Annotated in this window: 63 protein-coding genes and 1 pseudogene (2 of these 64 cut by a window edge); 15 read left to right on the forward strand and 49 right to left on the reverse strand. The window is 63.0% G+C overall.

Annotation, left to right across the window (positions count from 1 at the left end; genetic code table 11):
• The 18 genes and pseudogenes from RHO23_RS10680 to RHO23_RS10765 form a co-directional block, all read right to left on the reverse strand.
• Positions 1-157 carry the 5' portion of a hypothetical protein gene (locus tag RHO23_RS10680; RefSeq protein ID WP_044103970.1) on the reverse strand. The gene continues 11 nt to the left of window position 1, outside the view, so only the first 157 of its 168 coding nucleotides appear in the window; its start codon is at positions 155-157; its stop codon lies off the left edge, out of view.
• Between the two features lie 98 nt (positions 158-255).
• A complete protein-coding gene (gene pspM, locus RHO23_RS10685) occupies positions 256-1,083 on the reverse strand; it encodes a phage shock envelope stress response protein PspM (RefSeq protein WP_057966120.1) in 828 nt (275 codons plus the stop codon).
• 119 nt (positions 1,084-1,202) lie between these two features.
• Positions 1,203-2,012 (reverse strand): phage shock protein PspA, encoded by an 810-nt coding sequence (gene pspA, locus RHO23_RS10690; protein WP_030093849.1) that lies wholly within the window; start codon positions 2,010-2,012, stop codon positions 1,203-1,205.
• Between the two features lie 132 nt (positions 2,013-2,144).
• The gene (gene clgR, locus RHO23_RS10695) at positions 2,145-2,495 is read right to left on the reverse strand and encodes a transcriptional regulator ClgR (RefSeq protein ID WP_046255863.1); all 351 of its coding nucleotides are present in this window, start codon (positions 2,493-2,495) and stop codon (positions 2,145-2,147) included.
• Between the two features lie 142 nt (positions 2,496-2,637).
• A complete protein-coding gene (locus tag RHO23_RS10700) occupies positions 2,638-3,198 on the reverse strand; it encodes a hypothetical protein (RefSeq protein ID WP_046254096.1) in 561 nt (186 codons plus the stop codon).
• Between the two features lie 74 nt (positions 3,199-3,272).
• On the reverse strand, positions 3,273-3,650 hold the full coding sequence (locus RHO23_RS10705) for a hypothetical protein (protein ID WP_423489053.1): 378 nt from the start codon (positions 3,648-3,650) through the stop codon (positions 3,273-3,275).
• Positions 3,651-3,664: 14 nt separating this feature from the next.
• A complete protein-coding gene (locus RHO23_RS10710) occupies positions 3,665-4,060 on the reverse strand; it encodes a hypothetical protein (protein ID WP_423489054.1) in 396 nt (131 codons plus the stop codon).
• Positions 4,061-4,201: 141 nt separating this feature from the next.
• On the reverse strand, positions 4,202-4,795 hold the full coding sequence (locus tag RHO23_RS10715) for a hypothetical protein (RefSeq protein ID WP_070921618.1): 594 nt from the start codon (positions 4,793-4,795) through the stop codon (positions 4,202-4,204).
• 43 nt (positions 4,796-4,838) lie between these two features.
• A complete protein-coding gene (locus tag RHO23_RS10720) occupies positions 4,839-5,486 on the reverse strand; it encodes a hypothetical protein (protein WP_264922715.1) in 648 nt (215 codons plus the stop codon).
• A 35-nt stretch (positions 5,487-5,521) separates the two neighbouring features.
• Positions 5,522-6,478: an MlaD family protein gene (locus RHO23_RS10725; RefSeq protein WP_264922716.1), complete on the reverse strand. Its 957-nt coding sequence runs from the start codon at positions 6,476-6,478 to the stop codon at positions 5,522-5,524.
• Entirely contained in the window at positions 6,475-7,425 is a 951-nt protein-coding gene (locus RHO23_RS10730; RefSeq protein ID WP_423489208.1) for an MlaD family protein, read from the reverse strand. Before RHO23_RS10730 ends, RHO23_RS10725 begins: the two co-directional genes overlap by 4 nt.
• 44 nt (positions 7,426-7,469) lie before the next feature.
• Positions 7,470-8,534, reverse strand: coding sequence for an MlaD family protein (locus RHO23_RS10735; RefSeq protein ID WP_423489209.1), 1,065 nt, complete (start codon positions 8,532-8,534; stop codon positions 7,470-7,472).
• Between the two features lie 50 nt (positions 8,535-8,584).
• Positions 8,585-9,523 (reverse strand): MlaD family protein, encoded by a 939-nt coding sequence (locus RHO23_RS10740; RefSeq protein WP_423489210.1) that lies wholly within the window; start codon positions 9,521-9,523, stop codon positions 8,585-8,587.
• Between the two features lie 20 nt (positions 9,524-9,543).
• A complete protein-coding gene (locus RHO23_RS10745; RefSeq protein WP_423489055.1) occupies positions 9,544-10,551 on the reverse strand; it encodes an MlaD family protein in 1,008 nt (335 codons plus the stop codon).
• Positions 10,548-11,633 (reverse strand): Mammalian cell entry related domain protein, encoded by a 1,086-nt coding sequence (locus tag RHO23_RS10750; protein WP_423489056.1) that lies wholly within the window; start codon positions 11,631-11,633, stop codon positions 10,548-10,550. The genes RHO23_RS10745 and RHO23_RS10750 overlap by 4 nt, the downstream gene beginning before the upstream one ends.
• A gap of 21 nt (positions 11,634-11,654) precedes the next feature.
• Complete coding sequence (locus RHO23_RS10755; protein ID WP_064410358.1) at positions 11,655-12,458, reverse strand: MlaE family ABC transporter permease; 804 nt, start codon at positions 12,456-12,458, stop codon at positions 11,655-11,657.
• Positions 12,459-12,530: 72 nt separating this feature from the next.
• Positions 12,531-13,325, reverse strand: a pseudogene (locus tag RHO23_RS10760) (MlaE family ABC transporter permease); the annotation flags it as partial.
• 77 nt (positions 13,326-13,402) lie between these two features.
• Positions 13,403-14,023: a hypothetical protein gene (locus RHO23_RS10765; protein ID WP_044103973.1), complete on the reverse strand. Its 621-nt coding sequence runs from the start codon at positions 14,021-14,023 to the stop codon at positions 13,403-13,405.
• Between RHO23_RS10765 and RHO23_RS10770 the strand changes: the two genes are divergently transcribed.
• Positions 13,985-14,179, forward strand: coding sequence for a hypothetical protein (locus RHO23_RS10770; RefSeq protein WP_044103974.1), 195 nt, complete (start codon positions 13,985-13,987; stop codon positions 14,177-14,179). The two genes, RHO23_RS10765 and RHO23_RS10770, sit on opposite strands and share 39 nt — an antisense overlap.
• A gap of 176 nt (positions 14,180-14,355) precedes the next feature.
• On the opposite strand, the gene pgsA is transcribed toward RHO23_RS10770, so the two are convergent.
• Entirely contained in the window at positions 14,356-14,961 is a 606-nt protein-coding gene (pgsA, locus tag RHO23_RS10775; protein ID WP_423489057.1) for a CDP-diacylglycerol--glycerol-3-phosphate 3-phosphatidyltransferase, read from the reverse strand.
• Between the two features lie 42 nt (positions 14,962-15,003).
• Here pgsA and RHO23_RS10780 point away from each other — a divergent pair, with 42 nt between their 5' ends.
• A complete protein-coding gene (locus RHO23_RS10780) occupies positions 15,004-15,540 on the forward strand; it encodes an amino-acid N-acetyltransferase (RefSeq protein WP_044103976.1) in 537 nt (178 codons plus the stop codon).
• A gap of 49 nt (positions 15,541-15,589) precedes the next feature.
• Positions 15,590-16,246 carry a carboxymuconolactone decarboxylase family protein gene (locus RHO23_RS10785; protein WP_030093867.1) on the forward strand — a complete coding sequence of 219 codons (657 nt, stop codon included), beginning with the start codon at positions 15,590-15,592 and terminating at the stop codon, positions 16,244-16,246.
• On the opposite strand, the gene RHO23_RS10790 is transcribed toward RHO23_RS10785, so the two are convergent.
• Together RHO23_RS10790 and RHO23_RS10795 are read right to left on the reverse strand one after the other, a co-directional pair.
• The gene (locus RHO23_RS10790; protein ID WP_423489058.1) at positions 16,243-18,732 is read right to left on the reverse strand and encodes a DNA translocase FtsK 4TM domain-containing protein; all 2,490 of its coding nucleotides are present in this window, start codon (positions 18,730-18,732) and stop codon (positions 16,243-16,245) included. The two genes, RHO23_RS10785 and RHO23_RS10790, sit on opposite strands and share 4 nt — an antisense overlap.
• A 127-nt stretch (positions 18,733-18,859) precedes the next feature.
• A complete protein-coding gene (locus tag RHO23_RS10795; RefSeq protein ID WP_423489059.1) occupies positions 18,860-19,402 on the reverse strand; it encodes a hypothetical protein in 543 nt (180 codons plus the stop codon).
• 147 nt (positions 19,403-19,549) lie between these two features.
• Between RHO23_RS10795 and RHO23_RS10800 the strand changes: the two genes are divergently transcribed.
• Complete coding sequence (locus RHO23_RS10800; RefSeq protein ID WP_064409117.1) at positions 19,550-20,914, forward strand: oxygenase MpaB family protein; 1,365 nt, start codon at positions 19,550-19,552, stop codon at positions 20,912-20,914.
• Here RHO23_RS10800 and RHO23_RS10805 read toward each other — a convergent pair.
• Positions 20,911-21,414, reverse strand: coding sequence for a hypothetical protein (locus RHO23_RS10805; protein WP_070917459.1), 504 nt, complete (start codon positions 21,412-21,414; stop codon positions 20,911-20,913). The two genes, RHO23_RS10800 and RHO23_RS10805, sit on opposite strands and share 4 nt — an antisense overlap.
• Positions 21,415-21,580: 166 nt before the next feature.
• On the opposite strand from RHO23_RS10805, the gene RHO23_RS10810 reads away from it, so the two are divergent.
• A complete protein-coding gene (locus tag RHO23_RS10810; protein WP_030093872.1) occupies positions 21,581-22,147 on the forward strand; it encodes a TetR/AcrR family transcriptional regulator in 567 nt (188 codons plus the stop codon).
• Here the strand turns inward: RHO23_RS10810 and RHO23_RS10815 are convergent.
• Positions 22,107-22,688, reverse strand: coding sequence for a hypothetical protein (locus tag RHO23_RS10815; protein WP_423489060.1), 582 nt, complete (start codon positions 22,686-22,688; stop codon positions 22,107-22,109). The two genes, RHO23_RS10810 and RHO23_RS10815, sit on opposite strands and share 41 nt — an antisense overlap.
• A 101-nt stretch (positions 22,689-22,789) precedes the next feature.
• Here RHO23_RS10815 and RHO23_RS10820 point away from each other — a divergent pair, with 101 nt between their 5' ends.
• From RHO23_RS10820 to RHO23_RS10830, 3 genes are read left to right on the forward strand one after another with little or no spacing between them, the layout of a single operon-like run.
• Complete coding sequence (locus RHO23_RS10820; protein ID WP_423489061.1) at positions 22,790-23,101, forward strand: putative quinol monooxygenase; 312 nt, start codon at positions 22,790-22,792, stop codon at positions 23,099-23,101.
• Between the two features lies 1 nt (position 23,102).
• On the forward strand, positions 23,103-23,921 hold the full coding sequence (locus tag RHO23_RS10825; RefSeq protein WP_423489062.1) for a mycofactocin-coupled SDR family oxidoreductase: 819 nt from the start codon (positions 23,103-23,105) through the stop codon (positions 23,919-23,921).
• A 2-nt stretch (positions 23,922-23,923) separates the two neighbouring features.
• Positions 23,924-24,799: an SAM-dependent methyltransferase gene (locus RHO23_RS10830; RefSeq protein ID WP_423489063.1), complete on the forward strand. Its 876-nt coding sequence runs from the start codon at positions 23,924-23,926 to the stop codon at positions 24,797-24,799.
• Here the strand turns inward: RHO23_RS10830 and RHO23_RS10835 are convergent.
• The 3 genes from RHO23_RS10835 to thyX form a co-directional block, all read right to left on the reverse strand.
• On the reverse strand, positions 24,796-26,487 hold the full coding sequence (locus tag RHO23_RS10835; protein WP_064409122.1) for a ribonuclease J: 1,692 nt from the start codon (positions 26,485-26,487) through the stop codon (positions 24,796-24,798). The genes RHO23_RS10830 and RHO23_RS10835 overlap by 4 nt on opposite strands.
• Positions 26,488-27,363, reverse strand: a complete 876-nt coding sequence (gene dapA / locus RHO23_RS10840) for a 4-hydroxy-tetrahydrodipicolinate synthase (protein ID WP_075874262.1) — start codon at positions 27,361-27,363, stop codon at positions 26,488-26,490.
• 82 nt (positions 27,364-27,445) lie between these two features.
• A complete protein-coding gene (thyX, locus tag RHO23_RS10845) occupies positions 27,446-28,198 on the reverse strand; it encodes an FAD-dependent thymidylate synthase (RefSeq protein WP_030093879.1) in 753 nt (250 codons plus the stop codon).
• Positions 28,199-28,297: 99 nt separating this feature from the next.
• Here thyX and RHO23_RS10850 point away from each other — a divergent pair, with 99 nt between their 5' ends.
• Together RHO23_RS10850 and RHO23_RS10855 are read left to right on the forward strand one after the other, a co-directional pair.
• The gene (locus RHO23_RS10850) at positions 28,298-28,990 is read left to right on the forward strand and encodes a DUF6891 domain-containing protein (RefSeq protein WP_423489064.1); all 693 of its coding nucleotides are present in this window, start codon (positions 28,298-28,300) and stop codon (positions 28,988-28,990) included.
• A gap of 23 nt (positions 28,991-29,013) precedes the next feature.
• Positions 29,014-29,568, forward strand: a complete 555-nt coding sequence (locus tag RHO23_RS10855) for a YceI family protein (RefSeq protein WP_423489065.1) — start codon at positions 29,014-29,016, stop codon at positions 29,566-29,568.
• Here RHO23_RS10855 and RHO23_RS10860 read toward each other — a convergent pair.
• The 9 genes from RHO23_RS10860 to dapB all read right to left on the reverse strand — a co-directional run bounded on the left by RHO23_RS10860 (position 29,519) and on the right by dapB (position 36,314).
• Entirely contained in the window at positions 29,519-30,739 is a 1,221-nt protein-coding gene (locus tag RHO23_RS10860; RefSeq protein ID WP_423489211.1) for a winged helix-turn-helix domain-containing protein, read from the reverse strand. The two genes, RHO23_RS10855 and RHO23_RS10860, sit on opposite strands and share 50 nt — an antisense overlap.
• Before the next feature lie 11 nt (positions 30,740-30,750).
• On the reverse strand, positions 30,751-31,395 hold the full coding sequence (locus tag RHO23_RS10865) for a DsbA family protein (RefSeq protein ID WP_070918694.1): 645 nt from the start codon (positions 31,393-31,395) through the stop codon (positions 30,751-30,753).
• A gap of 29 nt (positions 31,396-31,424) precedes the next feature.
• Positions 31,425-31,916: a dihydrofolate reductase gene (locus RHO23_RS10870; protein WP_030093884.1), complete on the reverse strand. Its 492-nt coding sequence runs from the start codon at positions 31,914-31,916 to the stop codon at positions 31,425-31,427.
• The gene (locus RHO23_RS10875; protein ID WP_030093885.1) at positions 31,913-32,713 is read right to left on the reverse strand and encodes a thymidylate synthase; all 801 of its coding nucleotides are present in this window, start codon (positions 32,711-32,713) and stop codon (positions 31,913-31,915) included. The genes RHO23_RS10870 and RHO23_RS10875 overlap by 4 nt, the downstream gene beginning before the upstream one ends.
• A gap of 74 nt (positions 32,714-32,787) precedes the next feature.
• Complete coding sequence (locus RHO23_RS10880; protein ID WP_423489212.1) at positions 32,788-34,062, reverse strand: phthiocerol/phthiodiolone dimycocerosyl transferase family protein; 1,275 nt, start codon at positions 34,060-34,062, stop codon at positions 32,788-32,790.
• A gap of 177 nt (positions 34,063-34,239) precedes the next feature.
• Positions 34,240-34,710: a hypothetical protein gene (locus RHO23_RS10885; protein ID WP_064409126.1), complete on the reverse strand. Its 471-nt coding sequence runs from the start codon at positions 34,708-34,710 to the stop codon at positions 34,240-34,242.
• Between the two features lie 10 nt (positions 34,711-34,720).
• Positions 34,721-35,173, reverse strand: coding sequence for a flavodoxin family protein (locus RHO23_RS10890; RefSeq protein WP_070921544.1), 453 nt, complete (start codon positions 35,171-35,173; stop codon positions 34,721-34,723).
• A complete protein-coding gene (locus tag RHO23_RS10895; protein ID WP_064409128.1) occupies positions 35,170-35,631 on the reverse strand; it encodes a hypothetical protein in 462 nt (153 codons plus the stop codon). Before RHO23_RS10895 ends, RHO23_RS10890 begins: the two co-directional genes overlap by 4 nt.
• Positions 35,631-36,314, reverse strand: coding sequence for a 4-hydroxy-tetrahydrodipicolinate reductase (dapB, locus tag RHO23_RS10900; RefSeq protein WP_070921609.1), 684 nt, complete (start codon positions 36,312-36,314; stop codon positions 35,631-35,633). Before dapB ends, RHO23_RS10895 begins: the two co-directional genes overlap by 1 nt.
• A 521-nt stretch (positions 36,315-36,835) precedes the next feature.
• On the opposite strand from dapB, the gene RHO23_RS10905 reads away from it, so the two are divergent.
• Positions 36,836-37,111 carry a hypothetical protein gene (locus RHO23_RS10905; RefSeq protein ID WP_423489213.1) on the forward strand — a complete coding sequence of 92 codons (276 nt, stop codon included), beginning with the start codon at positions 36,836-36,838 and terminating at the stop codon, positions 37,109-37,111.
• 122 nt (positions 37,112-37,233) lie between these two features.
• Positions 37,234-39,483: a SulP family inorganic anion transporter gene (locus RHO23_RS10910; RefSeq protein ID WP_030093911.1), complete on the forward strand. Its 2,250-nt coding sequence runs from the start codon at positions 37,234-37,236 to the stop codon at positions 39,481-39,483.
• A 10-nt stretch (positions 39,484-39,493) separates the two neighbouring features.
• Here the strand turns inward: RHO23_RS10910 and RHO23_RS10915 are convergent, their stop codons facing one another.
• Positions 39,494-40,009 (reverse strand): Lrp/AsnC family transcriptional regulator, encoded by a 516-nt coding sequence (locus tag RHO23_RS10915; RefSeq protein WP_046254118.1) that lies wholly within the window; start codon positions 40,007-40,009, stop codon positions 39,494-39,496.
• Positions 40,010-40,107: 98 nt separating this feature from the next.
• On the opposite strand from RHO23_RS10915, the gene ald reads away from it, so the two are divergent.
• A complete protein-coding gene (ald, locus tag RHO23_RS10920; protein WP_423489066.1) occupies positions 40,108-41,223 on the forward strand; it encodes an alanine dehydrogenase in 1,116 nt (371 codons plus the stop codon).
• Here the strand turns inward: ald and RHO23_RS10925 are convergent.
• The 10 genes from RHO23_RS10925 to RHO23_RS10970 all read right to left on the reverse strand — a co-directional run bounded on the left by RHO23_RS10925 (position 41,220) and on the right by RHO23_RS10970 (position 51,643).
• Complete coding sequence (locus RHO23_RS10925; protein WP_423489067.1) at positions 41,220-41,381, reverse strand: VOC family protein; 162 nt, start codon at positions 41,379-41,381, stop codon at positions 41,220-41,222. The two genes, ald and RHO23_RS10925, sit on opposite strands and share 4 nt — an antisense overlap.
• Before the next feature lie 267 nt (positions 41,382-41,648).
• On the reverse strand, positions 41,649-42,674 hold the full coding sequence (locus tag RHO23_RS10930) for a hypothetical protein (RefSeq protein WP_030093915.1): 1,026 nt from the start codon (positions 42,672-42,674) through the stop codon (positions 41,649-41,651).
• Positions 42,671-44,191 carry a flavin-containing monooxygenase gene (locus RHO23_RS10935; protein ID WP_064409132.1) on the reverse strand — a complete coding sequence of 507 codons (1,521 nt, stop codon included), beginning with the start codon at positions 44,189-44,191 and terminating at the stop codon, positions 42,671-42,673. Before RHO23_RS10935 ends, RHO23_RS10930 begins: the two co-directional genes overlap by 4 nt.
• A gap of 132 nt (positions 44,192-44,323) precedes the next feature.
• Positions 44,324-45,139, reverse strand: coding sequence for an SDR family oxidoreductase (locus tag RHO23_RS10940; protein WP_423489068.1), 816 nt, complete (start codon positions 45,137-45,139; stop codon positions 44,324-44,326).
• Between the two features lie 9 nt (positions 45,140-45,148).
• Positions 45,149-45,922 (reverse strand): DUF2182 domain-containing protein, encoded by a 774-nt coding sequence (locus tag RHO23_RS10945; protein ID WP_078353743.1) that lies wholly within the window; start codon positions 45,920-45,922, stop codon positions 45,149-45,151.
• A gap of 29 nt (positions 45,923-45,951) precedes the next feature.
• Positions 45,952-47,265 (reverse strand): M16 family metallopeptidase, encoded by a 1,314-nt coding sequence (locus RHO23_RS10950; protein WP_423489069.1) that lies wholly within the window; start codon positions 47,263-47,265, stop codon positions 45,952-45,954.
• Complete coding sequence (locus RHO23_RS10955; RefSeq protein WP_030093920.1) at positions 47,249-49,516, reverse strand: polyribonucleotide nucleotidyltransferase; 2,268 nt, start codon at positions 49,514-49,516, stop codon at positions 47,249-47,251. Before RHO23_RS10955 ends, RHO23_RS10950 begins: the two co-directional genes overlap by 17 nt.
• Before the next feature lie 271 nt (positions 49,517-49,787).
• Positions 49,788-50,216 carry an LppU family putative lipoprotein gene (lppU, locus tag RHO23_RS10960; protein WP_070921541.1) on the reverse strand — a complete coding sequence of 143 codons (429 nt, stop codon included), beginning with the start codon at positions 50,214-50,216 and terminating at the stop codon, positions 49,788-49,790.
• 101 nt (positions 50,217-50,317) lie between these two features.
• Positions 50,318-50,587, reverse strand: coding sequence for a 30S ribosomal protein S15 (rpsO, locus tag RHO23_RS10965; protein WP_030093922.1), 270 nt, complete (start codon positions 50,585-50,587; stop codon positions 50,318-50,320).
• A gap of 93 nt (positions 50,588-50,680) precedes the next feature.
• Entirely contained in the window at positions 50,681-51,643 is a 963-nt protein-coding gene (locus tag RHO23_RS10970; protein ID WP_030093923.1) for a bifunctional riboflavin kinase/FAD synthetase, read from the reverse strand.
• A gap of 104 nt (positions 51,644-51,747) precedes the next feature.
• Between RHO23_RS10970 and mntR the strand changes: the two genes are divergently transcribed.
• Together mntR and RHO23_RS10980 are read left to right on the forward strand one after the other, a co-directional pair.
• A complete protein-coding gene (gene mntR / locus RHO23_RS10975; RefSeq protein ID WP_264922726.1) occupies positions 51,748-52,470 on the forward strand; it encodes a manganese-binding transcriptional regulator MntR in 723 nt (240 codons plus the stop codon).
• Position 52,471: 1 nt separating this feature from the next.
• Positions 52,472-53,038, forward strand: coding sequence for a DUF4262 domain-containing protein (locus tag RHO23_RS10980; protein ID WP_264922728.1), 567 nt, complete (start codon positions 52,472-52,474; stop codon positions 53,036-53,038).
• A 7-nt stretch (positions 53,039-53,045) separates the two neighbouring features.
• Here the strand turns inward: RHO23_RS10980 and truB are convergent, their stop codons facing one another.
• The 3 genes in view from truB to RHO23_RS10995 are tightly spaced (at most 4 nt apart) and all read right to left on the reverse strand, a layout consistent with a single transcriptional unit that may run on beyond the window.
• Positions 53,046-53,942 (reverse strand): tRNA pseudouridine(55) synthase TruB, encoded by an 897-nt coding sequence (truB, locus tag RHO23_RS10985; RefSeq protein ID WP_264922729.1) that lies wholly within the window; start codon positions 53,940-53,942, stop codon positions 53,046-53,048.
• The gene (locus RHO23_RS10990) at positions 53,939-54,580 is read right to left on the reverse strand and encodes a 4'-phosphopantetheinyl transferase family protein (RefSeq protein WP_423489214.1); all 642 of its coding nucleotides are present in this window, start codon (positions 54,578-54,580) and stop codon (positions 53,939-53,941) included. The genes truB and RHO23_RS10990 overlap by 4 nt, the downstream gene beginning before the upstream one ends.
• 4 nt (positions 54,581-54,584) lie before the next feature.
• Positions 54,585-55,389, reverse strand: the 3' portion of a protein-coding gene (locus tag RHO23_RS10995; RefSeq protein ID WP_057968892.1) for a metallophosphoesterase family protein. The gene runs 149 nt beyond the window's last position; only the last 805 of its 954 coding nucleotides appear in the window; its start codon lies beyond the right edge, outside the window; its stop codon occupies positions 54,585-54,587.

Genomic DNA, 55,389 nt, shown 5'->3' on the forward strand with positions numbered 1-55,389 from the left:
GGGATTTGTCCGCGTCGGTGACCGCGCGGTACAGCATGACGCCCCCGAGAATCACCACACCGGCCACCAGCATCGGTACCACGAGCTTGAAGATGGCGCCCACGACCAGAAACGCCAGCCACACGACCAGCAGCACGCCAATGATCTTCCACAACACCGGTACCCACCGTTCTCTCGACTGCGATAGAGCAAGCCTGGCAGTCAGATCGGCACCTGAGGAACCCCGGAACGCGAAGATCAGGGAAAGATCGGGGATTACCCTGACAGCTGGCCGAGTTCGTCGAGGGCACCCGCCCACCCGGTGAGCCGGTCGGTTGCCGACACCAGGTCATCGAGAAGCGGACCGCGTGACATCGGCGAGGCGAGGACCGGCCCGCTATTTCCGGCCGACACCAACTGCGCTGCCGCGGTGACCAACTCGTTGTATTGACGCACACCAGTGTCGAGTTGCGCAGTGAACGCACTAATGGTCGGTTGCAGATACTCACGGGTGTGTGGTGCCGCGACAGCGGCGCGCTCCATGGACACCACTTCCTTGGCGGTCGCGGCCATCACATACGCAGCCTGATTGGCCGCAGCAAGAATCTGCCGCCCCTCGCTGTCGGGAATCATGTTGCCGCGCTCCACCACTCCGAGAAGAGAGAACAGCGAGCGCTCGGCGGCATCCAGCGCCGCCATGGGCGGACGCGCCATCGAACCTATTGGCGGCAGCCGTCGTTCCACTCCGGGCCGCGGCGGCGGCAACGGCTCAGCCTTGAGGTACCGATACCGCACAAACAGATACGTGGCCGGAATCGCACAACCGGCGGTGAGCAGCGCCGGGATGATCAGCAGCCAGGGGGGTGCGCCGGTCGTCGCGAGCACCGTCGTGACAAGCAGCCCGGCAGCGCAGGCCAGCGCCCAGCGGATACTCCACCGCTTGGCTCGTAGACGCTTCCGCAGCAGTTTCTCGCGTTTGTCAGACATCACCCGCATGCGTGCGGCGAGTTCCTCGCCCAGATCGTTGACGTTGTTGACCACACGGCGCAGCAGCTGCTCCCAGCCTCCTTGCACCGCGGTGCGACGGGGTGGCTGGGGTGTCATGTTCACATTGTGCCCGAAAATTCGGCAGTCGCCGAGGACGAATTGTCCATGCGACAAATCCGCCGAGTGGGCGCGGCTGCGTCCCCACTCGGCGGATTGAAGCGAAAGAAGAGAGAAAACTACTGCTGGCCCAGCGGGTTAGCGGGATTAGCCTGCTCTGGTGCCGTCGCCGGCGCCGGGGTCGCGGTGCCACCGGTGGGCAGGGCCTCACCCTTCATGGAGGCGCGGATCTGCTCCAGACGCGAATGTCCGGCCATCTGCACGCTGGCCTGCTGTACCTCGATCATGCGGCCCTGTACCGAGTTCTGCGCCAGCTCGGCCTGACCAAGGGCGTTGGCGTAGCGGCGCTCGATCTTGTCGCGCACTTCGTCCAGGCTCGGGGTGTTGCCGGGGGCGGCAAGCTCGCTCATCGACCGAAGCGAGGCGGAGACCTGCTCCTGCATCTTGGCCTGCTCCAGCTGGCTCAGCAGCTTGGTCCGCTCGGCGATCCGCTGCTGCAGCATCATCGCGTTCTGCTCGACGGCCTTCTTGGCCTGGGCCGCGGCGGCAAGCGCCTGATCATGCAGCGCCTTGAGGTCCTCGACGCTCTGCTCGGCGGTAACCAACTGGGCGGCGAACGCCTCGGCCGCGTTGTTGTACTCGGTCGCCTTGGATGCATCTCCCGAACCAGTGGCCTGATCGGCCAAGGTCAGCGCCTGACGAACATTGACCTGAAGTTTCTCGACATCGGCCAGCTGACGGTTGAGGCGCATCTCCAGCTGGCGCTGATTCCCGATCACCGACGCGGCCTGCTGCGAGAGCGCCTGGTGGTTCCGCTGGGCCTCCTCGATGGCCTGCTGAATCTGCACCTTGGGGTCTGCGTTCTCGTCAATCTTCGCGTTGAACAGTGCCATCAGGTACTTCCACGCCTTGACGAACGGGTTAGCCATGAGATCGATCCGCCTTCTGCTTGGATGCCGGTAGTCGTCGCCACCTACGACTGCGTGGGTCCCAACTTATCTGTTGCATGCCGATCCCCACACCCCCTACGGGGCGCAAAACAATGCGACCGCCACAGTAAGTTAGGCGGCCGCCATTGCGCGAACCTGCGGAATGACAACCTTGGTCGCGACATCGATCCCACTGAGTGAGCCGGCCGCTGTCGTCACCGCGGGCTGCGAAGCCGCGACGGCAGCCTCGCGATGCGCCAGTCTTGCGCTGACCTCGGATAACACCTCCGACAGCGGGACATCGAGCGCGCCGCAGATCGCGGCCAGCAGCTCACTGGAGGCTTCCTTACGGCCACGTTCCACCTCGGACAGATATCCCAGGCTGACGCGTGCCGAGTCCGATACCTCACGCAACGTTCTCCCCTGCCCGGATCGAGCGTTCCGCAGGGTGTCGCCGATGGCCTCTCGAAGCAACAACGCCATGTGTCTCTCCTTTGCGTCCTGAACGTCGGCGTCCATACCGCGTAGTAGTTGAGTCTGCCTTGCTCAACGTTGCCGCGCACGCGGAGGTTCCCGGAAGTTTGAGTGACAGACGCCTCAACGCCGCCCTTTATGCGGCCCTGATTCACCGGTAACAGCGCCCACCACCGGGTGGGCTACACGAAGCCGGTCCCAGTTCCATCCAGCTCAAATCCGTCCATGCGGCCGACAGCCAGGTCCTGGTGGGCTCTATGACGAAACGCATCGGACCACGCTCGCAGTAGGTTCGGTTATCCGGGGTTACTGCGCAGGTTGTGCCCTGATGGCTGATCTTGCTGCGCGCCGGCAGCGGCTGTCCTGCCTCCACAGCGGGGAATCTGACGGCCATGGACCAGTCGTAGTGCACCGCCCGGTCACCATCGATCCAGCCGATGTGGTTGGTCCCCGCCGGGGCTCCCGGAATCACGCCGGAGCAGCCGAAGCTGCCACGGCCCCAAATCCCGCAGTTCTGTCCGGCCGGCCCGATGAACCACACCCCACCAGGCTGAGCGAAATCGTTGGCGTTGAGCTCGTCGTAGTACCGAATATCGGGGAATGGATCTGAGGTGGCCTCCGGTGGCGGTGGCTCGGAGCGAGCCGTCGCCACCGGACCTGCCGCGAAAAGAATCAAACTCAGAGCGGCCACTGCAGCACAGCGATGTCTCATAGCCCACACTCCGTACGCGGATCGTCTATCACGACATCGTTCTCAATATCTCGGTCCCGAATCATCATGGCGTCCTACGTGATCCGCGGAGTGATGCCATAACATGCGGCATTCCCAACGTCCATCGTGTTCTGGCAGACGACCTTTCCCTGGTAGACGATCCGTACGGTCACCCACCGGCCAACCGCGGCGGTGGGTCGCCAATCCGCCCGCAGCTGGCTGCCGTCCGGTGGCGCGCCACGAACGGAGCGCACCATTGCGTCAGTGCGCCAGGGCAGTGCCACGCTCACGACAGCTGCCCGGCCGGTTACGGCCTGATACTCGATGTTCGCAACCTGAACGCTGTCGGACAGGACTTCATAGACGACGGGATCATCTGCCCAGGCCTCAGGCGGAGCCATCGGCATGAACACTGTTACGCCACACACCGCCGCCACGAGGAAACGCGTCATGGTCCTCGCAGGGTTCATGTCGCTACCAAAACAACCGCGACAAGGGTGAAGTCCGACTGTTCTTCGTAGAGGCTGCTGACGCCGAAATCGGTGTAGGCGCAATCGGGGAAAGCGTCACGTCCTTCCAACAACATCCCCTTGGTGGCATCGGCCACATTGTGACCCGCGCCCTGAAACGATGCCGTCCTGGTCGCCTCGATACCAAGGTCCCTCACAATCGCCTTCTGGTGCGGTTCGTCGGCCGGAACATTCTCGGCGGTGTGGTTGAGATACGAGTAGGTGGACCGGTTGATGATGTCGGCGGCGTGCCCTACGGCCGGGTTGTGGCGCAGCGGTGCACACGAGGTACCGCCGCGTGCATCGACGACAGCCTGCGTCACTTCGGCTCCGGGTTCTGCGATGGCCGGCACAGCGAAAATAGTTGCGGCACTAAAGATCATTAACAAAGCGACAACTACGATGACGGGCCCCTGTCTTGAGTCACGGCGCCCGCTACCGGGCTCAACTGTCGACATACGCATCTCCTCGTCGTTCGCGTGCGATGGTGGTACTCAGCTGCAGGCATGGGAACGATGGATCTTGCTTCCCCAGTGCATGACCCGGTGGTACGACGGTCCCGTGAACCAGGTCGGTTGACGTGCCTTGATGCCGTTACCTACATTGGACAATTGCTGCCACAGACCGAAGAAGCTATCCCCTTGGTATATAGGGAAATACATATCACCCGCGTGGTCATAGCTCTGGGTGAGTGCCTGTGCCCGCGGAGCCAGGAAATCCACTGACTGGTCAATGTTGGCGATGACGATATCCGCCTGCTCCTGGACGCCGGGAGCATCGTAATGGCCGTTGTTGCGGACCAAACTGTCGTTGAGTCCCTCGATTTGATGTTTCACGGCATCGTATTGAGCGTCGAACCACTGACACATCTCTCGTACCGCGTTGACATCCACAGACGTCACGTATCGCCTCGTCTGATCGAACGGAAACGGAAACTGCGGTTGCCAATTGCTGGCCACCGGAGTGATCACCGGCAGCCGCTGCGGCTGGTCGAAGTGGGCAACTGGGTCGTAGCCGCCACCCGGATCAGCACTGGCTGCCGCCGTCAGAACCTCCCCCGAACAAATCAGTGTCGCGACCACAACCATCATCAACCGGCTAATCCAGATGCGAATCATCATGCTACCGAGGCTATTTGCCAAGAGCAGAGTCGATACCACCAACGTCGGTGATCTGCCAGTCGTTGTTGCTGTCGATCGTGATGCTGTACGTAGCAGTGGACTGCAGCCCCTCGGGCGCCTGCATCGTCTTGGTGAGCACGCTGACGAACGCATCGACGGTGAATATCCCACCGGCGTCCGAGCGAACCTTTGCAGCCAATGGCTTGGCCGTCGACTTCCAATGCAAAGGCGCCAGAATCTGCTCCATCGAGTCAGCAGCCTTTGTCAGCTTCTCCTTCAGATCTGGGGAAGTTCCGTTGACCAGCTTGACTTTCCACGCCTTGAAGTCCTGGTAATCCATATCTGCGGCATTCGTGGCATAGCCAGTAGCGATCTCTTCGGCCCGCACTCTATTGCCGGCACCCACGGCCTGCTCGTCCAACTTCTGCTGCGCACCGGCATACAGCCAGCCAAGCGCAACCGCAACGCCGGTCAGCAGGAGGATCACGACCGCGATGATCACGCTGCGCAGTGTGAAGGACACCTGTCGTGGCTGCTTAGCCGACAGACTCGCACGACCGCCTGCGACAGTCACATCGGCAGGCGGATCGTCTGGCTGAGCCCGGTCATGACTCTCCGTCACAGGCGTGCTTTCGGGTTCGGTATCGACAACTGACATGAAACTTCCTCTCGGGTTGTGGGAGTGGCCTCGGCCTAGCGGTCGGGCATGGATACACGAAGCGTGATCGCGCCGTCTTCGGGTATGCCTGATAATGCGTTACTCAGGATTTGTGCCGTGTCGAAGTTCATCAACGCTCCCCCGATTCCCTGGAACTGCGGAAGTAGTGCATTACCAATAACTTTGAGATCAGGCGCCCGCGTGTCCAGAAAGTTTTGGAGGCGCGCGAGGAACTTTTGAAACAGCTGAACGTTGTGCGGATTGTTCCAGGCGACAACATTCATCATGGCGGTAAATGCGCCCGATATTCCATCCCCTACAGCCCGCAACGGCGGCCCGATTTCTGCCAACGTGGGGCCAACCCAATCGGCATTACGCAGCAGATTTTGAAGATTGCCAAGAAGTTCCTGCCCTTTTCCGTCCATGCTCATCATCATGTTTCGGGTAAGCAAACTCGCGCGCGATAGGTTGGGTAGCACGCGGCCTGGATCCGGCAAGGAAGCGTCCGCTTCATTCAGGATCCTTTTGAGCTGCACAGGATCCATCTGGTTGAGTATGCGGACCACCGTGGCGGCAAGTTGTGAGATCGAGGGCGGCACGGTTACCGCCTGCGCCGCGATGCGCTGACCGTCCGTCAGCACAGGGCCGTCATCGGACCGCGGCCGAAAGCCGACGTAGGCTTCACCGAGCGCAGAAAAATTATCCAGACGCACATCACTGTCGACGGGAACGTGCTGCCCGGGGTCGAGATAGAAATCGATGGTGGCATTGCTCACCGAGGTCGAAACACCGGTCACCTTGCCAATGGCCACACCGCGCAGCAGCACGCTGGAGCCAACCACCACACCTTCGCTATCCGGTACGTCCATCGTGAGATTGATGCGATTCTTCGGTAACCCCAGCCGGATACCGAACGACCCGATGTATGTAAGCGCGACCGCGATAATCATCGCGAACATTGCGAAGGACAGTATGTTCTTGGCGACTCTCATGGCGCTGCTCCCAGTATGCGCAGCACATCCTGTACGTTGCCAATCATTTCGCGCCCGTCGGGCCCGGATATCGAGGTGATGTTGATTGCGGGGTACTTATCGACGGGAAAGAAGTCCTCGATGAACAACTTTCGCCATTTAGGCGCTTCGTCTTCGAAGCTCCATTTGCTCTGTTGAACCGCCCCAACCGCATTGCTCAGCGACCTAAGTAACGGAACCAACCAGAACCCTCCGCTGTAAATACTCCCGACCGACGGAAGTACGGTGCCGATGTAGCTTGCGACCACTGTCGACCGGTCGAATCCCAGCATGCCTTCCGGCGAGAACCAGTACCTGTATGTAGGCAGGTTGCGGCTCATCACATCGGTAGTTCTCGATACGCCGTCAAGCCATTTGTCGACCATATCCACGTTGTTGGAAAGGTCCGCCAGGTCCACCGCAACCCGGCTCACCAGGTTGCGCAGGTCTTCTCGATTCGACGGGGTCACACGGTTGATGCCGATGATCGTGTCCTGCACCCGCTGGATCGCTCCACTGCCAACGAAGTTCGCCATGTTCGCCAACGTGTCCTCAAGCTGCGGCGGAGACACTGTTTGCGCCAAAGGGATTCGTCCGCCAGCGGTGACCGGTGGCGCCCCCTCACCTGACCGGGGACGCTCGAGCGCAACATAGGTATCACCGAGCACCGTTGATTGCTGCAGTGTGGCACTAACATTCGCCGGTATGTTGATGCCGGGATCGATCTGCGATGTCACATCAACGTGATTGCTTCTGAGATCGACCCTGGTGACCACCCCCACCGTGGCGCCGTCTTGGACCACTTTCGCACGATTCGGCAGATTCAGGACACTGGCAAATTCCAGAACGATGTCATAGCCGCCGCGATGGTTACCACCTGGCTGGGGTATCGCATTCACCGATAACGACGAACAAGAAACGACCAGCATGGCTGTCGCGGCTCCGGTAACCACTGTCCGGATTTGACGGGGGCTCATGAGTGGCTCGCCTGCTGCAGCACGTACTGCAGCAGCGCAACGTCAACGGCGTAGGGCTGGCCGTTGACGTCCGCACAGCTGCCGGGCATCGACGCATTCATCGCGCCGCAGAGCGCCAGCTTGTCGTGGGTGGCCACGCGGAACAGCGGGGGTCGGTAAGCGATGTTGAACGTGCCGAACTGTTTGGCGTTAAAGTGATTTGCCGCGGTGTTGATCCACCAGGGCACCCCATTGAACAAGCCGGCAAGGGCGTTGGCATGCGGGCTGATTTTTCGGAGGGCGTTGCTCACTCTGTCCAATGTGATCTGCGTTTCGTCCCCGAGTCTGGATTCCAGTGTGGCGACCAACTCCATAAGTGGACCAACCTTTCCGATGGAGTCCGCACCGACCAGCCGAGTCGCGCCGTCCAGCGCAGTCACGATGTCTACGGTCGTGGTCGGCGCATCCAGCAGAATCTCCTTCATCGGCCCTGTGATGTCTTCCAGCGCTGATGTCAGCTGCGCAGTGTTCCGAACGATTGAGCCAATGTTGCTGATCTGTCGATCGGGACCATCGAGCAAGTCGGATGACACGGTCAGCAAGTGGCCGAACTCTGCTCCATTGTTGTGTGCCAATTGATCTAACCCACGAACTGTGTCTGCGATGTTCTCCGAGCCGCTGGAGTTGATGGCGTTGAGGAAGCTGTCCGCCGACCCAATGATCTCCGACAACGACTTCGGTGACACAGACCGATTGAGCGGGATACAACTGGCGGCGTTGAGCCGGGACCCTCCGGCGTAGTTGCCGACCAGTTCCAGGGAGCGATCCGCGAGGATTGAGGTGGACCGGATGATCGCCTTGACGTCGCCGGGGAATTCGCGTTCTCCGGTTACGGAGAAGCCGACGCGGACATGGCTGGGACCTGGCTGGATCGAGACGATTTTGCCTATGCGGTAACCCATCTGAGTGACGGGGTTACCTACATAGAGCCCGATCGCATCAGGCATGAACGCACAGTAGGAGGCTTCATGCCGAGCTAGCGGTGCGCATGACGAGTTGGCTCCGATGGCCACGACCGCCATCGTGGTGGCCACCACGCAACGGAGAGTTCGACGAACCGCGATCGCATTCATCAGCAGCTGCTTCCGGACATCGGTATGCACAAATCGGTGGCGAGCAGCTCTGGACGAGCGTTCTGCGCGTCCAGGACGCGCTCGAGCTTGTCACGCACCCGGCGCAGTCGAGGGACGAGTCTGCTGTTGTTATCGACCCACCGCCGAACCCGGTTCTGCCATTCGCGAACTTTCTGGATGAACTCCTCACGGTGGTTGACCCAGAACTTGCCGGTGGGAGCCAGAATCGCATCCGAGATGTCGCCCATACCTTTCAGGGCGCCAGCGAATCCCTTGCCGTACAGCACAAGTGTCTGCTCCATGATCGAAATTTTCAGGATGAGATCCTTGAGCTTGTCGCGGTAGCCGGACAGTGACTCGATGTATTCGTCCGACAGATCGAGGATCTGTGAGATCTGCCCCCGCTGCTTATCGATCGTCTCCGTCAGAGCATTGCCTGCGTTGACAACCGCCGATAGCGTCTCCACGTTGGTTCCGTTCAGGCCGGCCTGAATCTTGTCCAGTGATTCACGGATCGGCGTCGGATTGACGTTTTCGGTGATCTTGGTAGCACCGGCCAGGGCTTTCATCAGGTTGTAGGGCATGGTCACGCGTTCCAGCGGAATAGCCTTCTGCCCCAGCGGTTTGTCGCCCAGCGACACCAGGTTCACATAGTAGCCACCGATCACCGTGAGCATCCGAACCTGAACTTGTGACTGATCGCCGACAAAGGCGGCCTTCGACACGCTCAGGCGTACCTGAACCTGGTTCGGCTCAATCGCGAGGCTGTCCACCTTTCCGACGGTGATGCCGGCTATGCGCACACTGTCGCCTAGCCGCACCGATGCGGCGTCGTCTGTGTAGAAAAACACCGGCCGATGATTGATTGGGTTGACATAGATGATGCCGGCGGCCAGTGCCACCATCGCGACCATGCCTAGCGCAAGCAGGCCGACCATCGTCGGATTTGTGAGCTTCTTCAGCGATTGCACAGGATCACCCGTTGACCGTTCAGTAGTACGTCCATCGATTCAGGTAATTGCGCCCGTCCATGTGAGCACGGCACCGGGGTCCCGGGAGGCGCGGGCGGCTCTACGTTGTCCCAGATCACCGGTACGCGTTTGAACGCATCGCTGTAGTGGTCAAACACCGTGATCGCTCGGTCAATCCCCTTGTCCATGTCTGCTTTGCCTGGGGTGAAACCGGCATTGGCCAGCAGCTGAACGGTCACGGACGTGAACTCCGGCCCGTACAACTCCGACTTTCGGAACTCGTCGATCACCGCGAGTGCGTTGTCCACCGGCCGATTTACCCAGTCCAGGATCTGTAGCAGATCTCTGGAATGCCCACCGAACGTTTCCGCGATCGCGCTCAGGTTGCGCATCAAAGTTGCGATGACCTGCTGTCGATCGGCCACGAACTGGGTCAGTTTTCGGACGCTGTCCAGCATCGGTCCAAGACCAGTACCGTTGCCTTCCATAAACGAAGCGACATTGTCCGTAAAGTTGTCGATATCGCTGGGGCTCAAGGTCGCCAACACCGGTTGCAACCCGTTGAACAAGGTGGTGACGTCGAACGAAGAATGAGTCATGCTCAACGGAATTCGCGTCACCACGCTCTCATCGGGCCCCTCCTCGACGGGATCAGCGAGATCGAGATAACGCAGCCCGGTAAGTGATTGAAACTTGATCGCCAGCCGAGTCTTGGACACCACGACATAGCGCTTGTCCAGGCTCAGCTCTACCTCAGCGATGCTCTGCCCCTCCTTGCGCGCCAGCCGTATGTCCTTGACCTTGCCCACACGCACCCCACGAAAGCGAACATCCGCATCCAGACGCAGGCCGGACGCATCAGTGAATTCTGCTGTATAGGAGCGTGTTTCACTGGAAACAGGTTGCCGCAGCACGTTGATGATCAAGATCAGCAGCACGGCCCCAATGGCACCGCTGACCATGAAACGCCACAGTGCAGCCTTGGGTTTGATCATGGGCCACCCATCGCACTAATCGGAGCCTGCACACCGGGTATCTGATCGAGCACGATATGAACCTGCAACGCGCGCTGTTCCGGTGATCCCCCGTACAGCTTCTCGAAACGTGTCCGCAGTTCCACCAAGGTGTCGCTGAGACCCGCGGGTGTCACCAAACCGGGCACCGTGTCAGTGAGAGTCCGGATCACGTTGACCACCGGAAGCAACTCGCCGGTGTGTGATGACAACAGCTTTCCGACAGCCCCGAAGAACCCCTTTGCGAGTAGATCAATGGACGGCAGGGCTCGTTTGTTCCAAAATTCTTCGGTGACAGGCATTCCGGGTTCGGCCACGACCGGGACAACATCTTGCCCGGGCATCGCGTTCGCCGCGGAGACATTGAACTTCACAAAACCCGAGCGCTGATTGAAGCCGTAACCTGCAACGGTTGCCGCCTCCACGAACCCTGGGAATGCCACACTGATTCCCGCGGTGTTTCTCAGCAGCTGCTCGGTGCTGACTGTCTGGACCGCCGCGACCGCACGGGCCGCGGTGATCACAGACTCGATCAGAGGATTGAGCCCATCGGTGTAGCGCGTGGCCCGGTTAATCACGTCAACAAGCTGCGGGCTCACCAGAACGTTGGTGATCTCGCCCGCTCGGTACAGCAGCGCCTGTAGCGTGAAGTTTCCTTGCGGCGTGGCGGTGATGTGCACCCCGTTGCGCAATGGATTACCACCTTGGCCCGCAATCAAATTGATACCGGTTACGCCAAAGTAGTTGGCGGGACGGAAGTCCACGCCCATCGTGTCCGTCAATCCCGCGGTGGGGCCGGCCTCGAGGTCGACATCGAGCCGGACCCCGCCATTGACGACAGTCGATACGCCGGCGACATTTCCGACAGTTACGCCGTGCATCATCATGGGGGCCCCCGCCGTCACCCCCTCGCCGACGTACGGCAGGTCAATCACGATAGATAGGCGGTTCGCCGACCGATCTGCCCACGGGCTGAAGGCAACACACAGCGCCAGTGCGGCAATACACAAGGCGACCGCAAGACCGATGATGCTCAGCCTGCGCGCTTCAGCCTCTGCTGACATGCGAAACAACACGGTGGCCCCCTACGCCTTGAACACGAATTCGGGTCGCAGGCCCCACAGCATGATGGTGGTCGCCAGGTCTAACACCAAGATGGTCACCAGGCTGGCGCGGATAGCCCGGCCCGATGACTCCCCGACACCTACGGGCCCTCCGGAGGCGAAATAGCCGTAGTAGCAATGAATTATCGTCACCGCGGTGCAGTAGGTGGCCGCTTTTATCAGCGAGGCACCGATATCATGCGGGGTGAGAAACTCGACGAAGTAGTGATTGTAGGTGCCGCCCGGCTGGCCGTAGAAAACGCGAATCACGGTGTCACACGTCACGAAACTGACCACCAGCGCCAGCAGATATCCCGGTACGACACACATCAATCCACCAATGAGGCGGGTACCGACCACAAACGGGATCGACCTCAGTCCCATGGCTTCGGTGGCGTCGATTTCCTCGGCGATCCGCATGGAGCCGATCTCCGCGGTCATCCGGCAACCCGCCTGAGAAGCGAACGCCACTCCAGCGACCAGCGGAGCCATCTCACGGACATTCCCCCACCCGCCGATGATGCCGGCGAGTGCCCCAAGCCCCATCAGATTCATGATGGAGAATGCCTCGATCGCTGCCATGCCACCGACCGCGATGCCAAGTACCGCAAGCACACTGATCACGCCGCCATCGACAATGACCGAACCCCGGCCCCACGCCAGGTTGTTCATCACCCGTAACGTCTCACGCCGGTACAAACGCACCGTAACCGGAAGCAACCACACCGTCTGTGCAATAAACGTCACCCACTGCCCGGTGGCGCGGAAAGGCTCGAGCAGCGCCATCGGGATTTTGTGTCCGATGCCGACACGTCGCGCGGGTAGCGCGTCGAGACGATGCTGCGGCTGGCCGGCCATCTACGCCACCACCATCGGGAAGAACATCGTCTGCAACTGAGTGATCGCAAGATTGACCGCCACAATGCAGATCACATTCAGGACCACCGCGGCGTTCACGGCATCGGCAACACCCCGCGGACCGCCCTTGGCCTCCATGCCTCGCTGGCAGGAGACCACCCCCACAATCGCGGCAAAAATGAAGCCCTTGCCGAGGGTGAACCAAAGATCGATCACCTTGGTAAACGACCCGAAGGACAACCAAAAACTTCCTGGTGTCACGCCATTGAACGCGGTCGCAATCACGAATGCCGCCCCGACACCCATCGCGATGATGATCACCACCAGAATCGGCGTGACCAGCAGCAACGCCAGAACGCGCGGCACCACAAGTCGTTGCACAGGGTCAATTCCCAGCGACCGCAAGGCATCGAGTTCCTCGCGAATCGCTCTGGCCCCGAAGTCAGAGGCGATCGCGGCGGCGGCAGCACCGCCCATCAGCAGGCCGGCTGTCAGTGGCGCCCCCTGCCGCAGCACGGCCACACCCGTGACCGACCCCACCAATGAATTGGCTCCGACTTGGTTGACGAGGCCGGAGATCTGCACAGCCACCATGCCGCCGAAAGGGATCGCCATCAATATCGCCGGCACGGCCGTCACCTTCAACAAAAGCCAGGCCTGAACGATGAGTTCGCTGAACGGCAGCCGCCCTGACAGTGCATCGGTCGCGGTGTACCTGAGCACCTGGGCGGCCAGGATCACACTGCGACCGGTCGTTGTGGCGCTACGTATCGGCACAGAGCCGACCTTCGCGGCCCCGCTCCTAACCAATTGCTCCACCGAGGCGAGGCCCATTGGAGCAATATAATGCTATAAATTAATTAAGGGAAGCCTTACCTGACACTCTGCCGATGGGGACCGGCGCCCCCACCGCCATTCCGGGATGCGGGTACCAGACGCACCATCACTTCGCACTCACCGTTAAGCGCATCGGGCACGATTGACACCGAGTACTGGGACGCGAGCGCCGGTGAGGTCAGGGCAAGTGCCTCCTCGATGGCACCGCGCTGTATTCCGCTGGCAATTTCCGGATGTGTGAGAGCAATCTCGCGCAGCGGGCACGAGCAGATCTTTAGCTCGTGCTCGCCGAAGATGCTGGTGACCGTGGATACGCGGAATCCGAGCTGGCTGAGGATCTCGAGCGCCACGCTGGCCGGGTCCGGTACGTCAATCTGAAGGATGTGGGCGGAATGGTTCCGCGCCCAGATTCTCCCGGCATTTGCTGCGAGTTGTTCGCGTGCAGCCTCTGTACTACCGAACTGATCAAGAAGGAGAGGTAGGAAGGTGAAAAGCCGCGAGCGGGGAGCCGCCTCGTAGTGTGCCGGTGGCCGGCCTCGCCCCGAGCTGCTGCCAGGTACGACATTGACGGCACCCGACGAGATCAACTTCGCGAGGTGAAAACGCACGGTCGTAACATGCAGGCCTACCTGCTCGGCAAGCATCTGGACGCTCATCGGCGCCGGCGCTTCAAGCAAGGCATCAAGGATGACGTTGCGTCGGACATGTTCACCGGCATAAGCAGCCCGGGCCGGGATGACTTCTTCTATATCGCGCTCAGTGTCCGATTCCATCATTTACCAGTCAAACTCATCGGTGTGCCCGCTGCCTGACCGGGTGCCTCCAGATGGGTTGTCTGTACCGCGACATGGAGACACGATCTGCAGAGAGCCGAACTATCCTCAGGATCTATCGTGGCACACAATTCTCCACACACCCTGCAATCAAGATCTGCAATGTTGCCCGGATCGTTAATAGCAGAAAATTTCTACTATTTACAGCGCGCGGGCTACGACGATGCGGATTTGGGCCGAGGCCGCAGCGCCTGCACCAGGTAGTCGATGCCGGTGATGAGGGTCAGAGCCACCGCCAGCCCCATCAGGACCGCAGCGGCGGTGTGCCAATGACCGGTCAGCGGCAGCAGATACCCAGCGATCGCCAGGGACTGCACCATGGTCTTGAGCTTGCCGCCACGATTGGCCGGGATCACACCATGGCGGAGCACCGAGAAACGCAGCACGGTGATCCCGATCTCGCGCACGAGGATGACCGCGGTAACCCACCACGCGAGATCTCCGAGCACGCTGAGCCCCACCAGTGCCGCACCGACGAGTGCCTTGTCGGCAATCGGGTCGGCAAGCTGGCCGAACGGGGTGACCAGGCCATACCGGCGGGCCAGCACGCCGTCGTAGCGGTCGGTAGCGATGGCTAATGCGAACACCCCGAAAGCGGCAATGCGCCAGGAGGATTGGTGCCCGCCCGCGGTCAACAGGACAGCGATGAACACCGGTACGAGCACGATGCGCAGCACCGTCAGGATGTTGGCAATGTTCACCACCGGCACCGGCGCAGCCGAAGCCTCGGAATCAGGCTGGGTTTCCGGTGGCATCGGCACGTCAAACACCCTATCTGTTCTAGAGCTAGCTACTGTTCACGCATGAGCGCTGAAGGTACATCCGGCATCTCGACTAACACGGCTCCCGCGGTGACCGTTCGTCGTGCCCGTACCTCCGATGTGCCCGCTATCAAGGCGCTCGTCGACGTCTATGCCGGGCGCATCCTGCTGGAAAAGAACCTTGTGACGCTGTACGAGGCGGTTCAGGAGTTCTGGGTGGCCGAGCTCGACGGGGACGTCGTGGGCTGTGGCGCCCTGCATGTGCTGTGGTCCGATCTCGGCGAGGTACGCACCATCGCGGTGCACCCCCGGCTCAAGGGCTCGGGGGTTGGGCACGCGATTGTCAGCCGCCTGCTCGATGTCGCCAGGGAACTCGAACTCAAAAGAGTCTTCGTACTGACCTTCGAGGTCGACTTCTTCACCAAACACGGATTCCGCGAGATCGATGGCACCCCGGTGACGGCCGAGGTCTACGAGGAGATGTGCCGGTCCTACGACACCGGCGTGGCCGAGTTCCTCGACTTGAGCTACGTGAAGCCGAACACCCTGGGCAACACCCGCATGCTCGCCCACCTCTGATTTCTGCGCATCGGGCATTCTGGGCGCGATCGTCGGCCATGATCGAGGCATGCCAAGACTGCGCCAGGTGTCCCGCGCCGAAACCGACGACCGCCTTGTCCATCGCATGTACGACCAGATCTTCGGTGATCGCGATCCGGTCTCCGATCCCGGGACCACCACAGGCACACCCGGTGACTGGTGGACGGTCTTCGCGCTCGTACCCGAGGCGCTGAAGCATTCGGTTCAGGGTTTCGCGTTCTACCGCAGTCCCGATCGCAAGCTGGACCCCGTCCTGCGGGAGCTTGGCCAAACACGCGCCGGTTGGGCTCGTCGCAGCCAGTTCGTGTTCTCCCAGCATTGCAAGTCGTGCCGCATGGTGGGTATGTCCGAGGAAATGATCGCCGCGATCCCGTCATGGAGTACCGCTGATTGCTTCACCGCGGCGCAGCGAGCCGTACTCGCCTACACGGACTGCCTGGTTCTCGACGGGGGCCGGGTGCCCGACGGGATCTTCGCCGCGTTGAAAGCCCACCTCTCCGACGAAGAGATCCTGGAACTCACCTACATCACCGCGATGTATGAAATGCATGCCGTGATGAGCACGGCCTTACGTCTGGAGTGGGACAACCGCGACGAGCCGATCGTGGAGATCGCCGCCCCCGAGGGATTCACATCCTTCGATGTGGGCGACGCCATCGCACTGCGGCGCGACGAGAACGCTTAGAAGTCTTCGGGCACCGCGCCGTCGTCTTCGGCTTCCTCGTCGGCTCCCCCGCCGCCGCGGATCGAAGCCATCACACTGCCGAGGTCCTCGGGCTTCACCATGACCTCGCGCGCCTTGGATCCCTCACTGGGACCGACGATTCCGCGCGTCTCCATCAGGTCCATGAGGCGACCCGCCTTGGCGAAACCGACCCGCAGCTTGCGCTGCAGCATTGAGGTCGAGCCGAATTGACTCGACACCACGAGCTCGACGGCCTGCAAGAAGGCGTCCATGTCGTCACCGATATCGGGATCGACGTCTTCTTTACCGGGACCGCCGCCGACCTTGGTCGCGGTGACACCCTCGGTGTAGTCGGGCTCGGCCTGTTCCTTGGCCGCCGCCACCACGGCGCTGATCTCCTCGTCGGTGATGAAGGCGCCCTGCATGCGAATCGGTCGCCCGGCGCCCATCGGCAGGAACAGTCCGTCACCCATGCCGATGAGCTTCTCGGCACCGGGTTGGTCCAGGATGACGCGGCTGTCGGTCAGCGATGAGGTCGCAAAGGCAAGGCGCGAAGGCACATTCGTCTTGATGAGGCCGGTGACCACGTCCACCGACGGACGCTGGGTGGCGAGCACCAGGTGGATACCGGCCGCTCGCGCCTTCTGGGTGATGCGCACGATGGCGTCCTCGACGTCACGAGGCGCGGTCATCATGAGGTCGGCCAACTCGTCGACGACGGCGAGAATGAAGGGATACGGACGGTACTCACGCTGGCTGCCCAGCGGGGTGGTGATCTCGCCGGAGCGCACCTTCGCGTTGAAGTCGTTGATGTGCCGGACCCGGCTGGCCTGCATGTCCTGGTATCGCTGCTCCATCTCTTCCACCAGCCAGGCCAGGGCGGCCGCAGCCTTCTTCGGCGAGGTGATGATCGGGGTGATCAGGTGCGGAATACCTTCGTAGGGTGTCAGTTCCACCATCTTGGGGTCGATCAGGATCATCCTGACCTCCTCCGGGGTGGCGCGGGCCAGCAGGGAGACCAGCATCGAGTTGACGAAGCTCGACTTGCCCGAACCGGTGGAACCGGCAACCAGCAAGTGCGGCATCTTGGCCAGGTTGGCGGAGATGAAGTCGCCCTCGATGTCCTTGCCCAGCCCGATCAACAGCGGATGGTGATCGGTGCGGGTTTCTGGTGCGGTCAGCACGTCGGCCAGCCGCACCATCTCTCGATCGGTGTTCGGCACCTCAATGCCGACCGCTGACTTGCCGGGGATCGGCGCGAGCAGACGCACGCTGTCGGTAGCCACCGCGTACGCGATATTGCGTTGCAGGGCGGTGATTTTCTCCACCTTGACGCCGGGGCCGAGCTCAACCTCGTAGCGGGTGACGGTGGGGCCACGGTTGAAGCCGGTGACCGCCGCATCGACCTTGAACTGTTCGAGCACTCCGGTGATCGCGGCGATCATGTCGTCGTTCGCCGCGCTGCTTTCCTTCGGGGGATCTCCCGCGATGAGCAGATCCAGCGAGGGCAGCACGTAGGGGCCCTCGACCACCCGATCGACAACGGGCATCTGCGGTTTCGGCTTGGACTTCTTGGTCGACTTGACCACGGGTGCCGGCTTGGGAGCCGGTGCAGCGGGTGGCTCTGGCGCCGCCGCCTCTTCCTCAAGCGGGTAGTTGTCCATCGGGGTGGCGCCGCGCGTGAATTCACGCGTCGCCTCGTAGTCGTCTTCGGGCTCGTAGTCCTCTACGTAGTCCTCGTCGTCCCACTCCTCATCCCATTCGTCGTAGTCCCTGGGCGAGAACATGTTCCGAAGGGTGTCCGGGATGTCGCGGATCGTGGTGCCGGTCAGTAGCAGCACCCCGAAGACGATCGCCATCACGAGCAGCGGCGCGGCGATCCACGCGGTGAGGCCTTGTGCGAGCGGCCCGCCGATCACGAAGCCGACGAATCCTCCCGCGTCCGCCCGCCCCTCTGGGGAATCGGGGGAACCCGCGAACAGATGCCACAGCCCCAGGATCGGCAGCGCGACCATGGCGAAGCCGAGCAGTAGGCGCGGACGCTCCTGCGGGTTCGGCTCGGTGCGCATCAAGAACACCGCGATGACGACGGCGATAATCGGCACCAGTGCGACACCGGATCCCACGACCGCGCGCAAGACATCGTCGATCCAGCCGCCTACCGGTTTGGCGGCGTGGAACCATGAGCTCGCGCCCACCACGAAGGCCAGGCCCAGCAACGCCAGCGCTACACCGTCGCGCCGGTGACCGTGCTCGATGTCGTGAGCCCTGCCCACCGACCGGAACAACGACCCCACGCCGTGGGCGCAGGCGTGCCACCCGCTACGCGCCCCCCGGCCCAATGCCACCAGCGGCGTCGTCCAATGCTGGTTACGACGCTGATTACGCCGGCGCGGTGCCGGACGACGGGTCGGCGCGGTGTTGCGCGACCGGGGTCCCGATTTGGTGTTCCGGCCACGCGAACGGCTGACAGTCTTACTCGCCATGGCGACAGCCTAGTCGCAACAGTCACATCTGCACCATCTGCAACACGGCTAAAACCGCTAGTAAGCAAATGTTTTGTCACCTACGCGAAGCCGCCCCGAGACAGTCTCGTGACCTGCGAAACCCGGCTCAGCGTTCGGGGCGCGGCTTCGTCTCACCCAGCCAGGACTGATTCGCCGCGATATAGAACTGATCGCCGTTGAAGCTGCTCGCGGAATGACCCCGGAAGCAGTAGACGCCCTGATCCTTGGTGACTGCGCATTTGACGGCGCGGTAGTTGAAGTAGTTACCGGGCGTGAGCACCGGCGGACGCGTCGCCGGCGTGAACAGCGCGTCATTGGTGGTGTCGAAATGAGCACGCCAATCACCCGGGAACCAGGCAACTTGGTTCGTACCGGCAGGCGCCCCAGGGAACGAGCCGTTACAGCCGAAGCTCCCGTCGATCCAGATCGCACAGGTCAACCCACGAGGCGTCGAAAACCATGCCCCATCGGTGTCGTCACGCAAGAACTGCTCGAAGTCGGCCTGCTTGAACTTGGTGGCGTTGTTGACGTCGGGATAGGGATTCGGGTCCCCGGGGATGTCTGGGTCCGCCATCGCGAAGGCCAGCGATCCGGCAGTTAGTCCCAGCATCAGCGCGATAGGTGCCACCATCCAAGTCAGCAGCCGCATTCCAAGCCCTCCCGATATTCGTGGTTACTGAGTCAGCAAAATAGCGAGGCCGATTGTATTGACGCCGTCGATCCGGCGCGGGAAAACCGGCCAGACACTTGACAATGAGTGTTGCCAACATGCCTGCGCGCTCGCTAGCCTTTCCCCATGAGTGGCAACGGCGCCCTATCGACGGTCAGCACGCATCCCAACGACTACTACTGGCGGGCAGGTATGAACCTGCGCCCCGCACCTGCCCGGCTGCGCTTCGATGCGATGTGGACCCAATCCCGCAGGGACATCCTGGCGCCATGGATGGACTTCCAGGAGATTCCCAGGGAAACGGCGCGTACCCGGCTGCTCGCCGATCACCTCTGGCAGGGCGACGAGCTGATGGATGCGGTCGTGGACCGCATCCGCAAGATGCCTGCGCGCCAGGGACGGGCGATGCTCACCCGGGCCCTTGACCACGGCATCGAATCGATAGAAAACCCGCCGGCAGAGTTTGTCGCGCTGTTCGCGCAGCTCGATAATCCGCCCCCGTGGTACGACCCCGCGCTCTGGGAGCGGGGCCGCCAGCTATGGAACAACTCGTCGTTGGCGGCGAAGTTTGGCATGGGGTTCGGCGACACCTTCGGCACCTTTGTGGGCGACGAAGTCGCCTATGCAACCGGGGCCACCGGAAGATTCGTCAACGACACCCTGCGGAGAAATCTGGAGACCACCGCGTGGTTCCGCAAGATGACCTATCGCGGAGCCCTGGAACGTTTTTCACAACCTTTCAAGGACACCGTCCTGGTTCGGCTGATGCACGCACAAGTGCGCGCCGGGCTCCGGCGCTCCTGGGGCGACGAACAGTTCGCTCACCACGGCAACCCGATCTCCAATTCGATGATGATGGGTGCCGCGATGACCTTCGGGCTCATCCCGCCACTGATCGATCATCAGCACGGGCGCACCCGCAGCATGGCCGACCTTGAAGCAGCAGTGATGTATTGGGCATACATCGCCTACGTATTCGGCGTCGCCGAGGAGCTGATCCCGAAATCCGTGGCCGAGGGCATGGAGACGATGGACTATATGGTCGCCTACGCCGGCGGCCCCTCGGAATGGACCGACGTCATGATGACCGCGGCATTCGGCTTCGTGGACAAGGGAATTGCCGGGCGGATCGGCCGACTGGTGTTCACCCCGGTTCTGGGTGTCGCCGCCTACTACGGCGGCGAGGACCTTGTCCGCGCACTTGTGCGCGCAACTCCCCTACGCGACGCGCGCCTCCAGCCGTGGACCACGATAACCGGCATCGCGGTGCACGCCAATGTCCAGATGCGGCGGCTCACGGACAGGCTGCCGGGCGCCAAACGCCGTGCACAACAACGCAATGGTGAACTGCTGTGGTGGTCCGCGACGGTGATCAATCAGGCACTGGCCAGGCTCGGCGGAATGCGGGATACGTCCTACACCCATCACGACGCGACGGCGGCAACACCGGCCGGATGCCCGGTGCCGCACGCCCCGCGCGTCGGTGCCTAGCTCTGGGCCCCCAGCCAGGTCTTGCCCGGCGACACCATGAACTGGTTGGAGTAACTCGCGTAGTTGCCTCCGCCGGTGCAGTACACATTGTTCTCCGGCGTCGTGGCACAGCGGGTACTACCGAGTTCGATGTAGTTGTTGGCCGGCAACACTCGCTGCGCCTGCCCCGACGAGAACCGCGGCTGCCCAGTGTTATCGAAGTGCGCCGCCGACTCTCCCTTAAACCAGCCAACCTGGTTGGCGCCGCCGGGTGCACCCGGAATGACACCGGTGCATCCGAAGCTGCTGTCCTCCCATATCCCGCAGTCCAGGCCAAACGGCGTCGAAAACCACAGGCCGGGCTTGTCAGCGATACGGAATCCCTCGAAATCCAGCTTGGCGTACTTGCTGGTGTCCGGGTACGGATTCTTCGGAGGGTCCGCCGCAGCAGGCAACGCTGCACCCACCGACATTGCCAAACCTGCCACCGCACCCATCATCGCAAACCATTTCTGCGACATGACTTGCACCTCCCCTATTTCCCAGTATTGCTGCACTATGCATCCTGCATGCAGAACTGCACTTGAAATCATACACAAATTGTTAACTGGAGAAATCATGCGGGCAGATACAGTTACCTTCAGATTTCCCCTTCCGCTCGTACATAGATTCATCTATGGTGAGAGCATGACCGAGAAGGTCTCTCGCCACGACTACTTCACTGCCGCGTTCGAACTACTGGCGGCTGGCGGCAAGCCCGCACTCACCACGACGGCGGTATGCCGCCGAATCGGCGTGACCACGGGCTCGCTGTACCACCACTTCGGCAGTGGGGCGGGCTTCTACCGAGCAGTCATCGATTACTGGGAAAACGACATCACTACCGCGCAGCGCCGCCGCGTGGACGAAGTATCCGATCCGCAGGAACGGCTGGTCGTGCTGGAGCAAGCAGCGCGTGAGGCAGACCATGAGGTGGAGAAGGCCATTCGCGCCTGGGCGATGGCGGACCGCTACGTGACGGCGGCGCAGCACCGCGTGGACCAGGTACGGCATCAACATCTCACCAAGCACTACATCGAAGCCGGCTTCGCTCCGGATCGGGCCGACACGATGGCACGCATTGGTTTCAGCATCTTGATTGGCGCTCAGCAGTTCGGCACCCAGGTAGACCGCAAGCGTCTCAATGCCGCACTCGATGAATACTCCGTCTGGATCAACTCGCTGGTGCCTGCGGAGGCGACCACGTCCCGCTGACCTTGGTGTAGCGAGACATCAGCGCCAGGGCCTGGTCGGGAAAGAGTTCACGGGGGAAGGCTTCACGCATTCCCGGCCGCGCGGAAAACAAAATCCCCACGGCATTGTCGTTCACCACAACGTTCTTGATCTCGGCGTAGTCCCGCAAAACCATCAGCCGAGTGGTCAGAAATGATTGCCCGAGTAAGGCATTCGTCGTCGGGCGCAGTACCCAGAACGTGAATTCTGATGCCCCGAACTCGACACGCTGCACCGTCCCGACAGGTATCGCCTGCATGGACAGCTGGGTACGAGAACGGATTCTCGACGCGATCAGCGCCGCCGCCGCAAGCACAACGATCAGGATCACCACACCGGCGCCAGCCGCCACAAACACGAAGAAGAACGCGACGTACAACACGGCCCCGACGAGCAGAATCCAGACACCCCGGGAACGCGCAACCGTCTGAAGCGCGCCCTTGGCAAGTTTGCCCCGCCCCTCTTCGGTGAGGACAACCTCGGTTCGGATGGGCGGCCCGCTCGCCAGGTCGTGATCGGTCATATCCCTCCCTCGATATCCCCCACAGCGTATCGATCGCAGGGCGCCCCAGCTGGCTTCGGTACGGTGGAATTCGATCCACTCCCAACGACGAGAGGTGTTCCATGCCCACTGTGGTGGCGTTCCTGTATCCCCAGCCCGACAAGCGCGACGAGGTTCGTGCCGCACTCCTGGCGACCATTCCCCAGGTCCACGACGAGGCGGGCTGCAATCTCTACTCCCTGCACGAGGCACACGATCGCTTCGTCTTCGTCGAGTCGTGGGCGAGCAACGAGGCACTCGCAGAGCATGGGAAGGCGCCGGCCGTCACCGCAATGTTCGGCAAGGTAGGACCGCTACTCAGTCAGGCGCCGGAAATCGTTGTCGCCGAAGCGCTTCCCGCAGGTGATCCAGCCAAGGGCGATCTGACCCACTGACATGGGCAAGCTGGATGGCAAGGTCGCGTTCATCACCGGCGCGGCCCGCGGCCAGGGCCGCGCCCACGCGATCAAGCTGGCGTCCGAGGGAGCCAACGTCATCGCGGTGGACATCTGCGCACAGATACCCTCCGTGGAGTACCCGATGGCCACCGCGGAGGATCTCGATCTCACGGTCAAGGAGGTCGATGCCCTGGGGCGTGCCATCTCGGCATACGAAGCCGATGTGCGCGATCGGCAGGCATTGCAAAGCGCCTTCGACGCCGGTGTCCAGGCCCTTGGGCCGGTCGACATCGTGATTGCGAACGCCGGTATCGCCACCCTCACTCCCGAAAGCGGTGAGGATGGCTGGACCGATGTGCTCGATGTCAATCTCACCGGGGTGTATCACACGATCGAGGTGGCCCGGCCGTCGATGGTCGAGCGCGGCGCGGGCGGATCGATCGTGCTGACCAGCTCGGTGGCCGGCCTGACCGGCATGGTGATGAACACCCCCGGTGGTCTGGCCTATACCGCCGCCAAACACGGGCTGGTCGGGCTCATGCGGTCCTATGCCAACATGCTTGCGCCACACAGTATCCGGGTGAACACGATTCATCCGGGCGGTGTCGCGACCCCCATGCTGGTGAACCCGGTGACAGAAGAGCTGTTCGCCAACGGCGCGCCCGAAGGCATGTCCGATACCGGCCATGCCTTGCCGGTGGTTCTCATGCCCGCCGAGGACATGGCCAACGCCGTGGCCTGGCTGGTGTCCGAGGATGCGCGGTACGTCACCGGCGTCGCACTCCCCGTCGATGCCGGGTTCACCAACAGGCGCTAGACATGTCACGGAAAAACCCCGCCGCACAGACTGCGTACGGCCCCATGGCCATCGCAGCCATCGAGCAGCATGAGCCGCCCGGGTCCCGGATCGTCGACGACGACCTGGCGGCCCGAATCCTGCCCACCGCGTCACGATGGTTTGTCCGCCTCACCGCGTGGACGACGCTGCGGAACCTGTTGATCACGCTGGCGGAGAGAAGCGGCCAAGGCGCCTGGTCCATCTTCGTGTGCCGTAAGCGTTACATCGATGATCAGTTGGCCTCGTGGGCAGACATTGCGGAAGCGGTCGTCAATTTAGGTGCGGGAATGGACAGCCGGGGATGCAGACTGTCCCGAACCTCATCGATACCGGTCTTCGAAGTCGATCAGCCGGTGAACATCGCCGCCAAACGACGTGCGATCCAGCAGGCGGTGGGGGTACTACCGCCGTCGGTCCACCTGGTGGCCGTCCACTTCCAGCATGACAATCTGTCCGACGCACTGCTGCGGGCCGGTCACGATCGCACCTCACGCACCTTCTTCATCTGGGAGGGCGTCACGCAGTACCTTTCCGAGCCCGCGGTTCGGGCGACGCTGGACTATCTGAGCACCGCTGCACCAGGCAGTCGCCTCGCCTTCACCTACGTGCAACGCGATTTCATCGACGGTTCGAACCTGTACGGAAACAAACTGCTGTACAAACGTTTTCGGATGCGCAGCCAGGTATGGATGTTCGGCCTCTCCCCCGCCGCGGTGGCGCCACTGCTCGCCGAGTACGGCTGGCGGGTGCTCGAGGATGTCAGCGGCCCCGAATTCCAGACGCGTTATCTGGCACCCGCTGGACGCAGGCTCTCGACCACCGAACTCGAACGGACCGTGCTCGCAGAGAAGTCTTAGTCGACCGTCAGCACGGTCGGCACGATCATGGGCTGGCGGCGATAGGTCTCGCCAACCCATTTGCCCACCACGCGCCGCACCGACTGCGCGATGCGGCCGGTATCGCTGACCGACTGTTCGGCAAGTGAATTCAACTCGGTGATCACCATCTCGGTCACCGGGTCTAGGGCCTTGGCGTCATCGGAGAAGCCGCGTGAGAACAGCTCCGGCCGGCCGACCGGGCGTCCGTTGCTACGCACCACGACGGTGACCGCAATGAATCCGCCATTGCTCAAGACCAGACGCTCGCCGACGGTAGCATCGGATACGTCGCCGTCGACCAGGCCGTGGACAAACATCTTGCCCACCGGAACCCGTCCCGCAATGCGCGCCCGCTCGTTGTGCAGGTCGACGCTCACGCCGTTCTCCGCCAATACGATCCGGTCTTCATCGACACCGGTCTTGACCGCAAGTTCGGCGTTGGCACGCAGATGCCGCCAGGTGCCGTGCACCGGCATGACATTGCGCGGACGTACCGCGTTGTAGAGGTAAAGCAGCTCCCCGGCATAGGCATGTCCTGAAACATGCACCCGCGCATGGGTGTTTGTCACAACCCGGGTGCCCACCTTCGCAAGCGAGTCGATGATGCCGTAGACGGCTTCCTCATTGCCCGGCACCAGCGATGACGACAAGATGACTAAATCGTCAGGAGTCAGGGTGATTTGGCGATGATCGCCACGGGCCATGCGTGAGAGCGCAGCCATTGGCTCGCCCTGTGTGCCGGTGGTAACCATCACAACGCGTTGCGGCGCCAGCTCGTTCGCGGCCTCCACGTTGATGAGGTCGCGGTCCTCGACGTCGAGAAAGCCCAGATCGCGTGCGATACCCATGTTGCGCACCATCGATCGGCCCACGAGCGCGACACGGCGTCCGTGCGCGACCGAGGCATCGATGATCTGTTGCACCCGTGCCACATTGCTGGCGAAACACGCAATGATCACCCGGCCGCGCGCGGTCTCGATGAGCCGGTTCAGGGTGGGAGCGATCTCACTCTCCGATGGACCCACGCCCGGCACCTCGGAGTTCGTGGAGTCGACGAGGAACAGATCGACACCCCGATCACCCAGGCCGGATAGCCCGGGCAAGTCGGTGGGACGCCGGTCCGGAGGCAGCGGATCAAGCTTGATATCGCCGGTATGCAGGATGGTCCCGGCCTCGGTATGTACGGCGATGGCGAGTGCATCGGGAATGGAGTGGTTGACCGCGAAGTACTCGCATTCAAAGGCGCCGTGAGTGGACCGCTCGCCCTCCGTCACCTTGATGAACCGGGGGGTGATGCGGTGCTCGCGGCACTTGGCCTCGACCAACGCGAGGGTGAAAGCCGAACCCACCACTGGGATATCGGGGCGCATCTTGAGCAGGAAGGGGATGGCTCCGATGTGATCCTCGTGCGCATGCGTCAAGACCAGCGCCTCGACATCGTCGAGACGATCCTCGATGTGGCGGATGTCCGGAAGAATCAGGTCCACGCCGGGTTCGTCATGACCAGGGAAAAGCACTCCGCAGTCGATGATCAGGAGGCGCCCACGCAGTTCGAAAACCGTCATGTTGCGGCCGATCTCGCTGATACCGCCGAGTGCGGTGACGCGCAACGCGCCATCGGCGAGCGGACCGGGCGCACGCAGATCTTCGGGTGGCGTTATCGGCACCTACAGCACCCCGGCGGCGCGCATATCCGCGGCCAATCCCTCGATCTGCTCCGGGCTCGGCGGAACGTTGGGCAGGCGGGGATCGCCAACATCGATGCCCTGCAACCGAAGCCCGGCCTTCACTGCTCCCACCGCTCCCAGTCGCCGGCACGCCTCTGTCACGGGCGCGATCTGTGCATTGAGCTTGCGGGCCGTTTCCACGTCGCCTGCGTTGTAGGCAACCAGCAGCTCACGCAACGGTCCGGCGACGAAATGCGATATGACGCTGACGAATCCGACCGCTCCCACCGACAACCAGGGCAGGTTCAGCGGATCGTCGCCCGAGTAGTAGACGAGATCGGTGCCCGCGATGATCTGGGCACCGCCATGCAGGTCCCCCTTGGCATCCTTGACAGCCACGATGTTCGGGTGTGCCGCCAGCTCGCGGATGACGTGGAAGTCGATGGGGATGACCGAGCGCGGCGGAATGTCGTACAAGATGACGGGGACGTTCACCGCATCCGCGACCGCAGTGAAGTGGGCCAGCAGCCCTGCCTGCGAGGGCCGCGAGTAGTAGGGGGTGACGACGAGCAGGCCATCGGCTCCGGCGGCCTCGCACTCACGGGAGAGCTTGATGCTGTGCGCGGTGTCGTAGGTGCCGGACCCGGCGATGATGCGCGCGCGGTCGCCCACCGCGGCCACCACCTCACGCAGCAGGGTCAGCTTTTCGGCGTCGGACGTCACGGGAGACTCTCCGGTGGTGCCGGAGAGCACGAGGCCATCGCACCCGGCGTCGACCAGGTGCGCGGCCAACCGGACCGCGGTGTCGACGTCAAGGGCGCCATCGGCATCGAATGGAGTCACCATCGCGGTGAGCACGGTGCCGAGCCGCGCCACTGTTTCACCTGCTGTCACGGCACGAGAATACCCGCCGCGACCAAGCGGTTATCCCCCGGCGGCTGTGTTGTATCCCTCGGTTCTATCCCTCGTAGACCAGCGGAGAGATCGCGACCTCCGTGCCGTCGGCCAGGGTCGCGATGTCGAAGTCACCAAAGATCGACGGCGCCAGGTCGGTGAGCTGGCGCAGACAAGCAATCGCGAGCCGGCGAATCTCCACGTCGGCATGCTCGCTGGCGCGCATCGCGATGAAGTGGCGCCACGCCCGGTAGTTGCCGGTGACGACGATGCGGGTCTCGGTGGCGTTGGGCAGCACAGACCGGGCAGCCTGTCGCGCCTGCTTACGCCGCAACACGGCATTGGGAACGTCGGCGAGCTTGGATTCCAGCTTGTCCAGCAATTCGACATAGGCAGCACGGCTCGCGTCGGTGGCCTTGCGAACCAGCTCGACCAGCTCCGGGTCGTCCGCGACGGCGGGCGGCAGCACCACATTAGAGTCCGCTTCAGGCACGAAACGCTGGGAAAGCTGCGAGTACGAGAAGTGCCGGTGCCGGATCAGCTCGTGCGTGCAGGACCGGGAGATACCGGTGATGTAGAAGGTGACCGTCGCGTGCTCCAGCAGCGACAGATGCCCCACCTCGATGACGTGACGCAGGTAGCTCTCATTGGTGGCCGTGCGTGGATTGGGCTTGGACCAGCTCTGGTAGCAGGCCCGGCCGGCGAACTCGACGAGTGCCGGGCCACCATCGGCATCGGTGCTCCAGTCGATGTCTTCCGGCGCGATGAAGTCGGTCTTAGCTATCAGCTGCACGCGCAGCGGCACGATCTCAGCCACGCGCAACACCCTATCGGCGGTCACGGCCGGTCAGTCACCAGAGCACTCCCGCCATCATCTCGGCATGCGTTCCGCAACTCCCACCGCTACCTTTGACATGTGCGCATCCTTGAATGGCAAACCGGTGATCGGGCTGAGCTACGGGCGTTCATCCGCCCATACCTCGTAGCCGGGTTCTGGTCGCGGGACGAGGTCGAAGAATCCGTCGCCGAATGGGTCGACGATTCCGGCCAGATCGATCCCGAGGAGGCCGCCGCACTGGTCCACGAGATGTGGAACGAACGGCTGGCCGAGCAGACGACATGGACCGACACCGGCGACTATGGCCGCCTTCACTACACCTTCACTCAGCTGGAATCCGAGGGCATCCTCGCGCGCATGTGCTTCGCCTGCTGCACAACCTGCGCCACCTCCGAGATCGACTTCGAGCGCACCGTCAATCCCAACCCAACCGATTGGTACCGCTACCACCAGTGGGCGTACACCTACTTCCACGAACAAGATGCGCTGCGCCTTGCCTCGGATAATCCGACTCTTTACTTGGGGTTCAGCGCGTTTCGTGCTCACCCCGAGTTACCGGCAGCGCTACTGGAGGCGTACCACCGGAACGACCCGGACGCGCGGGCCGAGGTACACGCACGCACCGATACGTTCGTCGGTCGGCGAATTGTGCAGCTGGCGCAGCATTTCGGCCTGAACACATCGTGGTCGGGCTCGGGAAAGACCAGGATCGAGGTGCACGCCGATCAGTGGCGCAAACCGTTGCCGACCGGTTCCCAGCCGGCGCGATAGATGACACCCTTACGATCGGCCCCGTGAGCTCCTGGACGCTTGGACCCGAAAACGGCACCCTGATCCTGCGCACCGGCGTAGCCGGACCCGCAGCACGGATAGGGCATCGATTGACGCTCACCATGAGGACGTGGACCGTCACGGTCGACGGCCCCGATGACCAGCCGTCGTCGGCCAGTGTCGTCATCGAGGTGGACTCACTGCAGGTCGAAAGTGGCGAAGGTGGACTGACACCACTTTCGGCACCCGAGAAGATCATCGTGCGATCCAATGCGCTGAAGACTCTGAACGCCAAACGTTTTCCCCTCATCGAGTTCCACGCGGAGACGATCACCAAAAAGACCGCGAACTACCGCATGCATGGTCCGCTGACGATCCATGGCGTGACGCAGAGTGTCGAGCTGGACCTCGCGGTGACCGAGGACGGCGACGACCAGCTGCTGCACCTCACCACTGAGATATCGCAGCGGGCGTACCAGGTGAAGCCGTTCTCGATGGCGATGGGATCTCTGAAGGTCGCCGACCCCGTCACCGTGTCGTTCGAAGCGCGCCGCCCAGCGCGCCGCCCAGCGCTCTGACCAAGTCGCCGCGCCTGCCGACAGCGACGGAATCCAGACCCAGCCACGACGCCATACCGGTCAGCTGTGCGGCAAGCGGCCCCGCGATGCGCGCTGGGTCCTGTCCCTGCTCGGCGAACGCACCGATGACATTGAGTGTCCCGGCTGCACGGTCGGCCTTCAGATCGACCCTGCCGACCAGATGCCCGTCGAGCAGAAACGGCCAGACGTAGTAGCCGTACTGCCGCTTGGGTGCCGGCGTGTAGATCTCGATGCGATAGTGAAAGTCGAAGAGCCGCTCGACCCTGGGACGGAAGAAGATCAGCGGATCGAACGGGCACAACAACGCCGTGCCCCGGTCGGCACGTGGAATCGTCTGCCCGGCAGCCAGATACGCTGGCGCGCTCCAGCCCTCGACGGTTACCCTCTCGACTTCCCCCGCATCCGCGAGCGCGGCCAGTGCCGGTTTGATCTGCCCCGCCGAGAGCCGGAAGTAGTCACGGATATCGGCCTCGGTTCCCATGCCCAGCGCACGCACCGCGCGGCGTGCCAGTTCCAGTACGGCCTCCTCATCGGAGATTTCGCGTTGGTAGATGTCGGCAGGAATCACCTTGTGCGCCAGCTGATAATGCCGCGAGAATCCGACGCGCTTGTCGGTGGTCAGCTCGCCCGAAGAGAACAAGGCTTCCGCGATCCATTTGGTCTCACTGCGATCCCACCATGGGCCCTTGCGGCCCGGCGCTTCCTTTTCCAGGTGCGCCTCGATCTGACCGGCGGTACAGGGCCCGAGTTCGGCGACGGCGGCCAGCACCTCATCAACAAGGCCCGGGTTCTCCTCGACGAACTTTCGCGCCCATCGCCCGTGCCGGTACTCGCGCATGCGCCAGCGCATCAGCGGCCAGTCCTGGATGGACATCAGCGCCGCCTCGTGCGCCCAATACTCAATGAGCAGCCGAGGCGTACGCGCGCTGTGGCTCCAGGCGGCGTCATCAAGAAGTGAGCGGTCGTAGGGCCCGAGCCTGCTGAACACCGGGGCATAGTGGGCACGCACCGCCACGGATACCGAATCCAGTTGTAGTACCTGAATTCTGGAGATGAGTTTACGCAAGTGAGCACGGGTGACCGAAGTCGCGGGCACGTCGGTGAAGCCCTGCGCCGCAATCGCGATGCGACGCGCCTGCACGATGCTCAGCCCCGCCCGGCTCACCGGGCTCCCACGAGGCGGGCCAACCAATCGGCGTCGGACGGGTCGACCATCTCCCCCGAACTGTCAATGACGCCGGGGACACCGCCCAGGCCGTGGTCCGTCAGCTGCTGCTCATTGCCCGCCGTCCGCTGCCGATCGGCATCGGTGACCTGAAGAGACGAAATCTCGTGCAAGACATCGCCCGTCACTCCGGCACCGGCGGCAATCTCGCCGATCTGCAGATTGGTGAGGTTCCCCACGCCTTCGACCGGTTGCCTCCGGAACATCTCCCCGATGAAGCCCAGGATCACGGCATCGGCCGCACCCGCCTTGTCGATCAGGAACAGCGCGGCCGACGCCCGCGATGAGTAGTCACCGCTGGCCGAGATCGGGTCCAGAAAGCTCACCGGCCTATAGGTCACCTGCAAGCGCCCCTCGGTGACGTACTTCGTGATCTCCTCGCCGTACTCGGCTTCGAATCGCTGACAGAACGGGCATTGGAAGTCGACGAACACCGTGATCCCGGCTGCGACATCGCCCGCGCCGCCCACCGTCACACCGGCGCCTTGGCTACTGCCCCAGCCTGCGGCGGCAGCGGGGGCCGACGCGGTTCCGTCAACGACGCGGGTACAGCCGGTAAGTGCCAGCACCGCGGCGGCCATCACGATGACCACTCGGAGGAGCGCAGGCCTCACACGTCGACCTTCCGGTAACTCAGGAACTGGTATCGCAACCCGGATTCACTTGTCTGCCAATCATTTCCCTCTGCCAACCAGCTCTCGTCGAGCTCCGGAGCAAGGGCATCACCCGGCACATCGGCGTCCACCACCGTCACTTCGCATCGCTGCGCCAGGGGCAGGAACAGCCGGTAGATCTCGCCGCCTCCGATGACCCACGGCGCCTCATCGGAGGCGGCCAGCGCGGCGTCGGCACACCCGACGGCCAACGCTCCGTCCGGTTCGAACAACGCATCCCGGGTCAGCACGATGTTGGGCCGCCCCGGCAACGGCCGGACACTGGAGGGCAGCGACTCCCAGGTCTTGCGGCCCATGATCACCGTGTGCCCCATAGTGATTCGCTTGAAGCGTGCTTGATCCTCCGGCAGCCGCCACGGGATGGCGCCATCCGCACCGATGACGCCGTCGCGGGATTGTGCCCAGATCAGCCCGATGGTCCCCGTCATACCGCGACAGGCGCCTTGATGGCCGGATGGTGCTGATAGTTCTCGACCGTGACATCTTCATATTCGTAGTCGAATATCGAATCACGCTGCGCCAGAACGAGCCGGGGATACGGATACGGATCGCGACTGAGCTGCTCGGTGACCTGCTCGATGTGATTGTCGTAGATATGGCAGTCGCCACCGGTCCACACGAAATCGCCCACGCCCAGCCCTGCTTGCGCCGCCATCATATGGGTGAGCAGTGCATAGCTGGCGATGTTGAACGGAACGCCGAGAAACAGGTCGGCACTGCGCTGATACAGCTGACAGCTCAGCTTGCCGTCGGCAACATAGAACTGAAAGAACGCGTGACACGGCGGCAACGCCATCTGCGGGATCTCGCCCACGTTCCAGGCCGAGACGATGTTGCGGCGCGAATCGGGGTCGGTGCGCAGCAGGTCGAGCGCGGCACTGATCTGGTCGATGTGCTCACCCGAGGGGGTGGGCCACGATCGCCACTGCACCCCGTACACCGGACCCAGCTCCCCCGTCTCCGATGCCCACTCATCCCAGATGGTGACCCCGCGCTCTTGGAGCCAGCGGACGTTGGATTCGCCGCGCAGGAACCACAGCAGCTCGTAGATCACCGACTTCAGATGGACTCGCTTGGTGGTGATCAAGGGGAAGCCCTCGTCCAGGCGGTAGCGCAGCTGGTGGCCGAAGACGCTGCGGGTGCCGGTGCCGGTGCGATCCGACTTCGGCGTGCCCTGGTCGAGCACGAGACGCAACAGATCCTCGTAAGGAGTGGGAACGGGCACGCAGCTAGCTTACGGTGCGGCCATGACGATCCCCGGCCTCCGACGCACGGAGAGCGCCGCCTGCGCAGCGCCCTTTACCGGTTCGCGAGCCCGTGGACCCGCGCGACGATATCTGTGCGCAGCGCGGCCGCCTGGTCGTCGGTGAGCGACGCCTCGGGAAATTTGCACACGATGGTGAACTCATCGCCGATCGAGTAGACCTCATAGCGGGACGCCTGCGGCGCGAGCACTCCGCCCGCGATGGTGGCCGGTGGCGTGGTCAGCTGGGCGTCGAAGTCTTCCAGGATCACGTCCTGCGGCAAGGGCGGGATGGGCAGCACACCGGGGTTGGTAATCCGGATGAACGGTCCAAAACCGCCCGTCAAAACGCCGTCAGCGATGTGGTGCACGCTTTGCACAAGAAAACCCGTGTCAATGTCCTCATGAATTTGACGCGCCACCTCAGCGCCGATCTGCACGGGATCGTCATTCCCGCGAATCAAGACTTGGCTTCGCGCGATCATGATTCCGTTGGCGATCTCACCGAGCTCGGCGGGCGGCGTCAGATGGCGGCGATAGTCGACGAGCGATTCGAAGCCCAGGTTCACCGGCTCGTCGGTGTCCACAAAGATCAACGCGCGCTCCGCGAGCGCGATCACACCGGTAATCAGTGTGTTCACGGTGGTCTGACGGTGCCGCGCCGCGGTCCGCAATGCGGCGGAGGTCTCCGGATCGAAGCGCTGCTTCCATCCCAGCACGGGGGCTGAGGCGGTGGAAGATTCTTGCTGCCGGCCACCCCAGGACGTAGCACCGAACCAATGTTTGTCCGGGAGAGCGGTGCGCATGAGCCCCCGGCTCTCCATCGCGGACTCCGGCGCCACAGGAATTGGTTGGCGCGGTGGATGTGGAATCTCACCTGTCGTGACGATCTGGGTATAGAGCTCCCACAGTTCGTAGAAGTAGACATAGCTCAGGCGCGCATCGGCGATCGAATGATCGACTCCTACCGCGACGGCGTGACCCGCTTGCCTGGGATGCACCAGGATCGCGAAGGTTCCGTCGTCGAGCGACAACACCGGAAGTGTCGCGACATCGTCCAGCGGCTCAGTCTGCAGAGTCACCACGTCCCTTACGGGCTCGGTGGTGACCCGAAAACGGCGGCCGACCGGGTCGACTCGGGCCGCGAGAAACGGATGCTTGTGCTGCAAAGCCGTTGCCGCCGCACGCAGTGCGGATACATCCAGATCGCCCCGCAACCAGGCCACATACCAAATGGTTGTGTACTTGCGCAGATGGTTCAATTCCGATTCCGCCACCGAGAGCATCCGGTGAATATCGACAGTGTCGGTCGCGCGTATCGTGGCGTTCAAGGCTGTTTCCGATTTCATGTGGGCTGAATAGATAAGCCACAATCTATGTCCATTGCGTGGATGCCCGGCGCCACCAGAGATTCCATTCGATTAACATCGCGTAATCTCTAAAATCCGAGATAACAGACTATATCGAATATGACAGATTCGAATTTGCCACGGAATTATCAGAGTGCGTTATGACGAACCCCGGGACCGGAGACTCAACCTGCCGCTCAGTCCGTGCAGCGAACGCAATAGCGAGCGCAGCGCGTAGAAACCGGCCACCAGCGTAAGCGCCAGCATGACCAGGAACATGACCAGCCAGTTGCTCCGGGTGTGTTCGACGTTCCACCAGATCACCGTGAACAGAACAGCACCGACAAACACCAAAACGTCGCGCCAACCACCGCCGTAAGAGAGCGCGGCCTCACGCAGCGACCGGCCGCGATCGGTGCTCGCGATCAGATCGTCGATCCGCTGATCAATCGTGCGTTGAAACGCGGCCCGACGTTCGGTCTGCTCTTGCGGGATGCGGTCGAGCAGATCGAAATCCTTGGCGATCAACGACCGGAAATCCGGCGGCTTGAGATTGCCTGCGACAGCACCCAGCAGGGCACCCCCGGCGATAGGTGCGGCTCCCAGGGCAAGTTCGGCAAGTCCGGGCATGCCAGTCTCCTCAATGCATCAAGATCGCGGCGAGCGTGCCGCCAAGGTTATAGGCCTGCTCGCGCACGGATGCGTCGATCGGCCCGACCACCTCAAGCGCATCGGCCGCTTTCTCCAGTGTGAGCCCGGTCGCGATCTTGTCCACCGCCGACACTGCACCGACTGTGTCGTTGTTGCCGTGCACCCATAGTCCGTAGGGACGTGTGGCGACATGATCCAGGCTCGGGTAGTAGACGGTGTCGAAGAAATGTTTGAGGGCACCGGACATGTATCCGAAATTCGCGGTAGTGCCGAACAGGTAACCGTCAGCATCCAACATGTCGGTAATCGTGGCGGCAAGAGCGGGCCTGATCACGACCTCAACTCCGGAGATGTCAGGGTCCTTCACGCCCGCCAACACCGCTTCCAGCAGTTCTCGCGTGGCCGGCGACGGCGTGTGATGAACGATCAGCAGACGACTCATCCTGCCCCGTCCTGCTGCATCTGCACGGCGGTGCGCATCGTCTCGCGGGCGCGGCCCCGATCCCCCGCATAGTCATATGCGCGCGCCAGCCGATACCACCCCACCCAGTCGTCGGGTTCGGCCTCAACCTCAGCTTTGACCGTCGCGAAGAGGGCGTCGGCATCCTCGCGATTGACGCGCCCTGATGGAGTCCTGCGCAGAGCACTTACATCGAGATCGCGTCCCAACTCCGAGGCCAGACCCGCGAGCCGTTGATGCGCGAACCCCGCGCGCAGGGTGGCGACCATCGCCCATAGGCCGATGAACGGAAGGATAAGCACGGCAAGACCCAGGCCGATCGCCGCCGGTTTCCCGGTGCCGATCAATGTGACGCCCATCCGGCCCAGGATCAGGAAGTACCCGACCATCGCCGCGCACATGAACGCGATGAGGATCTTGACCCGGGCTGCGGCGGACACTACAGCTCCAGCAGGGGCTCGATGCCGATCGTGAGGCCAGGCCGGGCGGCGACATTGCGCACGGCCAGCAGCACACCCGGCGCGAACGACGACCGGTCGATGCTGTCGTGGCGGATGGTCAATGTCTCGCCGGTGGTTCCGAACAACACTTCCTGATGGGCGACGAGTCCGGCGACACGCACCGCATGCACCCGCACCCCATCGACATCGGCGCCACGCGCCCCCTCGATACCCGTGCTGGTGGCATCGGGGCTCGGCGGCAATCCCTTGCGGGCCTCGGCGATCAGTCGTGCGGTGCGCGTGGCCGTTCCCGACGGAGCGTCCGCCTTGTTGGGGTGGTGCAGCTCGATGACCTCGACCGACTCGAAGAATCGGGCGGCCTGCTGAGCGAACTTCATCGACAGAACGGCGCCGATCGCGAAGTTCGGAGCGATGAGCACCGCCGTGCCCGGGCTGTCGGCCAGCCAGGCCCGCACCTGATCCAAGCGTTCGTCGGTGAAACCCGTGGTACCGACAACGGCATGAATACCGTTGCTTATCAAGAACTTCAGATTGTCCATGACGACATCGGGATGGGTGAAGTCGATGACGACGCGGGCCGCGGTGAGCGCCTCCAGCGGGTCGTCTTTGTCGACGGCGGCCACCAGGTCAAGATCCCCGGCGGCCTCAACGGCCTGACACATGGCCTGGCCAACCTTGCCCTGCGCTCCGAGCACTCCGGTCGCGATATTAGTCACGCCGGTCACCCTAATCCCCGGTGCCGGGAGGGCACAGAGGACGCCCGACTACGAGAGGCAAAGTCACCCGCCCGGGCAATGGCGATGTTGCCGCACCAAGGAAAGTTCACCAGGACGACACCGGGCGTCTACCCGAGCTACGCTACGTCTATCAGTCGATCGATTTGCCAGGCGATGATGTCAACTCCTGGTTGAGCCTTTTTTTGATCGGGTAATCGACTGTAATTTTCCTCAGTCGAGCAACCAACTGTGACGGTGGTCACGACTCTGGCAACCATTTGCCGGGGTCACGCAACGCTCTCAGGTTCCTCTCAGAAACATATCTCTAGCTGCGATACCTCCAGTTTGAGGCCCGCACTGGTACTCTGAAGCCCATGTCGGGCCGCAAGCGATACATGCGCGCAGGGGGCGTCGCGATCGCTCTTCTTGCGGCCTTGTGCTTCCTTGGCCCTGCCACACACGGGCAGATGTTCGGATGGCGAGCAGCCATCATCGGAACTTCGCCAGCATCGAACCTGCTGCCCGAGGAAGTCCACGAGCACGTCAAGAGTCCTATCAGCGCGACCGCTACACGGATCCGCCAGCAACCTGGCTCGATACCCGTTCCCGCCGCGTTCGTGATGACAGCACTGTTGGGCGCCACTCTCCTAGCGCTCTTGGTGTCGCGAGGCTTCGTGTTCTCACGCGCACCCGACAATTTGGGACGACAACGCCTTATCACCATTGGAATAGATCGACGCTGAGCAGTCGCCGTGACGGCAAAGAAGCCGCCATACGCGTCTCACCCACCCATCTATCCACTCTGTCGCGCACGCGCATCTAGCCGCAGCTGCAGCGACCCCTCTTCCCGATAGGGCTTACTGTCATGACGACTTCCGTCACCGAGCAGGCTTCGAAGCCGTCGTTACTGCAGAATCTGCGGCACGACCTCCCCGCCTCCCTCGTCGTTTTCCTCGTCGCGCTGCCACTTTCTCTGGGCATCGCGATCGCCTCCGGTGCCCCGCTGATGGCGGGTCTGATCGCTGCCGTGGTCGGTGGCATTGTCGCCGGTGCCATTGGCGGATCACCACTGCAGGTCAGCGGTCCAGCCGCCGGCCTGACCGTGGTGGTGGCCGAGATCATCAACAAGTTCGGCTGGCAGATGACCTGCCTGATCACCATTGGTGCGGGCTTGCTGCAGATCCTGTTCGGCCTGAGCCGGATCGCCCGCGCCGCCCTGGCCATCGCGCCGGTTGTGGTGCACGCCATGCTCGCCGGCATCGGTGTGACCATCGCTTTGCAACAGGTCCACGTTCTCATGGGCGGCTCATCGCGCAGTTCCGCGTGGCAGAACCTGAAGGCGCTGCCCCAGGGGATCATCAACCACCATCTCCCCGATGTGATCATCGGCGTCATGGTCATTGCGATCCTGTTGCTCTGGCCCAAGCTGCCGCCCAAGGTTCGGATGATCCCCGGCGCCCTAGTGGCGATCGTGGCCGCGACCGCCTTCGCGGTCCTGACCAACTCCCCGGCCGAGCGGATCTCCCTGTCGGGCGACTTCTTTGACGCGATCAGCTTCCCGACGCTGATCGGTCCGGCCGACGGAGACTGGGCCGGAGTGCTTTTGGGCGTGCTGACCATCGCCTTGATCGCCAGTGTCGAGTCGCTGTTGTCCGCGGTCGCCGTCGACAAACTGCACACCGGTCCGCGCACCAACTTCGATCGCGAGATGATCGGCCAGGGCAGCGCCAACGTGGCCTCGGGCTTCCTGGGCGGATTGCCTGTCACCGGCGTGATCGTGCGCAGCTCGACCAACGTGGCCGCGGGCGCCAAGACTCGCGCCTCATCCATCCTGCACGGCGTATGGGTGTTGCTGTTCGCCTCGCTGTTCAGCAGCGTGGTGCAGCTCATTCCCAAGGCCGCTCTAGCCGGTCTGCTGATCATCATCGGCGTCCAGTTGGTCAAGTTGGCCCACATGAAACTGGCCTGGCGCACAGGCGATCTGGCGGTCTACGCGGTGACCATCGTGTCCGTCGTGTTCCTCAACCTGCTCGAAGGCGTGGGCATCGGACTCGTCGTGGCCATCGGCATCCTGGTGGGCCGGGTCATGCGGGCACACATGGACGCACGTCCGTTCGGCACCGAGGGATCGCGACAGTGGCATGTCGAGCTCGACGGCACCCTGAGCTTCTTGTCGCTGCCCCGACTGACCAAGACGCTCAGCACGGTTCCCCCCGGCGCGCACGTCACGCTCGCGATCAACGCCGACTACGTCGACCACGCCATCTCGGAGGCCATCTCCGACTGGAAGCGCGCCCATGAGGCTGCCGGCGGCACCGTCATGATCGTGGAGTCTTCCCACGCCAAGTTGCACCACGCCCACACCACCCGGCCGCAACGGCATTTCGTTTCGCGCGCTGTCGGTCTGGTGCCGTGGCGGTCGTGGCGACGCAGCGACAACGACGGCGTGGGCGCATCGATCATCGATGGCATCAACGAGTACAACAGCCGCGGCTCGGGTGCGCTGCGACCGCACGTATCGGAACTGGCCGACTACCAGGATCCCGATGCACTCTTCCTCACCTGCGGTGATTCGCGCATCCTGCCCAATGTCATTACGGCAAGTGGACCGGGCGACCTGTTCACGATCCGCAATGTCGGAAATGTGGTGCCCACCGATCCCGCCGATGGCTCGGTAGACGCATCGCTGGACTTCGCTATCAACCAACTCAATGTGAGTTCGGTTGTGGTGTGCGGACATTCCTCATGTGGCGCGATGAAGGCACTGCTGTCCGAGTCGACCGATGCGCCGACCACTCCGGTCGGACGCTGGCTCGACTATGCCCGCGACAGCCTCATCGCCTTCCAGGAACACCACCCCGCGCGCGCCAGCGCGGAGGCACACGGGTTCAACGAAGTCGACCAGCTCGGTGTCGTGAATGTGGCGATCCAGGTGGAACGCCTTATCCACCACCCGATTCTGGCCGGGGCCGTGGTGTCCGGACGGGTTCGCGTGGTCGGCACGTTCTTCAACATCGCCGAAGCGCACGTCTACGAGGTGGACGAGAACGGGATCGTGGGCCAGGACGGCAACACGAACGACATCGTGGAGGACCCGGCGCCGGCAACCAGCTGAGCGGCGACGCCTACAAAGGGGCTCCCCCACGTAGGTGCTCGAAGATCAATGACGTCTGCGTGCCCGCGACATCGGGCTGTGCGTTGAGTTTCTCAACCACGAAGGACCTGAGGTCCTCGGTGTCGCGGGCCGCCACGTGCAGGATGTAGTCGTCGGCGCCCGCCAGGAAGTACACGTCGATGACCTGTGGCAGCTGACGTATGTCCCGGATGAAGGTACGGATCTTTCCGCGCGCGTTGGCCTGCAGACTGACCGAAATCATCGCTTGCAGAGGCCGTCCGACGGCGGCCGGGTCGACATCGGTGAAGAATCCACGGATCACCCCGGTTTCCTGCAGGCGCCGGACCCGCCCGTGACACGTCGACGCCGCGATCCCCACGGCCTCGGCAAGCGCACTGTTGGGTATACGTGCATCGTCATGCAGTTCCCTCAGAATGCGGCGATCGACGTCATCAAGATCCACGCGCCGAACATCATTCGGTGCGGTTGGCATGTCGTACCGAGATTCCGGTGATTTCGCGGTCATTGATGGAATGTACCGAATCTTCCACATAATTATTGCGCCTTTCCCGACGCTTCTTCACACTTGAACACGAGACTTAGTTCCGAAACAGGAGAAGCATCATGCGTGTAGGTATCCCTACCGAGATCAAGAACAACGAGTACCGCGTAGCCACCACCCCTGCCGGTGTGGCCGAGCTGACCCGCCGTGGCCACGAGGTGATCCTCCAGGCCGGCGCGGGTGAGGGCTCTTCGATATCCGATGTGGACTTCAAAGCCGCGGGCGCGCAGGTTATCAACGGTGCCGAACAGGTCTGGGCCGAAGCCGATCTGCTCCTCAAGGTCAAGGAACCGATCGAGCCCGAGTACGCCCTGATGCGTCGCGGCCAGACTCTCTTCACCTACCTGCACCTGGCCGCATCCCTGCCCTGCACCGAGGCGCTGCTGAAGTCGGAAACCACGTCGATCGCCTACGAGACCGTGCAGACCGCCGACGGCGCACTCCCCCTGTTGGCCCCGATGAGTGAGGTGGCGGGGCGGCTCTCCGCACAGGTCGGTGCCTACCACCTGATGACCCCGGTGGGCGGCCGCGGCGTGGTGATGGGAGGCGTTCCGGGCGTCGGCCCCGCCGATGTGGTCGTCATCGGTGGAGGTGTCGCTGGGTACAACGCCGCGCGGATTGCCGCCGGAATGGGCGCCCATGTCACGGTTTTCGATGTCAACCTCAACAAGCTGCGCGAGCTGGATGCCGAATTCGGTGGCACGATCCGGACCCGCTACTCGTCCACCATGGACCTCGAGGGGGCCGTCAAGCGGGCCGACCTCGTGATCGGCGCGGTGCTCATCCCCGGCGCCAAGGCGCCCAAGCTCGTGTCGAATTCACTTGTAGCGCAGATGAAGCCCGGCTCGGTACTCGTCGACATCGCCATCGACCAGGGCGGTTGCTTCGCCGACTCGCGGCCCACCACCCACGACGAGCCAACCTACTCCGTGCATGACAGCGTGTTCTACTGCGTGGCGAACATGCCCGGCGCCGTACCCCGCACATCCACCTTCGCCTTGACCAACGCCACCATGCCGTACGTCTTGGCGTTGGCGGACAAGGGCTGGCAGCAGGCCTGCCGACAGGATGCCGCACTGGCCAAGGGGCTCTCGACACACGAGGGCGCCCTACTCAACGCCCACGTCGCCGAGGATCTCGAGCTGCCCTTCACCGATCCCGCAGAGGTCCTCGCCTAGCGCGGCTCGCCCTGTTCGTAGCTGACAAACGAGATAACGTTGCCGTCCAGGTCACGGACATGAAAATCCGTTCCACCCCAGGGTTGTTTGGCCGGGGCCTGGACGACCAGCGCACCACGGCTGCTGAATTCGTCGAAGAGTGGCCAGACGTCTGGCACTTCGATCCCACCCAGGATCAAGGATTTTTCCGAGGCCGCAAGCTCGGCGAAGTTCGGTCGGCGAACAAAACGTAGGTGCAGGCACACCTGGTCTCGCGACACACCGCCCTAGAACGGCGGCGTCCCGTGCAGGAAGTCGACGGCGAATCCGAGTGCCGTTCCGAAGTACTCCGCACTCGCAGAGACGTCGCGGACGAACAAGACCGGAACAAAGGACTTCAGATTCATCTGGTCCTTCAGAGCCCTCCTCTGCCGGTCGGGTCCGTCCTACACCGCGGTCTCCGCGGTGAGGTCGTTGGTCCACGTCGGTGTCTTGATCTTCTTGCGGTACGGCACTTTGTCGTTGAACTTGTTCACCGCACGACCCACCTTATGCAGAGGATGATCGAAGTCGGTGAAGTAGGTGCTGTTGACGATGGGGTAACGCAGCACCCGGAAGACAGGCAACCGGCTGGCATTGCTGCTCTTACGACCGCCTGATTCGGCATAGCGATCGAACGCACGCTGAATCAGAATCGTGTCGATACCCATGTTTCGCATCGCGTCACCCACGCGGGTCAGAAAGCCCGCGAAGCGGATGACGTGAGGATTGGCCAAGCCAACCGCGCGCACGATCGTCACCGGCTTGAGCAGCGGCGCCACATCCTCCACCAGCATCCGGGAGAACTTGCGGGTGCCCAGCATGTCCATCACCGCGAAACCAATTGCCAAATGCCGTGATTCGTCGGAGTTGATCTTGGCGAACACCTCATGGAACAGCGGATCCTCGACCTCGCCGGACAAGAATTTCAGGACGGCGCCGTCGAGCCCGACCTCGAAGAACGGGATGACAGTGGCCATGTAGACGAACGGCAGTCGGCGGTCACCGAGGTTGTCGAACCCGCGCAGCGCCTGCAACAGGGCCTTGATATCGCCGGACTGCGGCGGAACTTCGCCCTCCTCGAGCATGCCCCACCGGCGCATCAGCGCGATCTCGGCATTGGCGTGCCGCTGCTCCTCGGCATGAAAGTAGCTGTAGATCTCACGCAACGTGTCGCTGGGCGCGGTAATACCCAGCGTGCCCATCATCCGGCCACCGATGTGCTCGATCCACACCAGATCCGACATGAACTGCTTGAGGTCGTCGAACTGCTCCGGGTTGATGGTCTCGGCCCCAGGCTTGTCCCAGTCGAAGTCCGCCAGGGTCCACTGCCTGGCCTTGATCTTGACCAGGACATTCTCAAAGAACTCGTCGTTCTTCGAGATGTCCTTGGTGTTCTCTCTGGTCAGCTCGTCCGGGAGCACTGCGGTCATTGGGCTACCCCTAACTTCGTCGAATTGGCGGAAATGAGTTCCTGCTGGGTAAGAATCTTGTAGTCGGCGGCATCCAGATCGGCCAGCGCACGCCGGAATTCGCTTGTCGTACCAGGGAAAAGCTCACTACCGACGGTTTCAGTGGGCTTGTACCAGCGGAACGCGCCATCGCGCCAGGTGGTTCGATCGAATCGCCGTATCGCGCGCGCCTGCTCACGCTCCAGGGGCTCTCGGCGCACCTCGATGGAGACGAAAGCCAGCGAATCAACCAGAGCCAGTGACGCTGTCACATAATCGATTTGCGCCTCGATATGCGACAGGCCCGCCAACGCGTTGGAGCCGGAACCCGGACCGGTGAGCAGAAACAGATTGGGGAACCCGGGCACGTTCACGCCGCGGAAGGCCTTCGGCTGGGAACCCCATTGCTCGTCCAGCGTGGAGCCGTCCACCCCCTTGATGGAGAACGGCGCTTCGATCAGCACCTCGGGGGTATCGAGCGCGAAGACCAGACAGTCGGCCTTGTGAGTCATGGCATCGGCCGATCGCACTCCAATGGCGCTCACTCCGGTGACGGGCCACGGAACGAGCTTGCAATTGTCTTGCTGCAGAGCCGAATAGAACTCATCGGAGAACAGAATCCGGCGGCTGCCCGCACGATAGGCCGGAAGCAGGTTGCGGCGTAACCAAGGATCCTTCACATTGCGGTTGAGGTGATTCTCGGCCACCGCCTCGACGAACCGGGTGCCCACTCCCCGCCACACCAAACCCCGGCGCAGCGCCTCATGCGAACGGCCGGCCACCCGTCCCGCAATGGATCCCGATGCACGCGAAAGCAGCCGCCCGGCCGTGCTCGACGATTCTCCACCCCAGCGTGGCAGCACCCAGTCCGGAGTGCGCTGAAACACCCGCACCCGTGCCGCCTTCTTGACCAGTTCGGGCACCACATGCACGGTGCTGGCGCCCGCCGCGATCACCGCCACATTACGGCCGGTGAAATCGAAGTCCGGGTCCCAGTCCGCCGTGCTGAGCACGGGGCCGTCGAACTGCTCGATACCGTCGAGTTGCGGTGGCACCGGCGATGTTCCAGCGCCAACCGCCACGATGACGCGTCGCGCGAAGATCGATTTCTTACCCGCCACCGTGATCCGCCAGGTGGCCTTCGCGGGTTCGTACGCAAGTGCCGTCACCCGATGCCGCAGTCGCAGCACCGGCTCGAGGTTGTGCCGCGCGATGAGGTCACGGTGATAGGACAGGACATTGTCACGGGTGGCCCACACCGAACGGGCGGATGTGTTGGGCGAAAACGCATACGACTGCTGTACCGCCAACTCGTCGCCGGCGACGGAAGCGAAGGTGTTGCGCCGCCAATAGCCGCCCACCTCGGACGCCTGCTCGAGAACCAGCAGGCTTTCCACCCGGGCCTGGCGCAATCGAGCCGCCATCCCGAGTCCGGCCATGCCGGCTCCAATGACCACTACGTCAACAGGGTTATCGACTGCCATGTGCGCGGTTACCACCCTCATCTTCGTTGACGAATTGCTAACTTACGTCAACGCTAGCAGGCCGAGGGTGCGATACGACAAGAGCTGAGTTAGTCACATAAATTATGAATGTGTGATTTGCATCACACATTCATGCGAGTGCTCCGGCTACGAGGACTTGACCTGCTCTTCGAGTACGCCCTGGTAGCGACGCATACCGGCAATCCACCGGTCGTAATCGGCGCCCTTCTGCCGGTACATGTCGAGCACCTGCGGGTGCGGTAGCACCAGGAAGTTCTCGGCACGTACCGCATCCAGCGTGATCCTCGCGACGGCCTCGGGTTGCAGTACGTCCCCGGCGGCCGTGATCGAGCTACCGGCCACCTTGGTCGCGGGATCATCGGATTGCGTGAGACCGTCAAGCAAGGGGGTCTTCACCCCCATCGGGCATAGACAGCTCACCCCGATCCCCTTGTCGCCATATGTGATCGACAGCCATTCGGCAAAACCGACGGCCGCGTGCTTGGTCACCGAATAGGCCGGCGAACCGAGCTGGGTGAGCAGCCCGGCAGCAGAAGCGACCGACACAAAATAGCCGCGCCCGCGCTCCACCCATTTCGGCGTCAGCAAGGTTGCCGCCCGGATATGTGCGCGCAGATTCACATCGAAAGCGAGGTCCCAAGCGGCCTCGCCGATATCCAGTCCCAAACCACAGCCAATGCCCGCGTTGGCCGCGTAGAGATCGACGGGGCCAAATTCCTTCTCCGCCAAGGCGATGAGGGCCTCGATATCGGTGCTCGAGCTGGCATCGGCACGCTGTCCGATGATGCGGCCCACCCGCGCCGCGGCAGTAGCCGCCACAGCATCGGCATCGATGTCCGCGGCCACGACCCTGGCTCCGTCATCCGCCAGACCCCAGGCGAGGGCCTGTCCAATTCCCGAACCGGCTCCGGTGACGATGGCGACGCTGCCGTTGATGTCCATGCCCGAACCCTATTGGATGGCGAAAACCCCGACCGCAGCAGCCGCGACGACGAACAGGCCCGCGAGAAGCCATGCCGTTCGGCGCGGATACCGGGTGAATCGCTCCCAGGTGACCGCGGCGGTCAATCCCACCATCCACGCCAGGTGCGCCGAGGGCGCGACGGCCATCGTCAGCATCATCGCCCAGCAGGAACGGATGCACGCCCACCCGCTGATTGCTCCGAATCGCATGAGGCCCTTGGCCGCCGGCCAGCCGTCCGGGGGCAGTGGTAGCGAGCGGTGGCATTCGCCGAGCGCCCGACACTTCATCGGAGTGAGCTGCCACATCGCCGTCAGCAGGAGCACGCCCGCGAACAACCACCACCGGTTGACGTTGCCGGCGGCAGGGAGCGCCAGGGTGATGATCAGCCCGACCACCGTCCACATTGCGAGCCAGACCGCCGCATAGAGAATCAGCGCACGCCCACGGCCCCGTGGCACGTTCTGCTCGACGTACCGGATCGCGGGAAGTGTGGCCGGTCCCATCATCGCGATGGTCATGACAATCCAGGAGACGATGGCGATCCACAACGCGGGCTGATGCACCACCGGCGTGGCCATCGGCGCCATGTTCGCGTGATCCATGCCGTGCATATGCTCGGCCATGGGCGCTTGCTTGTGGGCGGTGGCGTGCTGCGGGAGGAACGCGAAACCCAACCACGACAACAGAATTATCGCGGTCGCGATCCCGGTGTATCTGCCAGCCGCCAGTTCTCTGACGCGCTGGATCGCGTTGGCGGCCATCAGTAAGAGAATATCTTGCCGACGCGCACCTAGCTCGCGGATTCGATCATCGTTCGCAGTGCGCGCGGCAGCGTCCGCTTGGATCGGTACGGACCGACTACGGCCGCACCGGCTCGGCCGCTGAGCAACTGCCGGGCGATGCCATTGACTTCGTCGACCGTCACCGCCTGGATCTTGTCCAGGGTCGCCGAAATCGTGCGGTGCTTACCGTTGTTCAGTTCGCTGCGGCCCATTCTGTTCATACGAGACGCCGAATCCTCAAGCCCTAGAACAAGTCCGCCAGAAAGCGCACCCTTGGCCCGTTCGATCTCCGCCGCGGTGAATCCGCCCTCGACGACCGACCCCAGTACTTGCGAGGTCACCTTGGCCACCTCGTCGAAGCGCTCCGGTGAGCAGCCCGCGTACACCGACAACGCTCCGGTATCGGAGAAGGTGTCCACCGTCGAATAGACCGCGTACACCAGTCCACGCTGCTCGCGAATCTCTTGAAACAGGCGGGAACTGAGCCCGCCACCCAACGCACTGTTGAGCACCGACAACGCCCAGCGGTACTGCCAGCCACGTCCGGGGGTACGCACGCCCAGCGACAGGTGTACCTGCTCGCCGTCCCGCGAAACCAACTCCAGCCCCGGTGTCGCGGTGACTCGACCGCTCCCCTTACGGGGCGCCACCGTCTTCACCGAAGAATCCAGATGCGACTTGAAGTACTTGCGCGCCAAGCGCACTACGCGATCGTGCTCGATGTTCCCGGCCACGGCCAACACCATGCGCTCGGGCCGATACCGGCGGACGTGAAACGAATGCAGCTGGGATCGCGTCATCGTCGATATGGATTCCGAGCTGCCGAGCACACTGCGGCCTATCGGATGATCTCCGAACAGAGCCCCGAGGAATGCCTCCCCCAACAGGTCCTCGGGGTCGTCGTCACGCATCGCGATTTCTTCGAGCACGACATCGCGCTCGACCTCGACATCCTCACTGGCGCATCGTCCGCGCAGCACCACATCGGCCACCAGGTCGATCGCCAGCTCCAGATCGGAGTCCAGCACGTGTGCGTAGTAGCAGGTCTGCTCGCGCGCGGTGAATGCGTTCAGCTCACCGCCGACGGCGTCAATCGACTGTGCGATATCGGCCGCCGACCGTGTGGGCGTCGACTTGAACAGCAGGTGTTCGAGGAAGTGTGCCGCACCGGCGACACTGCGCCCCTCATCGCGTGAGCCGACGTCGACCCACACGCCGACGGACGCCGAGCGCACCGAGGGCATCGCCTCGGTGACTACTCGGAGACCACCTGGAAGGACCGTGCGACGTACGGCGCTCGGAACGCTACTCCGCGACGGCATCTGCCGGCTTGGCCTCGGCCGCACCGTTACTGTCGGCGGAAGCATCCGCGGCCTCGTCGTCGCCGACGGGGACCAGAGAGATCTTGCCGCGGTTGTCGATGTCCGCGATCTCGACCTGAATCTTGTCGCCGACCTTGACCACGTCCTCGACCTTGGCGATCCGCTTGCCCTTGCCGAGCTTGCTGATGTGCACCAGTCCGTCGCGGCCCGGAAGCAGCGACACGAACGCACCGAAATCAGTTGTCTTGACCACGGTTCCGAGGAAACGCTCACCGATCTTGGGCAGCTGCGGGTTGGCAATGGCGTTGATCTTGTCGATCGCGGCCTGCGCCGCCTCACCGTTGGAGGCGCCCACGAAGACGGTGCCGTCATCCTCGATGGAGATGCTGGCGCCGGTCTCCTCGGTGATCGAGTTGATCATCTTGCCCTTGGGCCCGATCACCTCACCGATCTTGTCGACCGGCACCTTGATGGTCGTGATGCGCGGCGCGTACGGGCTCATCTCGTCGGGTGCGTCGATGGCTTCTGCCATCACCTCGAGGATGGTGGCGCGGGCGTCCTTGGCCTGCGACAGGGCGGCGGCCAGCACCTGCGACGGGATGCCGTCGAGCTTGGTGTCGAGCTGCAGCGCCGTGACGAAGTCCTTGGTGCCGGCGACCTTGAAGTCCATGTCACCGAAGGCATCTTCGGCGCCCAGGATGTCGGTGAGCGCAACGAAGCGACGCTCGGTGGTGCCGTCGGCCAGTTCGATGTCATCGGACACCAGGCCCATGGCGATACCGGCGACGGGAGCCTTCAGCGGCACACCGGCGTTCAGCAGCGACAGCGTCGAGGCGCAGACCGAACCCATCGAGGTGGATCCGTTGGAGCCCAACGCTTCGGAGACCTGACGGATGGCGTACGGGAACTCCTCGACGCTCGGCAGCACCGGCATGAGCGCACGCTCGGCCAGAGCGCCGTGACCGATCTCGCGACGCTTGGGCGAGCCGACGCGACCAGTCTCACCGGTCGAGAACGGCGGGAAGTTGTAGTGGTGCATGTAGCGCTTCGAGGTCTCCGGCCCCAGCGAGTCGATCTGCTGGGCCATCTTGACCATGTCGAGGGTGGTGACGCCCATGATCTGGGTCTCGCCACGCTCGAAGAGCGCGCTGCCGTGTGCCCGCGGGATCACAGCGACCTCGGCGGACAGTGCGCGGATGTCGGTGACACCGCGGCCGTCGATACGGAACTGGTCCTTCAGGATGCGCTGGCGCACCAGCTTCTTGGTGAGCGAACGGAATGCCGCGCCGATCTCCTTCTCGCGGCCATCGAAGCCCTCCTGCAGACGCCCCAGAACCTCGACCTTGATTTCATCGGTCTTCTCGTCGCGCTCGGCCTTGCCCGCGATGGACAGCGCCTGCGACAGCGGCTCGGTGGCCACGGCAGCGACGGCGGCGAATGCGTCGTCCTGGTAGTCGGGGAACAAGGGGTACTCCCCGACAGGCTTGGCGGCCTTCTCGGCCAGCTCCTGCTGCGCGGTGCACAGCGCGGCGATGAACGGCTTGGCGGCCTCAAGGCCCTCGGCGACGACGGCTTCCGTGGGAGCGCCGGCTCCGCCTTCCACGAGTGCGATGACGTTGTCGGTGGCCTCGGCCTCGACCATCATGATCGCGACGTCGTCGGCGGTCTTACGACCGGCGACGACCATGTCGAACACGGCCGTCTCCAGCTGCTCGATCGTCGGGAACGCGACCCACTGGCCCTCGATCAGGGCCACCCGGACACCGCCGACGGGGCCGGTGAAGGGCAGCCCGGCGATCTGCGTGGACGCCGACGCGGCGTTGATGGCCAGCACGTCGTACAGGTCGGCGGGGTTCAGGCTCAGCACCGTCACCACGACCTGGATTTCGTTGCGCAGCCCGCTGACGAAGGTCGGGCGCAGCGGCCGGTCGATGAGACGACAGGTCAGGATGGCGTCGGTGGAGGGACGTCCCTCACGGCGGAAGAAGGATCCGGGAATCCGGCCCGCGGCATACATCCGCTCCTCGACGTCAATGGTCAGCGGGAAGAAGTCGAAATGATCCTTGGGGCTCTTGCTGGCGGTCGTGGCCGACAGCAGCATGGTCTCGTCATCCAGGTAGGCGACGACAGAGCCAGCGGCCTGCTGTGCCAGCCGTCCGGTCTCGAACCGGATGGTGCGGGTGCCGAAGGTCCCGTTGTCGATGGTCGCGGTGGACTCGAAAACGCCTTCTTCAATTTCTGTAACAGACATAAGTTCTGGAATACCTCTCATACATTCTCAGTGAGCAGCACGTGGCTGCATTGGGCATGCGTGCCATCACGCGGTCAGCGCGCGGACGTACCAGCGCGAAGTGGACCCGGAAGGTGATCGGCCACGGCCGTTCGATCGAAGCCGCCGGGGAATCGATGAGTACAAGCGTCGAACCCGGCAGCCACTACCGAAGACCGCCCGTTACCCGGCGGGACCAGCATGACAACCCAGACACCCTATCACCTGCGGCGTTTGCGGCCATGCACCTTGATCAGGGCAGTTCCTCCACGCATACGGTGAAGTTACGGTCGACGTACGGGTAGCCAAGCCCGGTGATGCATTCGTCGGCGGTCGAGACTTCCTGCAGGACTTGAGTGACGCGCTTCTTGTTCTGAGCGTTGACGTCGTTGCAGTCGACCCGCACCGGGTCACCGTCCCATTTGTCGGGGACGCTCATGCAGCTGCCGACCACCCAGTCGATGTCCAGGCACAGAGCCTGACTCTTGCGACCGAATCCGCGCTTGGCGTAGTAGGAGGAGTCGGCGTCGCGTGGACAGTCCGCATCGGTCGCCGCCTTGGCGAAGACCTTGAAATTGGACTGAGGACTGCCGCACGGTTCCTTGACCAGCTTGGCGTGCTGATCGGTGCCGCTGAGATTGACGCAGTCACCAACGGCCAGGCCATCGGTGGCCGATGCCATCGAACACGCCGACAACACGACCGCACCGACAACGACAACGACAAGAGCGACAGATACCGCGCCTCGGATTCCAGAACGACCCAGCCGAGGAGAAGACAAAGTCAGCGGCGCAGACCCAGGCGCTCGATCAGCGAGCGGTAGCGCGCGACGTCGACCTTGGCGATGTACTTGAGCAGCCGGCGGCGACGGCCGACCAGCAGCAGCAGACCACGACGGCTGTGGTGATCGTGCTTGTGAGTCTTGAGGTGCTCAGTCAGATCGACGATGCGCTTGGTCAGCATCGCGACCTGGGCCTCGGGAGAACCGGTGTCGGTCTCGTGCAGCCCGTACTGGGTGAGGATTTCTTTCTTCTGCTCGGTAGTCAATGCCACGGCAAGCTTCTCCATCACTGGGGTTCGCGTCGAATGTTTCTGGCGGGCCACCGCGAACTGCAGCTCACACCGGTGTTGGAGTGTACCGGCGGGCTAGCCTCGCGCCAAAATCGTGCGAGCTTTCTGGGCATCGCGCCCCATCTCGTCCACGAGTGCGTCGACCGAATCGAACTTCTCCATGCTGCGGACCCGCGCCACGAAATCCACGGCGACATGCTGGCCATAGAGGTCCGCTGCGGTGTCCATGATGAACGCCTCGACGGTGCGCGCCTTGCCGGAGAACGTGGGGTTGCTCCCCACCGAGACGGCCGCCTGATAGCGCTCACCCGGCACGACGGTTCCCATGGTGGGACCGTGCCCGAGCAGCGTGAACCAGGCCGCGTATACCCCGTCGGCGGGAATGGCGGCGAACATCGGCGGCGCCACGTTGGCCGTCGGGAAGCCCAGTTCCCGCCCGCGACCGTCACCTCGGACCACGACGCCTTCGACGCGGTGGGGACGGCCCAGTGCTTCGGTGGCCGCCACCATGTCGCCGGCGTCAACGCAGGATCTGATGTACGTCGAGGAGAACGTGACCGCATGCTCGGTGACAAGAGAGACAGCGTCGACCTTGAAGCCGAATCGCTCGCCCGCCTTCTTGAGCATGTGGACATTCCCGGCGGCCTTCTTGCCGAAGGTGAAGTTCTCCCCGACCACCACCTCGGCCACGTGCAGACGCTCGACCAGCAGCTCGTGCACGTATCGCTCGGGCGAGAGTTTCATGAATTCAGGGGTGAACGGCACCACCAGGAAGACATCGACACCCAGTTCCTCGGCCAGCTCGGCGCGCCGGGTCAGGGTTGTGAGCTGGGCCGGATGGGTTCCTGGGAACACCACTTCCATCGGGTGAGGATCGAAGGTCATCAGGACGCTCTTGAGATTGAGCTCGCGCGCCGCTTTCACCGCACGCCCGATCAGTTCGGCGTGACCTCGGTGTACTCCGTCGAATACGCCGATCGTCAGAACGCACCGACCCCAATCGGACGGGATTTCGTCTTGCCCGCGCCAGCGTTGCACGGCATAAAGCCTACTTCGGAAGATGCGAGAAGGCCGACTTGGCTTTCGGGACGCGGCGGCTGGTTAGGCTGAGCATCCCTTGGCGCCTGGTTAGGCTAAGCATCGTGAGCCCCACTCGATCCGACCGACCCGCCGGATCCGCCGACACCGACCTGACGACGGTTGCCCAGGATTACCTCAAGGTGATCTGGACCGCGCAGGAGTGGTCGCGCGAGAAGGTAAGCACCAAGATGCTGGCCGAACGCATGGGCGTGTCGGCGAGCACCGCCTCCGAGTCGATCCGCAAGCTCGCCGACCAAGGTCTGGTGGATCACGAGAAGTACGGCGCCGTGACGTTGACGATCCAGGGCCGCAAGGCCGCGGTACTCATGGTCCGCAGGCATCGGCTGCTGGAGACCTATCTGGTCAACGAACTCGGCTACGGGTGGGACGAGGTACACGACGAGGCTGAGGTGCTCGAGCACGCCGTCTCGGATCTGCTGCTGGCCAAGATCGACGCGAAGCTCGGTCACCCGCAGCGCGATCCGCACGGCGACCCGATTCCCGGCCCCGACGGGCAGGTGCCCACTCCCCCGGCTCGCCAGCTGTCGGACTGCGCCAACGGTGACACCGGCGTAGTGGCCCGGATCTCCGACTCAGATCCTGAAATGCTGCGCTACTTCGACACGGTGGGCGTGGCATTGGATGCCCGGGTGACGGTCGACGAACGACGGGACTTCGCCGGAACCATCTCGGTGTCGATTGACAGCGCCGGACCAGACAGCGGCGAGAAGAAGCTGGAGCTGGGAAACCCTGCAGCTCAATCGATTTGGGTCGTACTCGACTGAAATGACCGACCACGCGGCGTGTGAGTGCCTCCTGTGTGTCGACTACGGCGACCGCCACGACTACAACGACAGCGATCGCGACATCATCGGCAGCGTCACCGAATACGGTTGGAGCGCACTGGGAATCGGCCCCACCTCGGCGGAGGAAAGCCCACCGTTCGCCTACACCGTGGGACTGTGGCACACCATGCGCCTGCCCGAGCTGGCGATCTACGGCGTCAACGACATCACCATGATGCAGCGTGCTCTCAACGCAGTCGCCAAGCAGGCACAGGAAGGCCGGGTGCTGCAGGTCGGCGAGACGTTCGAGGATGTGCTCGCCCTGCCGGCCGTGGACGACTACCAAGTCAAGCTCTCGCCCATCGATCCGAGTTGGTATGACAACGAGTTCGGGTTCGGGCTGTGGTTCAACCGGACGAACCGCGTGCGGTACCTGCAGATCCTCTGGCCCGATGGCGAGGGCCGGTTCCCCGGGAACCCCGAGCTCGATCCGCATTTCGCCGACCGGCAGCCGCTGATGTGGATGCCCAGGGAGTTGCATCCGCCAAGCCGGTGGATCCGCGGCTGACTGACCGCTACAAATTCGCCGGACGCAGTACCACCACCGACGTGGTACGAGAACCCTTATCGGCCAACAACGCGATGACGCGACTATCGGCATCCACCGCCGCGTAGGTCCCCTCGATGCCGGCCGCCGCTAGCGGACGCCCATTGCGCACCGCATCAACCTCCGCTGCATCCAAGTCACGTCGGGGGAATCCATCCCGGCAAGCGGTGTCCAGATCCAGTGTCAACGTCGCATCGTCGGCGAGTTCGTCGAGTGTGCGCGCCCGCTCCAGCGAGAAATCACCAACCCTGGTGCGCCGCAATGCTGTCAGATGCCCACCGACACCCAGCGCGGCCCCCGCATCACGGGCCAGCGCCCGAATGTAGGTCCCCGAGGAGCAGTCGACCTCCACGTCCACGTCGACATAGCCATCGCCCGGCCGCCGCACCACCAACACATCGAACCGCGAGATGCTCACGGGCCTGGCCGCCAGCTCGACGGATTGCCCCTCGCGCGCGAGCTTGTACGCGCGTTGCCCGTCCACTTTGATCGCGCTCACCGAGGACGGCACCTGTTCGATGTCCCCGCGCAGCCGGGCAACGGCCGCCTCGATATCCCCATCCGTCAGATGAGAAGCCGAAACAGTTTGCAGCACCTCACCTTCGGCGTCATCGGTGCTGGTGCTCTGCCCAAAACGGATGGTGGCCGCGTATGACTTGGTGGTTAAAGTCAGCAGTCCCATGATCTTGGTGGCGCGTTCGATACCGATCACGAGGACCCCCGTGGCCATCGGATCGAGAGTGCCCGCATGCCCGACCTTGCGCGTGGAAAACAGCCTTCGGCAGCGGGAAACCACGTCATGGCTCGTCATCCCGGCGGGCTTATCGACAATTACGAGGCCCGCACGGCTCAAGGGATCGGTCACGGCACCACGATGGCGGTCAAGATCAGACCCTTGTCGATGATCCACCGGCCGTCGAACGTCGAGAGCACGCTGCTGTCGTTGGCCTTACCGTCCACCAGGATTCGTGAGGTGAAGGTCCCGTCCGGGTCGAGCGTGATGTGGGCGTCCTCGAAGCCGAGCCACCGCGTTGTCAGTGGGAACCACGCCTTATACGTCGTCTCCTTGGCGCAGAACAGCAATCGATCCCAATGCGTGCCCCCTGGCAAGGCAGCGAGTTCATCGCGTTCGGCCGGAAGGGTGATCGATTTGAGCACTCCGTTGGGCAAGACGTCATGCGGTTCGGCATCGATCCCCACCGAACGCACTTCGCCTACGCGGCCCACCACCGCGCCGCGAAATCCCTCGGTGTGCGTCATGCTGCCCACCACTCCGTGGGGCCACAATGGCTGCCCCTTGTCCCCCTTGAGGATCGGAACCTCGGGCACGCCAAGAACGGACAGGGCCTGCCGCGCGCAGTACCGCACGGTGATGAATTCATTGCGCCGCTTGGCCACCGACTTGGCGATCAGCGGCTCCTCCTCCGGCAGCGGTGTCAACCCCGGTGGATCCTCGTACAACTCGGCCGAGGACAGCACATCGGGAACCACCGAGGCGATCAACTCATCAGTCACTGGCGCGCTCCTTGGCAAGCCGTTCACGGAATCGCTTGGCCGACACCCTCATCTGTTCGGTGATCTCAAAATGACCGCCGAACTCGTTGAGGTATCCGGGTGGATAGTGCGGGACGGGAAGGATCTGCCTGAGCCACGAATACGGTTTGCGCTGGGCCCATTCCCGCGGATAGCCAACCGATACCTCCTCGAACCGGACATCGTCATACCAGGTGGTCCGCGGGATGTGCAGATGTCCGTACACCGAACACACCGCGTTGTAGCGGGTATGCCAGTCCGCGGTCTCGGTAGTTCCGCACCACAACGAAAACTCCGGATAGAACAGCGCATCACAGGGTTCACGCACCAGAGGAAAATGGTTCACCAGGACTGTCGGCGTCATCCAGTCCAGATCTTCCAGTCGCTTCCTGGTGTACCGCAACCGATCCCGGCACCATGCATCGCGTGTCGCGAAAGGCTCACTGGAGAGCAGGAACTCGTCGGTCGCCACGACGTTGCGATCGCGGGCGATCTTGAGACCCTCGGCTTTGGAGTTGGCCCCCTCCGGCAGAAACGTGTAGTCGTACAACACGAACATCGGCACGATGGTCGCGGGACCACCTTGTTCCACCCACACCGGATACGGATGCTCGGGGGTGACGACGCCCATCTCATCGCACATATTGACCAGATAGTCATAGCGAGACTGCCCGAAGATCTGCATGGGATCACGCGCGGTCGTCCATAGTTCATGGTTACCCGGCACCCAGATCACCTTGGCGAACCTGCGCCGCAACAGATCCAGCGCGCCCCGGATG

Source organism: Mycobacteroides sp. PCS013 (genome assembly GCF_049532645.1).
In the GTDB taxonomy this organism is placed as follows: domain Bacteria; phylum Actinomycetota; class Actinomycetes; order Mycobacteriales; family Mycobacteriaceae; genus Mycobacterium; species Mycobacterium gwanakae.

Coding starts and splice junctions, on each gene's coding strand:
- pspM (WP_057966120.1), bottom strand. CDS start 1,083: ATGACACCCCAGCCACCCCGTCGCACCGCGGTGCAAGGAGGCTGGGAG.
- pspA (WP_030093849.1), bottom strand. CDS start 2,012: ATGGCTAACCCGTTCGTCAAGGCGTGGAAGTACCTGATGGCACTGTTC.
- clgR (WP_046255863.1), bottom strand. CDS start 2,495: ATGGCGTTGTTGCTTCGAGAGGCCATCGGCGACACCCTGCGGAACGCT.
- RHO23_RS10700 (WP_046254096.1), bottom strand. CDS start 3,198: ATGAGACATCGCTGTGCTGCAGTGGCCGCTCTGAGTTTGATTCTTTTC.
- RHO23_RS10705 (WP_423489053.1), bottom strand. CDS start 3,650: ATGACGCGTTTCCTCGTGGCGGCGGTGTGTGGCGTAACAGTGTTCATG.
- RHO23_RS10715 (WP_070921618.1), bottom strand. CDS start 4,795: ATGGTTGTGGTCGCGACACTGATTTGTTCGGGGGAGGTTCTGACGGCG.
- RHO23_RS10720 (WP_264922715.1), bottom strand. CDS start 5,486: ATGTCAGTTGTCGATACCGAACCCGAAAGCACGCCTGTGACGGAGAGT.
- RHO23_RS10725 (WP_264922716.1), bottom strand. CDS start 6,478: ATGAGAGTCGCCAAGAACATACTGTCCTTCGCAATGTTCGCGATGATT.
- RHO23_RS10730 (WP_423489208.1), bottom strand. CDS start 7,425: ATGCTGGTCGTTTCTTGTTCGTCGTTATCGGTGAATGCGATACCCCAG.
- RHO23_RS10735 (WP_423489209.1), bottom strand. CDS start 8,534: ATGGCGGTCGTGGCCATCGGAGCCAACTCGTCATGCGCACCGCTAGCT.
- RHO23_RS10740 (WP_423489210.1), bottom strand. CDS start 9,523: ATGGTCGGCCTGCTTGCGCTAGGCATGGTCGCGATGGTGGCACTGGCC.
- RHO23_RS10745 (WP_423489055.1), bottom strand. CDS start 10,551: ATGATCAAACCCAAGGCTGCACTGTGGCGTTTCATGGTCAGCGGTGCC.
- RHO23_RS10750 (WP_423489056.1), bottom strand. CDS start 11,633: ATGTCAGCAGAGGCTGAAGCGCGCAGGCTGAGCATCATCGGTCTTGCG.
- RHO23_RS10755 (WP_064410358.1), bottom strand. CDS start 12,458: ATGGCGCTGCTCGAGCCTTTCCGCGCCACCGGGCAGTGGGTGACGTTT.
- RHO23_RS10770 (WP_044103974.1), top strand. CDS start 13,985: ATGCAGGCCTACCTGCTCGGCAAGCATCTGGACGCTCATCGGCGCCGG.
- RHO23_RS10765 (WP_044103973.1), bottom strand. CDS start 14,023: ATGAGCGTCCAGATGCTTGCCGAGCAGGTAGGCCTGCATGTTACGACC.
- RHO23_RS10780 (WP_044103976.1), top strand. CDS start 15,004: ATGAGCGCTGAAGGTACATCCGGCATCTCGACTAACACGGCTCCCGCG.
- RHO23_RS10785 (WP_030093867.1), top strand. CDS start 15,590: ATGCCAAGACTGCGCCAGGTGTCCCGCGCCGAAACCGACGACCGCCTT.
- RHO23_RS10790 (WP_423489058.1), bottom strand. CDS start 18,732: ATGGCGAGTAAGACTGTCAGCCGTTCGCGTGGCCGGAACACCAAATCG.
- RHO23_RS10795 (WP_423489059.1), bottom strand. CDS start 19,402: ATGCGGCTGCTGACTTGGATGGTGGCACCTATCGCGCTGATGCTGGGA.
- RHO23_RS10800 (WP_064409117.1), top strand. CDS start 19,550: ATGAGTGGCAACGGCGCCCTATCGACGGTCAGCACGCATCCCAACGAC.
- RHO23_RS10805 (WP_070917459.1), bottom strand. CDS start 21,414: ATGTCGCAGAAATGGTTTGCGATGATGGGTGCGGTGGCAGGTTTGGCA.
- RHO23_RS10810 (WP_030093872.1), top strand. CDS start 21,581: ATGACCGAGAAGGTCTCTCGCCACGACTACTTCACTGCCGCGTTCGAA.
- RHO23_RS10815 (WP_423489060.1), bottom strand. CDS start 22,688: ATGACCGATCACGACCTGGCGAGCGGGCCGCCCATCCGAACCGAGGTT.
- RHO23_RS10820 (WP_423489061.1), top strand. CDS start 22,790: ATGCCCACTGTGGTGGCGTTCCTGTATCCCCAGCCCGACAAGCGCGAC.
- RHO23_RS10825 (WP_423489062.1), top strand. CDS start 23,103: ATGGGCAAGCTGGATGGCAAGGTCGCGTTCATCACCGGCGCGGCCCGC.
- RHO23_RS10830 (WP_423489063.1), top strand. CDS start 23,924: ATGTCACGGAAAAACCCCGCCGCACAGACTGCGTACGGCCCCATGGCC.
- RHO23_RS10865 (WP_070918694.1), bottom strand. CDS start 31,395: ATGGCCGCCGCGGTGCTGGCACTTACCGGCTGTACCCGCGTCGTTGAC.
- RHO23_RS10870 (WP_030093884.1), bottom strand. CDS start 31,916: ATGACGGGGACCATCGGGCTGATCTGGGCACAATCCCGCGACGGCGTC.
- RHO23_RS10885 (WP_064409126.1), bottom strand. CDS start 34,710: ATGCCCGGACTTGCCGAACTTGCCCTGGGAGCCGCACCTATCGCCGGG.
- RHO23_RS10890 (WP_070921544.1), bottom strand. CDS start 35,173: ATGAGTCGTCTGCTGATCGTTCATCACACGCCGTCGCCGGCCACGCGA.
- dapB (WP_070921609.1), bottom strand. CDS start 36,314: ATGTGTCAGGCCGTTGAGGCCGCCGGGGATCTTGACCTGGTGGCCGCC.
- RHO23_RS10905 (WP_423489213.1), top strand. CDS start 36,836: ATGTTCGGATGGCGAGCAGCCATCATCGGAACTTCGCCAGCATCGAAC.
- RHO23_RS10910 (WP_030093911.1), top strand. CDS start 37,234: ATGACGACTTCCGTCACCGAGCAGGCTTCGAAGCCGTCGTTACTGCAG.
- RHO23_RS10915 (WP_046254118.1), bottom strand. CDS start 40,009: ATGACCGCGAAATCACCGGAATCTCGGTACGACATGCCAACCGCACCG.
- ald (WP_423489066.1), top strand. CDS start 40,108: ATGCGTGTAGGTATCCCTACCGAGATCAAGAACAACGAGTACCGCGTA.
- RHO23_RS10930 (WP_030093915.1), bottom strand. CDS start 42,674: ATGACCGCAGTGCTCCCGGACGAGCTGACCAGAGAGAACACCAAGGAC.
- RHO23_RS10940 (WP_423489068.1), bottom strand. CDS start 45,139: ATGGACATCAACGGCAGCGTCGCCATCGTCACCGGAGCCGGTTCGGGA.
- RHO23_RS10945 (WP_078353743.1), bottom strand. CDS start 45,922: ATGGCCGCCAACGCGATCCAGCGCGTCAGAGAACTGGCGGCTGGCAGA.
- RHO23_RS10950 (WP_423489069.1), bottom strand. CDS start 47,265: ATGCCGTCGCGGAGTAGCGTTCCGAGCGCCGTACGTCGCACGGTCCTT.
- RHO23_RS10955 (WP_030093920.1), bottom strand. CDS start 49,516: ATGTCTGTTACAGAAATTGAAGAAGGCGTTTTCGAGTCCACCGCGACC.
- lppU (WP_070921541.1), bottom strand. CDS start 50,216: ATGGCATCGGCCACCGATGGCCTGGCCGTTGGTGACTGCGTCAATCTC.
- RHO23_RS10980 (WP_264922728.1), top strand. CDS start 52,472: ATGACCGACCACGCGGCGTGTGAGTGCCTCCTGTGTGTCGACTACGGC.